The organism is Veillonella parvula, from assembly GCF_040097785.1.
GTDB lineage: Bacteria > Bacillota > Negativicutes > Veillonellales > Veillonellaceae > Veillonella > Veillonella parvula_D.
The window spans coordinates 1-57,671 of sequence record NZ_JBBNNS010000001.1 but is presented as its reverse complement, the minus strand read 5'-3'; the positions used below and the strand labels follow the sequence as shown (position 1 = coordinate 57,671).

Genomic DNA, 57,671 nt, shown 5'->3' with positions numbered 1-57,671 from the left:
GCAATAACTGGTGCATGAAAATAAATTGCCATTTGCAGAGCAGATTTACTAATATTCCAAAAATCCCACATCGTTTCTAAAATCATGCAGCCAGGAACAACATAAGGATTCTCACGATGGATGGAATTCGTATCATTAATATCATTTACAAATCGTATGACCTCTTCCTTAGAAAAAGATATAGCACCATCTGTTCCCTGTTGATTTATAATAGAACGAATGTTAAATTGTTTTGGCACTGGTCGTAAATCGACCATTAAGAAGCCAGACGTATCCATAATACCAATTGTGGTGGTTTTTGCTACTTTCGATACAATTTCACATACCGTTCTATCACTACCTGAGGAATCATAATGCATATGTTTAATAACGCTATGTCCCGGTAGGTTCAAATCATTATTACATAATGCTTTAAATAATGTTCTCATATAATCACAGTCCTTTTATTTATTCAATATCTTGATTATAATCAACATTATTTCATTCGTCAACAAAAGGCATTGTTCATATGTTAACAAATATCAAATGAGTTTGAAACTATAAACAAAAAGAGCCTATGACACATATCATAGGCCCCTCACGTGGAAGTTTCATAGATTATCTATTTTAGATCTAACTCTTTTAAGTAAGCTTTAAAGCTTTCACCCAATTCTTCGTTGCGCAATGCATACTCAACAGTGGCTTTTAAATAGCCCAATTTATCCCCTGTATCGTAGCGAATACCTTCATATGCTAATGCATACGTATCCGTTTTAGAGGCTGCCAATGCATCAGTTAATTGGACTTCATTACCTACACCAGGCTTAGTAGCTTCTAAGATATTGAAAATATCTGGTGTTAAAATATAACGACCTAATACAGCGAGTCGAGATGGAGCATCCTCTTTCTTAGGTTTTTCCACCAAGTTATCAACGCGATATAAATTATCAGCCAATGCTTCGCCAGATACGATACCATAAGAGCTAACTTTATCTTCCGGTACAAATTGAGCACCTAAAATAATACCAGGATGCTCATTATAGCAATCAATCAACTGTTTTAAGCATGGATTTTCTGGATTGTAAACAATATCATCACCAAGTAATACTGCAAACGGCTCATCACCAATAAATGCTTTTGCACACAATACAGCATCACCAAGTCCACGAGGTGCTTTTTGACGAATAAAATGAACTTTAATGTCCGCCAAATCCTTGATCATAGCCAATGGTTTATTTTTACCTTGACTTTGTAATAACAATTCTAATTCAACACTACTATCAAAATGGTCCTCAATAGCACGTTTATTACGACCTGTAATAATTAGAATTTCTTCAATCCCAGAATCTAAAGCTTCTTTTACAATGTATTGGATAGCAGGTGTATCGACAATAGGAAGCATTTCTTTTGGTTGTGCCTTGGTAGCTGGTAAGAAACGTGTACCAAAACCAGCTGCTGGAATTACAGCTTTTCTAATGCGTTGCATAGTATTCTCCTAACTAAAAGTCTTTACCTACAAATTTAATTTTCCATTGATCATTTTTATTTTTATGTCCATCTTTATATGTTAAGTACATATCGAAGGAGTGTAAATCACGATGCCATGTATAATAAACAGAATCAATATCCCCACTCATCATGTTATTCTTAACACTTACAGAAATATCATCTAGGCGAGTCAATTTATACGTACCGCCATAAATAAGCTCTTTTGGAAGTTCTGTCGTGTCAAAACGATAAGGGGAATTATTGTAGGTTATATTTCGTTGATTATAGCTAACCCATACATTAGCACGATTACCAACTTTAGATTGGAATCTAGCACCCCAATAAGGCATACTACGGATACTACCATCATAACCATAGTAGTCACGTTGGTAACCACCTAAGAAGCGTAAATCAGCATTTTTACCAAGCTTAATCGGATCATGAGAAACCTCTGCATAATATTCTTTATGAGAACCTTTTACAGAGCCCTCTTTCCAATAACCAGCATTAACCCCACCACGTACAGTAATTGGAGAATTTCCTACATGATATGTATGAGTATCCAAACGAGCTTCACCTATTTTTTCTACCCATACTGTTTCATCATTATATTCATTAGATTCCTTGCTATAACCAACAGAAGCAGTCCCCCAAGGTAAATAATGACGATATCCCACCTGTGGTTTAAAACCAGATTTAGAATACCAACGATAGTCAATATAAGCTTCACCATTTTTACCGATGGGATATTCTGTACTACCATGTAAGCCAATACCATCATCGTTACTATACGTAGGTTTTGGTATTAAGGAAAAAATACTAAATTTGCCTTCTTTGTCATGACGCAATGAAGTCGTATAAGATGGCAAGGATAATACTTTAAAGTTTTTAATATAGAAGGATGGTTTTTTAATAACGACTTTATCACCAGGATATACCTGAATATCTTGACCCTCCACACGATAATCTGGAGTATGAACAAAAGCCATTGCATGTTTTGTAGTGACCATGCCCTTTTCCATATGGCCTATTTGTCCATCAAAAGTGGCGTTATTGCCCTTTACATAATAGGGATCGCTCCATCCCATGGCTTGGTCTGCCTCAAAGTGACGATCGCTAGTGCGATACGTCATATTTTGACCTGTAATATCTTTTGTTTTACCGCCATCTTCCAAATAGCGATAGCCCCCAACAGTACGATATTCTGTAGTTTTAGTATTACCTTCAATACGCGGGGCCATCAAAGTTTGATTGCCTTGAGACACCACAACATCGCCTTGAGCATATACATCACCTGTAGAGCCAGTATAAGACATTTTATTAGCATCGATACGTGTAGGCAACTGTTCAGCAGGAGCAGCAGATTTCGCTTTTTCACCACGACGTACAACACGGATATTACTATATTCAGGTGTAGATGCTTTAGAAATTTCTCCTGCATAGGATTGACCTACGCTATCCAATGTATCTTGATATACAATAGTTGACTCAGTAGCGGCCCATACAGGTTGTGCTAAACAAACAACACATGCCGCTGCCAGCCATTGTACTTTACGTTTCCTCATGGTTACTAGAACTCCTATTACTTTAAGAATTTGTTAATTATTGATTACGCTTTACAACAACGATAGGTTGAGAAACATTTTCTACAGGTTCTTCTGGCTCCTCAACTGCTGTAGTATCTTCAGCTACAGCTGCATTTTCATCAGTATCATTATTTTCTACATATTCTTCAGATTCACCTGTTGTATTAGGTACAGTTACAGCATCAGCTAATTCATCATCACTATGAGCTAACCCATCGCCACCAATAACAAGACCTTGAATTGTTACGGAATCTTGAGGTTGTACATATACAGTAGCACCAGCTGGGTACTCAATATTTTTACCTTTGATGAAAGCGCCCCCTACAAGCCCAACAGGACCGAGTAGAACTGCGCCCGCTACAGATGCACCTGCTGCTTTAACTTCACTACGGGTTTTATCCTTAGCCTCTTTACCTTGTACAGCAGTAAATTCTGTACCATCAATAGCTGGGATTGTATCAAATGTAATATCTAACGCACCATTACGACCAAAGGAACGAGCCTTTTTCAAAGAAGTAATTGTTCCGGAACCTACAGTGCCCGCAGGTACTAATAAGACATTGCCATCCATTACATTTTCTGCAACAGTAAAGGATATAGTGTCACCTTCATGACTAGTTTTAGAAGAAACCGCTTCATTTAGAGTCACTTTGAACACTTGATTACCAGACAATGTACCTACTTGGTTAGTAAGAGCCACATTGCTACCATATACCTTTGTCTTCAAAGAGATAATACGTTTTTGTAAGGAACCGCTACCAATGCGACCATTAACGCTACGTTCCATCTTTTCTACACGGTCTACAAGAGATCCTGCGTTAATGCTATTTTGATATGTATATTCCAATGCATCCATTTCTTCGCGCAAAGAAATATTAGTACCACTGCCCTCTACAGAATTGTAGAGGGAGTCAACACGTTTACTCAATGTTGCGGAATTACCATTGAAACCAGTACCATACACGGTTTCATCAAGTTGATTAATGCGGTCCACAACAGCACCATCTTGTACGGCTCCATATACAGTAGTTTCTAAAACATTTGTTTTTTCAGTTACTGTACCAGGAGCGGCAAATGCAGTGCCTGAAATTAGGGATGCCATTAAAAGTGTAAGTACTTGTTTCTTCATAAATTCCTCCACAATGTATCTAATGTATAACTGTTATACAACAGAATAAGCACGGGCCTAAGACCGTGCTTATTCCCTGAGTCTATCAATTTATATGCTCAGTGGCCATTAAATTTTCAAATCAATAATCGCAGATACACCTACGCCTTGAACACGAGATGCACCAACTGGGTTTGTGCTATTCACAGGAACTAATCCTTTTACACGAACCATACCATTAAAGCTACCTTCTACTTGAGCAACAGCTTTAACTTCTTCAATGCTAGAAGCAGGCCCAGTAACTTGAGCCGCACCGATATAACCTTTTGTACCAATACTGATAATAGGAACTACTTTAGTTGTATATTCAGTACTCAAGTTATTTTGTTTCAATAATTTATTTAGGAAAGAGTCAATTTGTGGACCAAATTTGTTAACAACAATGCCGATACCACCAATTTTAGCTGCACCACCAAGAATGCTGCTAAGTCCACCAGCTTGAGTTGTCAAGATACCACCAAATGCAGTTGTAGTTAAACAAATCCCTAGAACAGCTGTAATAATCTTCTTTTTCATAATAAGCCTCCTATAGATACTTATATTTTAACAAATTCTATACATAGATTCTAGTGAAAGTATAAGAACTTACACATAAAGATACTAACATAATATAGATTTTCGATGAATTCTTAATGAATTTTACGCAACTTAATTTAATGCTACCATCAACGATAAATCGTGTCAACATCTAATACAAGCTACATCTAGAAAGCTCAAAAATTGAAATAAAAAGATTAACAAAATGATATAGTTTAATTACTTTTATTAATTATAAATTTAACAAATTCGTGGAACCTGATCTTCGCCTAATAAATCAATCAGACGAACACCTCCAATAGCCGTTTGTAGACCAACCTTACCAATATTTTTATCTATAGTCTTACCAATTAAAACAGCTTCACTGCCCTCTTTAAAGCTATGAAGAATCTTAAGGACTTCGTTCGTAATAGATGGCTCTACAATAAGAACCACTTTCCCTTCATTCGCTAAATATAAAGGGTCATACCCTAATATATTACATACTGACTGTACCTCTTCATGAATTGGTATAGCCGTTTCTTCAACCTTAATGCCTACTTGACTCTGATCAGCAATCTCTTTTAAAACGGTACCTAGGCCACCACGAGTGGGATCTCTCAACAAAGCAACTTGAGTTCCTACTTTATCTAATACTGCTTGAACCATCTTATTTAGTGGTGCACAGTCAGTTGTTAAGGAGTCAGATAAATCTAAACCAAACCGTTGCCCCATAACGGCAATGGAGTGATCTCCAATAGCACCTGACAAAATGATATCTAGCCCTGCTTTTACGCGATGTGGACCAATATCTATTCCATCTGGAATCATACCAATACCAGCAGTATTAATGTAGATTTTATCTACTTCGCCCTTTTTAACGACCTTTGTATCACCTGTAACAATTTGAACATTTGCGGCTTTTGCCATTTCTGACATAGTGCGAAGAATTTCATCTAGCTCTTCAAAGGCCAAACCTTCTTCTAAAATAAGACCACAACTTAAATATTGAGGTATCGCACCATTCATGGCTAAATCATTCACAGTTCCACAAACAGCCAACTTGCCAATATTACCACCAGGAAAGAACGCAGGTTGCACCACATAAGAATCTGTAGAGAAGGCCATGCGCCCGGCTGTAACAGGAAACTGGGCACCATCGTGTAGGGGCGCCAATAAATCATTTGTAAAATATTTCAAAATAAAACGGTCCGTCAACTCATGACTAAATCGTCCACCATTACCATGGACTAAGCGAACTCGTTCCATATTAATCCTCCCACGTCGATCCACCACTAGAATAACCATATTTATACCATGCAGCACAGCTACCCTCTACAGATACCATACAGGCACCTACTGGATGATCTGCGGTACAGCTTTTACCAAATAACAGACATTCACTAGGTTTAATAAGGCCTTGTAAAACACGTCCACATTGACAGCCTTTAGGATCAAGGGATGGTTTATCTAAGTTAATAGGTAGGACAAGCTCTACATCGTAAGCTGCATATTCACCCTTTAATGCTAAACCAGAGTTAGGAATAACACCAATACCACGCCATACATCATCGCATACTTCATATACTTCCTCGATCATAGCTTGGGCTACAGGGTTTCCCTTCTGCATAACTACAGAATGATACGTATTACCCACCACAATATTACCAGACTCACGTTGCTCTAAAATATTAGCTATGGCAGACAATATTTCTAAGCCATCAAAGCCAGCGATACAAGATGGAATACCGTATTCTTTGGGCAAAAATCGGTATGGTTCTTCACCAATAATAACACTCACATGGCCAGGTAAAATAAATCCATCGATATGACCTTCTTGTTTATCTAATAGTGCACGCAATGCTGGAGGCACTAATTTATGAGATACTAAGAAGAATACATTCTTAAGTCCTGCTGCGTGAACGGCTTTCACAGTAGCACATATAATCGCAATAGTCGTTTCAAAGCCAATAGCTAAGAATATTATTTTCTTTTCTGGATATTTTTTGCTAAGTTCTATTACCTCTAAAGGCGTATAAATAACATGGATATGAGCTCCTTTTGTTTGAGCTTCATTGAGACTACTATAGCTACCTGGAACCTTTAACATATCCCCAAAGGTAGCAATAATAACATCCTCACGTTCTGCATAGGCTAAAGCCTTATCCATATAGGTTTGATCAGTTACACATACTGGACATCCTGGTCCACTAACAAGTTCTATGCCACTTGGCAATAATTGACGAAGACCTTCTCGGAAAATCGATACTGTATGCGTACCACAAACCTCCATAAGCCGCACAGTTTCACCGGGCTTATGAAGCGCATTGATGCGCCTTAACAAAGCATCAGCTGTGTGCTGCTTTTCCTGCAAAGTAAGATTCTTCAAGTTCTTCTAACTCCTTAAAGGCCTCTAATGTTTTTTGAGCCTCTTCTTCATCAACAATTTGTACAGCAAAACCTGCATGAACTAACAACCAGTCCCCGACCTTTGCATCTGGTACGAGGAGCAAACTGCAGTCACGGGTAGCACCTGTCAATTCAACGGTACCAATAGCGTTATTCACAGCAATCAATTGCGCTGGTACAGCTAAGCACATAATATCTCCTTATCTATATCATTTATAACAAGTTTTATATACATTTACTTTAATATAACATCTTCAAAATATATGAATAAAATTAATATTATTGTACCACAGTTACACTCATTATTTAGTGATAGTGGCCACAAACAACTAGAGCTTAAACTGTCTATACAACTCATATGGATTAAACAATATTCAAAACATTACTAAATAAATTTGTCTAAGAATAAGATCTACGTGACAATTTATAATTGACTTCCTAACCACAATTGTCCTAAAGCAAGTCCACCATCATTAGAAGGAACCGCTTCATTCATATATAAATTACCTATATGCCACGTCCTATATATGAATTCTAATAATTTACGATTTTGAAATACACCACCAGACATGGCTGCATCACTAATATTATATCGCTCCATCAAGTCTGCAGCCGTTTCACATAGTGCTATTGCCATTGTTTTATGAAATGAAGCGGCTAAATGAGCTCGACATTCACCACGAACAACACCATCCATAATAGATTGAACTGTAGGTGTAAAGTCAAGAATATGTCCATCATAATTGTAAGCAAGTAATGATCCTTTTTCATCACCACATAGAGTTTCTAAAGCAATGGCAATTTGTGCATCATAACTATGGACCATACCAAGACCTAATAAAGCACCTACAGTATCAAATAGTCGCCCACAGCTTGTAGCTTGAATCATGGGCATCGTAGATTGTAATGCTTTATCTAAAATTTCCCATCCCTTTGGAAGTTTTTTCATCCATTCTTGATATACAAAAGGGATATCATCGCCATAATAATTACGAATATACCATAAGGCTTGTCGCCAAGGTTCAGTAACAGCCTTTTCTCCGCCAGGCAATGGAGCCGCATGAATATGTGCCAATCTCTGATATTGATTGCCTTTACAAAGGAGAAATTCTCCCCCCCATATAGTTCCATCTGGACCATAGCCAGTACCATCCATAGCAATCCCTAGTACAAGCCCCCTTAAATTGTGTTCCGCCATAACAGACGCTATATGAGCATGATGATGCTGAACAGGTACAACAGAAAGATGGAAACTTTCGCCTATTTTTTCACCTAACCGAGAAGAGAAAAACTGGGGATGACTATCTATAATAATCTTTTCTGGTTGTATAGAAAATAAATTTTTATATCGCTCAATAGTCCATTCTAGGGTTTTATGAGTAGATGCATTCTCTAAATCTCCAATATGGGGTCCTACAAGAACTTCACTACCTTTATTCACAGCAAACGCATTTTTCAAATCACTGCCCATAGCTAATATCGAAGTTTGTTCTAAACCGTCACAATGAATTGGCTCAGGTACATAGCCACGACTGCGACGAATAAATCGAGGTTTATTATTGATGACCACCACCACAGAATCATCAAGGGGAGCATAGATTTCACGATTATGAATGAGGAAATAATCTGCTACCTCACCTAGTTCATTAAACGCTTGATCGTCGTTATATAATACGGAATCACCGCTTTTGTTACCACTGGTCATAACCCATGCCGCATCAGAAGGTAATAACACCTCATGCATTGGTGAATAAGGCAACATAACACCTAACATACGATTATCAGGAGCCACATAAGAGCTCAAATGGACAGAACTATTATGATTTTTTTCTAATAACACAATAGGACGTTCCATCCCCGTCAATATATCTAGTTCTACATCATTAATATGTACTAACTCAATCGCCATATCTAGAGTTCCCACCATTATCGCTAATGGTTTATGCGATCTATTCTTTCGCTTACGTAAGCGTTGTACAGCAGCGTCATTTCTAGCATCGCAAACAAGATGATATCCTCCTACACCTTTTATTGCGATAATACTACCTTCATTAATTAGTTCCCGCGTAGTGTTCCATATATTCACTGTATCCACAGCCTTACGATCTGGCTTATACAATGTATATTGGGGGCCGCAGCGAGAGCATGCATTTGGCTCTGCTCTATAGCGACGCCCTTCTATATCTTCATATTCAGCCTTACAATCTTCACACATGGGAAACTCGTTCATCGTCGTCCGCTCCCGATCATAGGGCAAAGATTTGATAATCGTATACCTTGGTCCGCAATTTGTACAGTTGATGAAAGGATATTCCTTTCTACGTTTATCTTGTTGTAACTCTTTAAGGCAATCATTACAAGGTGCTGTATCGGCACTAATAAAGGTACTCACGGATTCATCTAATGGAGATGGCTGTACAACAAAATCACTTTCATGCATATTAAGTGTAAGATGCTGTACAGTTTGACTAGTAATGCGACATAAACGAGGTTGCTCCTCTTGAACAGCATCTAAGAATAACTGCAATTCACCTAGAAAACCTTGAATTTCAACATACACACCTTGACTATCATTATATACAAAACCTGTTAATCCTAGGGAATGGGCCAACATAGAAACAAGGGGCCGGAATCCGACCCCTTGAACTATACCGGTATAGCGAATTCCCCAGCGTTCTGTAGTTTGATTACTATTTTGGTTCATATAAACTCCTACTATACTCGGAGAATCAAGTGTAATTAACCTAATGCAACAGGAATACTTCCATCAATACCAGCTTGTTCTAATTCGGCTTGAATCATAATAGCACATTCGATGCGTTTCTTCTGTAAACGACAACCAAATTCATAAGGTGTTTCTAGATCGCCACCCAATGTAATGTTGTTAGCATGACAACCACCGGAACAGAAGAATTTCGCCCAACATTCAGCACAAGTTGGTTTGGAGAATACATGTGTATTGCGGAAATCTTTAGGAATTTCTGTATTTTGTAAACCATCATACACATTACCAAGCACGTATCCATCTTTACCTACAAATTGGTGACATGGGTAAATATCGCCATTAGGTACGACTGCCATATATTCATGACCTGCCCCACAACCACGAAGGCGTTTCGCCATACATGGCCCACGATATAAATCCATGCGGAAGTGGAAGAAGTTAAACTTCTCACCCCAACCTTCTAACTGGCGTTGTAAATAAATATCTGCTAATTTTTCATATTCTTTCTCTAGAGCTGGCCAATCTTCTTCACGAAGCACATAGTCCCCTTCTTCACCGACAACAGGCTCCATGGACAAATGCTCAAAGCCAAGATCAGACATTGCCATAACGTCTTTAGTAAAGTCTAAGTTTTTATGAGTATATGTACCACGTACATAATATTCAAGACCGTGACGTTGTTTTACTGCGTTGATAAGGTTTTTAGCAATATATTTATAAGACTCTGCACCACTACCTGCTACTGGACGCATTGCATTATGTACGGATTCACGACCATCCAAAGACAATACTAAACTCATCTTGTGTTTGTTTACATAGTCGATTTTATCTTGTGTTAAAAGCATACCATTCGTAGTCAATGTAAGCTTAAATATCTTATTGTGCTTTTCTTGAATGGATTCAATGTATTCAACCGTTTGCTTAACAACATCCCAGTTCAACAATGGCTCACCACCGAAAAAGTCAATTTCGCAATGTTGGCGAGGTCCACTCATTTTAATAAGAAAGTCCACAGCTCGTTTTGCTACATCAAAGCTCATCAATTCTCGTTTAACACCGCCGTAATCCCCTTGACTAGCAAAGCAATATTTGCATGCTAAATTACAATCATGAGCAATATTTAAGCATAATGCCTTAACAATAGGTTTCTCACCTACTACAAGTTTAAACTCTTTACTCATCGGTGCAAATAATTGCTCCGCTTTGATGAGCTCATCTAACTCGTCCATAATCTCATCTAGTTCTACTGCATCTTCTTTAGCATCTAACGAAGCATGTACAGCATCGCGATTAGTGCCATCATATATGTCAAGAACTCTATCGATGAGTTCGTCGATAACATGGATAATACCACTATTTACGTCTAAGCAGTAATAGTTATCCTTCATCCGAAACTTATGGATCATTGGTTTTAATTCTAACATGGTACCTCCAATTGATTTGTATGGTAAAAGCTCTAGTATATAGAACTTTCTAGATAATTGTACCACATTTCCACACTAAACGTTATAAAAAGAGTCATAAAGATATACTATACAATGTATGTCTTTAAAACATAAATAAAAAAGGCCCGCTAAGCGAGCCTCTTCATTATTTTTGTTTGCAAACTTGGTTACCAACTGTGCAGCTTGTTTTACAAGCGGATTGGCAAGATGTTTGACATTCCCCACAACCGCCAGTTTTAGCAGTTTTTTGTAAGGATTCAGTGTTGATAGTACGAATACGTTTAGCCATGATTATCCTCCTCAATACTTATCGAATGATATTTATTTTATCATATTTATAAAAAGCCTGTAAAATACTATTTCGTTATATTTTCGTCTACAACTTCAGCTTATTTGGTTTCTACCACTTCAGTTTCTCCTAATTGATGGTCTGTAACTTTTGCGTCTCGCATAGCTTCACCTTTAGTTTTCTTAGGAGCATCCTTACGCAATACTTTTCGTAAAGCCATTGCCACCGGTGTTACAATTACAGCAGCAAAAACTGCTTCTGGAATACCATGTGTAACAGACAAGAATACAATAGAGCCTAATACTTGATCTGGACTAAGATTCATTTTAAGAGCAAACATATCTGCATAGAGTAAGAAGATTAATCCCATAACCATGATCGTATGAAATACAGTCCCCATAAAAGCAGAAACAATAATACGCGGACCTTGCGGTGCTTTCCACAATAATAGATATACCAAATATGCTAATACTGGGAAAAGTATACGCGGTAATACGGAAATGATTGGATTAATAAATAGTGGGGATAAAATATTAGGAGCTGTAATATTTTGCCACAAACTATAGCAACCAAAGATAAAGCCAACAAAGGCCCCCACTTTTGGTCCTTCTACAATAGCACCAATTAGAGTTGGTACATGTAAAGTTGTTACATTTAGCGGCCCTAATGGAATAATACCATAACCAGAAAGCCCTAATGCAATAGTGATACCTGCTAGTAGACCAATAATTGTCAATTCTCGAATCGTAATGCCACTTTTTTTCTCTTTCTTGGCCTCTTTACGTTCAACTTGCTTCAGTTTTTCATTGTCGTGGATTGATACAGTTGAGTTATCATCCAATGGATGTTCAATGTTGTTCATAGATCCTCCTTCGCTCTCATTCCTTACGGATATAAGTCGAAACTAGAAATTAAATACGTTCACGGCGTCGTGAAATAATACCACGCTCTACCAATGCACCTATAATCACTGCTCCACCGGTCATACCAGCTTCTAATAAAGTTGGAGTTACAAACACTAGTGGATTACCTTGGTACGTTGGAAAAACGGTGGGAACTAAAGATAAAATAAATTCTGGAATATAACCACCATACAAGATATGAGCGTTCATAGCAAGCCATATGCCTGCAGTAATAATGATACGCAACAAACGTACACCCTTATATGCTAAATCTCTTGGATACAAATAGAATACAAAGACCAATAAAGAAACTAATAATAATACAAGTTCAGCAAATAATATATTTACATTCATGGATGATGCATACATAAAATATACCATCGGATCTTGTAAATCTATATATAGGATTGAGCCAATATACAAGAACGGAATCGGTATAGTATAGGCAATTATATCTAATGCTTCATCAATCATACCCCATCGATAAGTACGATTGAAAAACTTCGTAGCTAATAAACCACATAACTCAATGAGAACTTGAACGATAAAATACACCACAAATAAAAGTAATGCTTTTGCTAATCCATTATCTACATTAAAGCTAAATGGTGTATGAAGAAACGAAAATACCATCCACCAAGCCCAACTATAAGCATGATACCCCATGCTTAGCGGTAAATCATCGTTAAACTTGGCATTCTTTAGTCGTCGCACCATAATTGGTATGACTAGCGACAAAACTGGAAACACTAAAATGGATAATGATAATGCCCCACTTAATGAAAGTACTGTTGTAATAGCACTTACAAAAAGTGAACAAATTAACGTAAATAGCCAAAAACTTTTATTCATTACAGCCTCCCACTAATCGAGTTAAGCCATAAGCTATAAGCAAGCTAAATGTGACACTTAAATACATAGCTAATAAAAAGGCTATATCACGACCTACTGTTGGCCATCCCCACAACATGGATAAATCAACACCTAAAAAAATACCTTTATAGCTGATACCATGAACGACAACCCAACTCACTACATAAGCAATGCGACTTATAGATTTACCATCATCAAAGGTACTGCTTTTAAATGATAAATAGGCCCAAGGCATACATAAGGATAACAATAAATACCATACTAGTGCTACGGTCGCACTCGATCCATTATGAATCATATATGCAATAATGGGGATTACCACAATAAATAGATTCAAATAGAAGGAGCGCTTACAAATATCTATTAATGTGTTCATAAAGATCTCCTATGATATGTAATCTCTTTGTATTTTACAATAATCATAGATAAATGTCATCAAAAAAGAAAAACCTCCATACAGGTAAATCAATACCTTATACGGAGGTTTTTAATTAAGCCACTACAGAGTCAGCTGTTACATCAATTGTAGGAACAGTTTCCTTTTGTTCTTCTTTCTTCAACAATGGAGTCATGCTTTCTAAGCCGATACCCAATGTGAATAGATTATGCAACCATGCTGTTTGGCTTGGCGGCATAATACCGAGTACGCCACCACCTACAAGAGCACCATTGAAACCAACGATACCATTGTAATTTGCTTTGATGCGTTTCATCAATGCCATAGAAATGCGGCGTAAATCTACAAGAGCTTGTAGATGATCAGAAGAAATAGTAACATTTGCAATTTTTTGAGCGATTGGCGCGCCTTCATTCATCGCAATACCAACATGTGCCTCAGAAATTGCTGGGGAATCATTGATGCCATCCCCTACCATCATAACAGTATAGCCTTCAGCTTTTGCTTGTTTTACATAAGCTGCTTTATCTTCTGGTAATACTTCAGCATGCACTTCATCAATACCGAGTTCGTCAGCTACGCGTTGTGCATTACGTTTGGAGTCGCCAGTCATCATGACAACCTTTTTAATGCCCAAAGTATGTAAATCAGCTATAACTTGTTTTGCTTCCTCACGAACAGGGTCTTTAATGCAAATAACCGCTGCTAGTGTACCCCCAATAGCGAGGTAAATATGAGAGGAAGAATTTGGTAAATTATTGAACTTTTCTTGTTCATCTGCAGGAATCTTTGTTTTTTCATCATCAAAGATATAATGAGCACTACCAATGCGTACACGATAGCGACCAACCTTAGATGCAATACCATGAGCCACAACGTATTCTACGTCAGAGTGCATTTCCTTGTGAGGTAATGCATGATCCTTAGCAGCACGTACAATTGCTTTTGCCATGGAATGAGGGAAATGCTCCTCAATACATGCAGCTAATTTCAACATTTCATCTGCATCATGACCGTTAAATGGAATAATTTGTTCAAACTCAGGTTCAGCTTTAGTAAGAGTGCCTGTTTTATCAAATACAATCATATCTGCTTGTGCAATTTGTTCTAGGAACTTACCACCTTTAACAGTGATACCGCGTTTAGATGCTTCTTGCATAGCGGAAAGTACTGCTAAAGGAATAGATAATTTTAATGCACAAGAGAAGTCAACCATTACGAAAGACAATGCTTTCATCACATTGCGAGTCAACAAGTATGTTAAACCAGCGCCAATGAAGCTAATTGGAACTAATTTATCTGCCATGCGATATGCTTGTTGTTCCATACCGGATTTCATTTGTTCAGATTCTTCGATAAGGTTGACTATTTTTTCGTAACGAGATGATTTAGATGTACTACGTACTTCTACAATAGCTTTACCGTCTTCAACAACAGTACCAGCATATACAGAAGTATCTTTATCACGACGAACTGCTTCTGGTTCACCAGTCATGGAGCTTTCATTTACAAGAACAACACCATCGATAACGACGCCATCCAATGGAATCACTTCGCCTTGACGAATGATAATTTGATCGCCTGCCACAACTTCGTTAACTGGCTTGCTCACTTCAATGTCATCAACTAAAACCCATACTTTATCTACGTTCAAGGACATGCTTTGAGCGAGATTTAATACAGATTTACGGTGAGTCCATTCTTCTAAGATATCACCAATACCTAATAGGTACATAACAGCGCCAGCTGTAGGGTAATCCTTTTGAAGTAATGCAGCACCAATAGCTACACCATCAAGTACTTCGACAGTTAACTTACGTTGCCACAATGTTTTAATAGCCTTACCAATAAATTTAATACCATCAAACCAAGCCCATGCAGCTGCAATAGGCGCAGGAAGCACTGCTTTTTTACCTAAGTAAAGTGCAGTACGGTTGATCATCATTTCACGGTATTTTTTATTTACCAAGCGAGGAGAATATTCGTTTAAAGCAGGAGCTTCAGACAAATCTAAATCGCGTAGACCTAGCACTGCATCACGCACAGCATCAACATCGCCAGTATGTTTAATGGCGATTTGACTGCTACGAGTGTAGAAGGTTACATCTACAATTGCATCATTAAGGAGTAATGTATCCTCTACATAAGCTGCTTCAGCCTCTGTAAAGTGATGACCAGTTACCTTAACATGCAAGCGATTTCTGAGTTTTTTTACTACAGAAAATTGTAACATATGTGCAATCCTCTAATTATTTGTTTTCTTCAAAGATTTCTTCGTTGCGTGCTTCGTTGATTTCTTGAGCTTCTGCCAATACATCAGATGCGGATGCTTGTACTTTTTCAGCTGTTTCTAATACAGTTTCTTTAGCGCGAAGACCAGCTGCTACGATACCAGCATATACTTTTTTAGCATCTTTAGAAGTTAATACTTTAAGACCTACAGTACCCAATGCAAGACCTGCTGCGAATAAGTTAGCGTTTTTAAGATTTTTTTGATCGATGTTGAACATGATAATATTCCTTTCTACTAAATATGATAAAAAATTTAATTACTATATTTGAAAAGAGGAGCCATTATAGAGACCCCTCATTCAAATTCAGAATTCGTATTAGCTTACTTAGCAGTACGTTTAATGCCTAGTGCTTTATTGGAACCATCACAGCTGCAGTTACCACCGCAACCAGAAGATTTTTTAGAGCCAGACTTGGAGCTACCGCCACCACAGCCACAGCCACCTTTACCAGACATTTGTTTGTAAAATTTATTACCGATATAAGCTAATGCTAATACAACTATGAGTCCTATAACAAGATTATCCATTATTATGCCTCTTTCTCAATATCTACTAAATTATAATATGTGTATTAGTGATAAACAAGATAAAAGCAATATCTAAAGGATATTTCCCTTTTCTCATTATCATTTAACCACGAATATTGATAATTATCAAGTATTATTTTTAAATTACTTATAACAAAATCGCAATTTTTAAATTCATTTTTGTTTAAAGAATCTAAAGGTGGCTAAACTCTCCTATTTAGCGACTCTAGATTAGAAACCTAATGCGCGACCAATGTTATAGAAGATGAAACATGCAATCCATGCAAATGTATTTTCATAGCAGAACATGAATGCAACCCATTTCCAAGAACCTGTTTCACGTTTGATAACAGCTAATGTTGCCAAACAAGGTGGGTAAATTAATACGAACAACATCATTGTTAATGCAATCAATGGTGAGAAGTTTGGATCATTTTGTAAGTAATCAGTCAATGGAGCTGGATTTTTATCATCACCACCTACTGCATATACTGTACCCAATGTAGAAATTACTACCTCTTTAGCCGCTAAACCAGCTACGAGAGATAAGCCCATTTTCCAGTCGAAGCCCAATGGTTCAAGTACTGGGTTGATTGCTTTACCAAAGGATGCTGCATAGGATTGTTCAATTTTTTCAGCAGCTTGTTCTTTATCAAGTTTGTCATTTTCAGCATCTAAGTTAGCACTGTTTTTATACATTGCCCATGCTGCTGGGAACAAGTCTTTATTTTCATCTTTAATATCATTGAATAATTCAGGTGCTTCAGAATCATCCTCTACTGCTACTTCAGGTTCATCTTCTCCTGCTTGCTTAGCAGCATCAGTAGCATCTTGTACAGTAGATTTCATATCTTCAACAATTTTATCAACTGCATCTTTTTGGTCATCTGTAGCAATACCGAATTGAGATAATGTAGCTGCATCTTTTACTTCATACTCTTGAGCAACTTGTTCTTTCACTGCATCATAATCTTTGGAGTATTCTACATCCATTGGATATGCAGTGATGAACCAAATCAAGATGGAAGCAGCCATAATGAAAGTACCGGCTTTAATGATGTACAATTTAGCACGTTCATACATGTGCATCCATGTAGCTTTCAATGTAGGCAAATGATATGGAGGTAATTCCATTACAAATGGTTCTGCTTCACCAGCAAATAAGAACTTACGGAAAATTTTTGCAAAGATAATACCGAAGATGATACCCAAGAAGTATACAGAGAATACAACTAAAGTACTATCCCAACCATTTGGGAAGAACGCATTTGCAAATAAGATATACACTGGCAAACGTGCAGAACAACTCATGAATGGTGTAATCAAAATCGTAACCATTCGATCCTTGTAGTTGTCGAGGATACGGGCACCCATTACGGATGGTACGGAACAACCGAAACCCAATAATAAAGGAATAAAGGATTTACCATGTAAGCCACATGCGCGCATTACACGGTCAATAACGAAGGCTGCACGAGCCATATAACCTGTATCTTCCAAGAAAGAAATGCCAAGGAAGAGTAATAAAATTAATGGTAAGAATGAAAGTACCGCACCTACGCCGGCAATAATACCATCAGATACGAGTGACTGTAATTGGCCCTCTGGAATAGTCTGAACCGCATAAGCTTGTAATGCAGCGAAACCATCCTCGATCCAACCTTGAGGAATACCACCAACGAAGTTAACGAACGCAAACAATAAGTACATAACAACCATGAAGATTGGTAAGCCCCAAATTCGATGCGTTAAGATTTTGTCATAACGGTCAGAGCGTGTTTCCAATTGAGTTGGCGCTTGTGTTAAACATGTATTATATACTTCTACTGCAAAGCGGTGACGATATTCTTGGAAGACAATATCAAGATCAACTTGATCCTTAATTTCTTCACGAATAGCTTCAGCCTTTTGAATAACAGCTTCCGTATTATCAAAGCGCATAACTTTGCCAATAACGTCAGCATCTTTTTCTAACAACTTAACAGCAATCCAACGAAGTGGATATGTAACAGTGCCCGCTTGTTTTAGCAATTCTACAAGCTCACTAATTTTACCTTCTAACAAATCACCATAGTTAATTGTTACACCAGGAGCTTTTTGAGAAGCAGCTACACTAATTATTGCTTCTAACAAGTCTTTTGTACCAATGTTTGTACGACCTACTGTGCTAACAATTGTAGCCCCTGTCATTTCTGCCATTTTTTTTAGGTCGTATTTGATGCCCATTTCTTCAGCAACGTCAGCCATGTTTAGAGCAATAACCATTGGCTTTTCAAGTTCCAATAATTGTGCAGCTAAATATAAGTTACGTTCCAAGTTAGATGCATCAAGAACATTAACAATAACATCTGGGTTATCATTTACGATAACATTACGCGCTACTAACTCATCCAAGGAACGTGCAGTTAAGCTATATGTACCTGGTAAGTCAATAAACAATAACTCATGGCCATCAAAGTTCGTATGGCCTTCCTTTTTTTCTACTGTAACGCCGGCATAGTTACCAACGTGTTGCTTCGCCCCTGTGATATTGTTAAACATTGTAGTTTTACCACAGTTAGGGTTACCTGCTAAGGCAATGCGAATTTGCCCATTTTCTGCCATGTGAACCTCCTATTGAACCTCTACATCAATCATGCCAGCTTCGCTTGTACGAAGTGCTAATTCAAAGTTTTTTACTTTGATTTCCACCGGATCCCCCAAAGGGGCAAACTTCATAACATGGATTTTTGTACCATTTACAAGACCCATGTCAATTAGACGATGCTTAACATTACCACTGCCATGTAGTGCAACAATAAGACCAGACTCACCTGGTTTCATGTCTTTTAACTTTTTGATAGCCATACGACACCTCCTAATTATTGTACCTAACAACCTCATATTAAACACACCAAATAATAATGCGTATTAATATCTTAAATTATTATATCAAATAAATCATTAATTTCAACAATTATTATCATTTTTATGGTTATTTTTTATCTCATATCTATATTTTATTATCATATTTAATATGAGATTATCTATATAATTATCTAATAAAATACTGAATACTAGCTGAAATTTAATATTTCATAGCTATATATTTAGATACTGTAATCAATAAACTCTATTAAGATTATCATTTACAAATACTCTCACATTCTCAATTAATAGTTTATAAACAGTTTAAATGTAGCTATTTTAATATTTTCATTTCTCATTTTACTTAGTTATATCAGTATTTTTCCATATATTATCAAAAAAATATACCCAAAATACTATAATATTTATTGAGCCTAGAGTATGTTAAGACTATACATCTTCCAAGTTCAATTCATTTGCCCCTAATATGTGCATACGTTATAATTAATATAATATGTATTATAGAAAGGACGATTCATGAAATCTTTTAAATCTTTAGGTGTTTGTGATGAACTTATCCAAGCCCTACAAAAACAAGGTATAAAGGAGCCTACGCCAATTCAAGAACAATCCATTCCTGTCGTCTTTAAAGGGAATGATGTCATAGCCAAAGCTCAAACCGGCACGGGGAAAACACTAGCATTCTTGCTCCCAATTCTACAACGTGTACATACTGATGTTCATCAAGAACAAGTGCTTATCATTGCGCCTACACGAGAACTAATTAAACAAATTTCCGATGAAGCGAAGGAAATAGGTTCTATTTTAAATGTAGATATCCTCCCTCTTATCGGCGGCAAAACAATCGAGGCACAGTTACAACAGTTAGGCCGCCGACCTCAAGTCATCTTAGGTACACCTGGTCGTCTATTGGATCATGCAAAGCGCGGTTCTCTCCATCTAGACTGTATTCGTCGTGTTGTACTAGATGAAGCAGACCAAATGCTTCACATGGGCTTCTTACCAGATATCGAAAATCTCATCGGCCAAACAGATGCCAATAGACAACTATTACTATTCTCCGCTACAATTCCAGATAAAATCCGAAATCTCGCAAAGGCATATATGTCTAAACCCGTTTCAGTAACGGCAGAAGGAAAACACATCACTCTCGAATCAATTGATCAACGAGTGTATATGATGAATCCTGAAGAAAAAACACAACGGCTCATCAAAATGATTGAAGATGATAATCCGTTTTTAGCTATAGTTTTCTGTAATAAACGGGAAGGTGCCATTCGTTTATCCTACGAATTAACTGCAGCGGGGCTCAATATAGCAGAAATGCACGGTGACTTGACACAAGGTCGTCGCACACAAATTCTGCGAGACTTTGCAAAAGCTAAAACACAAATCTTAGTGGCTACCGATATTGCGGCTCGCGGTATCAACATCGAAGGTATCACACATGTATATAATTACGACGTACCTCGCGATGTAGATTACTACATCCACCGCATTGGCCGTACAGGTCGTGCTGGTAACTCTGGCGTGGCTGTAACCTTTGCGACACCACAAGACGAATCATGGTTACGACGCATCGAACGAGCTATCCAAGCTACACTTACAAAATATACTAAGGATGGTCAGATCAAAACTAAGGGCAATGCTAGCACTGCTCCAAAACGCACAAAATTAGCTAGTAAACCTAAGATTACAAGCACTTACCAATCCACTAAGGCTAAAGCTCACAAAGCACGAGGCCATAAAGGCTCCAATACACGCCAACGCCGTGCTTCTACCTCCCAAACTGGTCGTCGTGGCAAACGCAGATAAAATTCAGCTTAATATCCTAAACTAAATGAAGCAATTTTTCTTCTACAAGAACAGTTTCAAAAAAAGACGCGCACAGCTAAGCTGTACGCGTCTTTTTATTATCACTGTAAAAATAGTTGTTTCTTGGTAATCTTAGATAACTAAAAACTTTACAATAATCTATATTCGATTATATATATTTACCGATAATAAGTTACCTTTTATTGGTTACTTTATTTGTTGGCATAAATGCTCGGTACCCCATCTACATCAGAACATTGGGTCTTACATTGAGATCGATTGCTACAAATCCAGTTTGTTCGACCTCTCACCTCTTGTTTCACAAAGTAACCTACGTTACATCTAGGGCATTTATATTGTTTATCTTCATCAGATACTTCAATATTACCTTCAACACTAGAAGTATCCCCTTCTACTGGCTGAGTATGTTTACACGTAGGATAATTCGTGCACCCTAAAAAGGCACCAAATTTACCATTCCGCTGTTGCAAACGTCCTTTTTTACATTTAGGACATACAGGTAAGGAAGACAAGTCTACGCTTTCACTATCCATAGGGCGCTTACGATTTTGACTCGTTATAGTTCGCACCACATTGGGCATCATTTGATCAGAGCTTACTACTTTATCAAAACCAAGTTTATCAATTAATAATTTTAAAAACTTAATTTGATCCGCTAAGAAGGAATCTAATGTATCCTCTCCTTCGCTCATAAGTGCTAAGCGTTCTTCCCAAACAGCTGTTTCATCAGGATAAAGCAGCTCTTCTGGCAGAGCATCTACTAAGAGATAGCCCGTTTCCGTTGGAGATAAGACTTGCTTCTTCCCTGACGTTTTCATAAAGTCTCGACTGATAAGCTCATCAATAATGTTTGCCCGAGTTGCTTCTGTACCAATACCAGATACAGCCTTTAATTGCTTTTTCAAGTCTTCATTTTTTACGAATTTATGAATTTCCTTCATCGCTTGTAGTAATGTGGACGGCGTAAAACGGGATGGTGGTTTCGTTTGTTTAGACTCTATAGAAGAATCCGTATATAAAACAGTATCGTTCTTTTTAACCGCTGGCAAGTGGTCCGTTTCTTCAATAACCTCTTTTTTAGGGTCTGATTCAGCCCCACGCTCATCGGTTAGATCGGGCTCGTCATTGTCCGTCGTAGATTTAGACTTATGTCGTTTATAAAGCAATTTCCATCCTTCTTCGATAACTACACGACCATTAGCTACAAACTCTTCCTTACTTTGTTCTACTACAATTTTAGTTTGCTCGTAAATATGCTCCCCATAAAATTGCGCAATATAAGCTTGACTGATGAGGAAATAAATATTTCGCTCCTCTTGGGACAAACTATTTATATTGCAAGCCACCGTTGTAGGAATAATAGCATGATGGGCGGTAATTTTCTTTTCATTCCAAGCACGGCTCTTAATAGAACGATCTGCATCGGCAGCCCACTGTGCTAATCTCTCATCACCTGCATTTTGTAGATTGTTGAGGATTGCATTGCGATCATCATATTGATTGGGTGGTAAATATTCACAATCAGAACGTGGATAGGTAGTTAATTTCTTTTCGTATAATTTTTGCGCTGTATCAAGTACAGTCTGTGGATCATAAGAAAAGGCTTTACCTGCCAATACTTGTAAGGATGATAAGGATAAAGGCAATCGTTGTACATCTTTTTTCTTAGACTTTGTAACACCTTTAATAAAACCGTCTGGTCCAGCTTGTAAACATTCTACTAATTCATCAGCAATAGCTTTATTAATGAGTCGTCCATCTGGGTCAAGCCCCTTTTGTTCGTCTGTAGGCTGCCAAGTCGCCCAAAACACCCCATTAGGATGGTTATATAATACCTTTACAGTAAAATAGTCTACTGGTTTAAATGCAGCTAACTCTCGTTCTCTACGTACAACAAGAGCTAACGTTGGCGTCTTTACACGACCAATTGGCAATGTTACCTTATGACCTTTATAACGTTCAGATAATGTATAGGCCCGAGATAAATTCATCCCAATAAGCCAGTCTGCTCGCGCTCTTGCCAATGCAGATTGATATAGATTGTGAAAGTCCTTGTTATCTCTCAAATCATCGAGGGCAGAACGAATAGATTTTTCATCGAGGGCATTTAATAGAATACGCTGCACTGGTTTTGTATTACCTACATAGTACAAAACTTCGTCAACTAAAAGTTGACCTTCTCGATCCGGGTCACCTGCATTGACAATGACATCTGCTTTACTAATAAGGTCTTTTACAATTTCAAACTGTTGACGGCTGCTATCTGTGACAAGCAATTTCCACTCATCAGGCACGATAGGAAGATCTTGAGGGCGCCAACGGATATATTTATCATCGTAATCTCCTGGCTCAGCCTGATGCAGTACATGACCTACTACCCAAGTCACCACATCATCCCCTTGGATAAAATAACCATTCCGTTTTTGGATATTCTTATTTTCTGGTAAGCATTTACTGATTTCGCGAGCCATGGATGGCTTTTCTGCAATAAATAACCGCATGGATCCCCTCCTTAACCTGAAGATAACGGCTAACCCCAAGCCGTTCTATGAAATCTCATTATACTACAATTTAGTGGTCATAACTAGAAAAATCATGTATAATTTTTACGATATATAGACTGTGAAAGTAGAGCCTAAAGATTTATCTGCTTTCACAACATATTAATAGAGGTGAATCATGACATTTTTAGAAGAGGTACAACGTCGTCGTACGTTTGCAATCATATCTCACCCGGATGCGGGTAAAACAACATTAACGGAAAAATTACTATTATATGGTGGTGCTATTCACTTAGCAGGCTCCGTAAAGTCTCGTAAAACTGCAAAACACGCCGTATCCGACTGGATGGAAATCGAGAAACAACGTGGTATCTCTGTAACGAGTTCCGTATTGCAATTTGACTACGATGGTTGTCGCGTAAACATCCTTGATACTCCTGGTCACCAAGACTTCTCTGAAGATACATACCGTACATTGATGGCTGCTGATAGTGCTGTCATGCTTATTGACGTAGCAAAAGGCGTAGAGGCCCAAACAAAGAAGCTATTTGCTGTATCAAAAGAACGCGGTATTCCTATTTTTACATTTGTAAACAAAATTGACCATTTCGGTCGCAGCCCATTCGATCTAATGGAAGAAATCGAAAATGTTCTCGGTATTCGTACGTGTCCTATGAACTGGCCTATCGGTATTAATGGCGAATACAAAGGCGTATACGATAGAGAACACGAAACTATAGAGCTCTTTGCAAAAGACGAAACACATGGTCAAGAAAAGTTAGCTTCCGAAAAAGGGGCGTTAACGGATCCTCGTATGAAAGAGTTATTAGGTGACGATGTATACCAAGCATTGCTTGACGATATTGAGTTGCTCGATGTTGCTGGCGATCCATTCGATTTTGATAAGGTTCGTGCTGGTGAATTAACGCCTATGTTTTTCGGTTCTGCTATGACGAACTTTGGGGTAAAACCATTCTTAGAAAAATTCTTAGAACTAGCTCCATCCCCTGCTCCACGACAAGCGGTAGAGGAAATGGTACAGCCTACTAGCGAAGACTTCTCTGCTCTAGTATTCAAAATTCAAGCAAATATGGATCCTAATCATCATGACCGTATCGTATTTATGCGTATCTGCTCTGGTAAATTCGAAAAAGGTATGTCTGTATTACATCGCCAATCTAATAAAACAATCCGCCTATCTCAGCCTCAACAATTTTTGGCTACGGAACGTACCATCGTAGAAGATGCATACCCTGGCGATATTATTGGTGTCTTTGATGCCGGTACTATGGGCGTAGGAGATACGCTTTGTGCACAAAAGCATAAAGTAACCTTTGGCGACTTCCCTGTCTTCCCTCCTGAGTTTTTTGCTCGTGTATCCCCAAAAGATACTATGAAACGTAAGCAATTCCAAAAGGGTATGACTCAATTGGCTCAAGAAGGGGCTGTTCAAATCTTTGAACAACCAGGTGCCCTTGATTCCTTCGTGGTCGGTGCCGTAGGTATGCTTCAATTTGAAGTTCTTGAGTACCGCCTCAAAAATGAATATGGTGTAGATTTATTAAATCATACTTTGCCATATGGTGTTGCTCGTTGGATTGACGGCGAAGTTGATATTGCATCCTTGAAAGGTATAGATAATGCGATGATTGTAAAAGATAATCGCGATCGCACCGTAGTTCTTATCTCTAATGAATGGCAAATGGGTTGGGTTCAAGAGCGTAATCCGGATGTAACATTCTTAACGACCCCTAAATTACACCATGAGTTATAACTTCTAATTAACTTATTGCTAGGTCTATACATTTTAGTTATATCTTAACATGCATTTATAGAGCGAATTTATCGCCATATATAATTTAGAGTCTTACTAAATCAACATAAAAATATTAAGTTTTAGAACTGGAGTATATTTTATATGATTATAAATATAAAAAATATATTCCAGTTTATTTTTTTATAACAAGAAGGAAAATCACAGATTTGAGTCGAATACATATAGTATGATTATGTACATAAGTAATATATATTATTACTTTTCTATATTTATATGTATAATCATAAAATTAGTTTTATTAATATTATTGTTTTTTGTGTTGTTATGAGTGTTTAAAGATAAAAATATAAATTTTTTATACGTTATATATTCTATAGTATTTTTTGACCATTCATGATACCATAAAACTCAGATTTATTTTTTATTTTAAAGGAGTGATTTTATGCCACTTATTGACTTAGCCTTAGTCAACAATGTATGGACCTTAAAACTGTCCATGATTCAAACTGTAGGTCTTGCCGTAATTACCTTATTCATCGGTACTTGGATCAATAAGCATTCCAAGTTCTTACAACGTATGTGTATGCCTGCACCAGCTGTAGGTGCTCTTCCATTTGCATTTTTAACTGCTATTTTGTCTTATTATAAAATTTTAAACATTACCTTTGAAGGTTCCTTACAAACATTTTTAATGCTTGCCTTCTTTACCACGATCGGTTTAATGGCATCCTTAAAAGTCCTCAAAAAGGGCGGTATCTTTATTATTTTCTTCTTCTTAGCATGTGCAGTGTGGATTGTAGTACAAAATACTGCAGGTATTATGATTGCCAAAGCATTAGGGATTGAGCCGATTATCGGCATCATGGCAGGTTCTGTATCTATGATTGGCGGCCTTGGTACAGCTGGTGCCTTTGGTCCATATTACGAGCAATTACTTGGTATCCCTGGTACCGCTTCCGCTGCAGTTGCAGCTGCAACATTTGGCATGGTAGCTGGTACAATCCTCGGCGCGCCTGTAGGTGAACGCATTATTAAAATGCATAAAGTTAAAACACCTTATGAAAATCCTGAATTAATGGAGGATGAAGGCATCGATATGATCGAAGATCACGTTGAGAGCGGCGGCAAACAATTTAACTCTCAAGATCTTTTAACAATTTGTATGTGGATTGGCCTTGCATTAGGTATCGGTACCATCGTAAGTGCTGGATTGTCTGTTCTTACTCCACTACCTGCATATATTGGCGCTATGATTTGTGCAGCAGTAATTCGTAACTTTGGTGACTTTACTAAAGCATACAAAATCAACGATGCAGCTCTTGATGCAGTATCTAATGTAGCATTATCCTTATTCGTAACAATGGCTATCAACAGCTTGAAATTAGTTCAATTAATTGATCTTGCTTTACCGCTTATTACAATCTTAGTTGTACAAATGGCACTTATCTGTGTATTTGCATACCTTATTTACTTCCTCTTTGGTCGCAACTACGATGCAGTTATGCTTGGTGCCGGAGCTATCGGTTTCGGATTGGGTGCTACACCAAACGCATTAGTTAACATGTTATCCTTAGCAAGTAAACACGGCCCATCTCCTCGTGCTTGGCTCGTAGTTTCCTTAGTAGGTGCATTCTTAATTGACTTTGCGAATGCTTTCCTCATTACAACCATGGCTGGCATTCTTTACTAACTAAAAAGGACCCATTCGGGTCCTTTTTTCATGAAAAAGAGCTTACTGGAATGATATTTTATCAGTCCAATAAGCTCTTTATGTATTATACTATTTGATTAATGCTGCCCATGCGTTGGCTACATCAGCAAATTCTTGAAGTGTAAAGGTCTCACCTCTTCGTTGACCATCAATATTTGCTTTTGCTAATAACTCTTCAATTCTATCCCTTGTTAAACCCGTTGTCTTCATCGTATTAGAGAATGTTTTACGGCGTTGCGCAAAACCTGCTTTCACGACGCGAAAGAATAGTTTCTCATCAATCACATCTACAGGTGGTTTATCACGCAATACGCAACGGATAACAGAACTTGTTACCGCTGGAGCTGGCAAGAAAGATTTAGGCGGTACATCTAGAACAATATCTGGCTCCGTATAATACTGAACAGCAACAGATAATGCACCATAATCCTTTGTGCCCGGCTTTGCTATCATCCGTAAGGCTACCTCTTTTTGCACCATCACAACGAGACGTTCAATAGGTAATTTACTTTCCAACAAAGACATAATAATAGGTGTTGTAATATAGTATGGCAAATTAGCAACCACTTTAAATGGTTTATGATTCATAATCATTGGCACATCAAGCTTTAACACATCACCATGAATGATGCGTACATTGTCATAAGATGCCAATGTCGTATCTAGTACCTCTAATAAGCGACGATCTAGCTCGATAGCCGTTACATCTGCCCCACTTTGAGCTAAACCTTGTGTCAACGTACCAATACCGGGACCGACTTCTAGGACAGGTTCCCCTACAGTTAATTCCGCAGCATGTACGATTTCATCAACTATGCCTCGCTTAATAAGAAAATTTTGCCCTAGCTTTTTGCTCATTTTAATATCAAAGCGCTTACATATATAATGCACAACCTCTGGGCTTGCAATTACTGATTCTAACATCTTAACTCCTATTTTAACAATTTACTGCCTCTTCATAAGCATCTCGGGTTATACCATAATGATTTAAACGGTATAAAAATTGCTTTCCATTACCGTATCCAATACCTAATTTAGCACCAATAACCGCTCGACGAGCTGCACTATCAGGCATACCAGACAATCCGTGACGCACTAAGTCCACCATAGTAAATTCGTTAGATGATTCTAGAGATTCTACGTGTAATGTAGATAGAGCCTTTCTGATTGACTCTGGAGATGCTTGTTCTATGCCAATATCATCATTTGCAAATGCTTCGTCACGAGGCACAAAAGCATGTTGTGCATTAGGGAATTTTTTAGTTAAAACGCGTCGGATTCGCTCCCCTGCTGTATCAGGATCAGTTAATATAATAATGCCACGTTTCTCATAGGCAACGCGAATCATATCGATAACACCTCTTCTTAGGGTAAATCCTTCTGTAGCAATGCAATCAGCGTCTACAGCTTGAGCGATACGCTGTATATCAGATTTTCCTTCTACGACAATGACTTGTTTTAACATATATCCCCCTTTTATTCTATTAATACATTGTAACATATATATAACATTGCTTAAATACTTATAATCGAGTAGTATTAATAGTGTAATATATAAAAGGAGGCCAATTATGACCTTACAACAATTAAAGTATGTCACAACAATCGCCAATATAGGCAGTATTAGTGAGGCAGCCAAGAGATTATTTGTGTCTCAACCGAGTCTCACCAAGGCTATTAAAGAACTAGAGAAAGAAATGGGTATTACCATTTTCGATCGTACTAATAAAGGAATTACCGTATCTAAAGAAGGGGAACGCTTCCTCGGCTATGCGCGCCAAGTGTTAGAACAAGCAGCCCTTTTAGAGGAGCAATATAAAAGCCAAAGCGGTGGTAAAAAACAATTTTCTGTGTCTACTCAACATTACTCCTTTGCAGTCAATGCCTTTGTAGAGCTTTTAAAAGGCGCTGAAATCGATCAATATGATGTATCCTTACGAGAAACACAAACCTATGAAATTATCGATGACGTAGCTCATATGAAGAGTGAAATTGGTTTGCTCTATTATAATGATTTCAACCGTCCTGTATTAGAAAAATTAATTCACACTAACGAATTAACCTTTACTGAATTATTTACGGCCCATCCTCATATCTTTATTGGTAAAACGCATCCATTAGCCCATAAAGAGGTAGTCTCTATGGACGAATTAGAGGAATATCCATATATTTCCTTTGAGCAAGGCGATCACAACTCCTTCTACTTCTCTGAAGAAATCTTCAGTACCGTAGTGCGCCCAAAACATATCCGTGTTCGCGATAGAGCATCTTTATTTAGCCTATTACTTGGCCTTGATGGATACACTGTATCTAGTGGTGTAATCGATAAAGAGGTAAATGGTGAAAATATCATTTCCGTTCCACTTGCCGAAGAAGGTTTAATGCACATTGGCTACATTACTAATAATAAAATGCAACGTAGCCGTTTAGGTCAAGAATATATCCACGCCCTAGAACAATACGTTAATAATTACGGTAGACATATTCAATTACCGGAAAACAAAAAATAATTATATATCATATTATTTATAGAGCGATACAACACTATTGTTCAATTTAGATGTATCAGATAATCCATAAAGAAGGCACTCTCTATTTTAGAGAGTGCCTTCTTGGGTATAACTTAAAGCATAAAATCACTCATAGACATAACTTCAAACTATACACAACTCAAACATATTGATATTTTTATATATAATCATACTTAGCTATAATTAACCTATCAAAATTATCGGTTTAATCGTTTATATAAGGAGGATTATTATGTCCAAACATACAGCACCATTCCACTTTGATATCGTAGGTTCCTTCCTACGCCCAGCAGAATTAAAAGAAGCACGCGAAGCTTTTAATAAGGGAAATATTACTCGAGAAGAATTAACAGCCGTTGAAGATCGTCTTATTACAGACCTCATTCAAAAACAGAAAGCAGCTGGCCTACCAGTGATTACAGATGGCGAATTCCGTCGTGCCTATTGGCATCTAGACTTCATGTGGGGCTTTAACGGCGTAAAAGAAATTGAATTAGAACACGGTTATAAATTCCATGGTCAAGAAACCGCGCCTGGCTCCCTCGCCCTTACTGGTAAAATTAAGGGGACAAACCACCCATTCGTTGAACATTTCAAATTTGTAAAACAATTTGAAGACGAAAATACTACGGCGCGTCAAACGATTCCTGCTCCTTCTCAGTTTTTGGCAGAGTTATTCCGTGAAGACAATGGCATTACAACGCGCTCCTTCTATCCAGATTTAGAAGAATTGATTCAAGATATTGCTGCCGCCTATCGCCAAGTAATTAAAGACCTTTACGATGCGGGTTGTCGCAATATTCAATTTGATGATTGTACTTGGGGTATGTGTTGTGACCATGCTTACTGGACAGGTCGTCAAAAGGATAAAAGTGTAACCATTGAAGGTGAAACCGCTAAATATTTACGTTTGAATAACTTAGCTCTTGAAGGTCGCCCTCACGACTTAGCATTTACTACACATGTATGTCGTGGTAACTATAACTCTACATGGGCCGCTAGTGGTGGGTACGAACCTATTGCCCCTATCCTATTTGCCAAGGAAAATGTAGACGCTTATTACCTAGAGTTTGATGATGATCGCTCTGGAGGTTTTGAGCCATTGCGTGAAGTTTCTCCTAATAAGAAAGTTGTATTAGGCCTTATCACATCTAAACGCCCTGAGTTAGAAGATAAAGAAGTCATCAAAGAACGTATCAAAGAAGCAACAAAATATATCCCTCTCGAAAGACTTTGCTTATCCCCTCAATGTGGCTTTGCATCCTGTGAAATTGGCAACCAATTGACCGAGGAAGAACAATGGGCTAAACTCGCATTAGTCAAAGAAATAGCTCATGAAGTTTGGGGTGATTAAATGAGTAAACATACTATTTATTTAGGCGGGGGTTGCTTCTGGGGCCTTCAGGGGTATATCAAAAAAATCTCCGGTGTCCTTTCTACTGAAGTAGGTTATGCTAATGGTCCTACAGAAAATCCAAGTTATGAAGATGTATGCCACAATAGTGGGCACGTAGAAGCCCTCAAGGTCACTTACGATGCTAATATATTATCTTTAGATCACTTAATTCAATATTTCCTACGTGCTATTGATCCCTTTAGTGTCAACAAACAAGGTGGTGACGTAGGAATTCAATATCGTACGGGTATTTATTATACTGATCCAACAGATAAGGACGTTATTGAAAGCACCTTAGCTCGTGCTCAAGCCTTCGAAGGTAAACCATTTGCTATTGAAGTATTGCCTTTAGAGAATTACTACTCTGCTGAGGAATACCATCAAGATTATTTAGACAAAAATCCTAATGGCTATTGTCACATTCCATTGGGGCTATCTGATGAACCACTCATCGATGATAATACATATGCTAAACCTTCCCAGGAAGATTTAGAGGCATTAACGCCACAAGAGTTTGAAGTAACTCAAAACTCTGCTACAGATGCACCTTTCAGCCATGAACTAACAGATGAGTTCAAAGCAGGTCTCTACGTAGATATTACAACTGGAGAACCCCTTTTTGTATCAGCCCATAAATTCGATTCTCATTGTGGCTGGCCTAGCTTTACTAAACCAATAGCTAAAGATGTTATCAAGTATTACCAAGATAACTCACATGGTATGAATCGCATAGAAGTTCGTAGCCGCATCGGTAATGCTCATTTAGGTCATGTATTTGAAGATGGTCCTAATGGCTCTCTTCGCTACTGTATCAATGGATCATCTTTACGATTTATCCCTAAAGATGAATTAAAAGGTACAAAGTACGAATATCTAATTCCATATATTGAAGACTAAAAAAGGACGCCTTAATCATAAGGCGTCCTTCTACTATATCTATTATAATTGAATATTACTGAGCTAAGTAGGTCCAATAAAAAGAGGATATATCTTATAGATATACCCTCTAAATCATCATATTAGTCCAAAACGTACACTGTAACGTCTTGGCGACCAAAGTCCATAGCCTCCCCATAAGAGTCCATTACAAGGTCGATTTTATTACCTACTATAGCACCACCTGTATCGGCAGCAATAGCTTCACCGTAACCAGGAATAAATAAACGTGTACCCAATGGAATAACATCTGGGTCTACTGCGGCAATGCCACGTACTGCAGGTAGACCCGTAGCGGTAATACCAGCACCATCACCATCGCCAGCAAGATAAGCAGATGCTTCCATTACGATAGCGCGAGATGCACGTCCTGCTACATTACGAGATGTAGTCACCTCACGAGTGCCCTCTTTAATAATTGTAGGTACCATTGCACGTTGTGTTACTTTAGATACATCATTAGTTTTAATAACTGTACCATTACTATATAGTGTTTCACGTTGTACTCGTTCTAAGCCAGGTTGACCAACTTGAACAACCTCTTCTTCGCCCTTAGCCATAGTATCATCTTTTTGACGAACCACTTCAACAGCAACCTCTTGATCTACTGTAGATAGAGAGCGGCTTGTTACTTGAGCAATTGTTATACGTGTACCACTTAAAACAGATCCATTTTCATCGCCCACTACTACATAGTTAGGTGCTTTGAAACCAAGCTCATTAGCAACACCTTGAGCAGTTGTTTCTGTAGTGAATACAGCTCTTGTTTTACCATTTACAGTTACATAAACTGGAATAGCACGAACAACCGTTAAGGTTGTTCCATTTTGAACTGTAGATGAACTAGAAATAACTTTATCGTTTGGATTTAACTTAACCCCGGCATCGCGTACAATGCCTTCGTTAGAATTTAAATGCGTTCTAACAGTGTGTGCTGCACCATCTACCATAACGGTAACGGTTTTATCATTATAAGAAAAACCGGTCATGGTTACAGCTGTTACAATCAATCCGGCAACAACAGACGAAATATATCGCTTGTGTGTCTTATGAATTCTCATGTTGTAATCCCTCCTGTAATGGTATTATTCTACTACAGATAGATACAACCTGTCAAACGCCGTAAGTTAACAATAAGGCAAAATCCTTTATAAATACTGAATTTATAACAGTTTGTATTTTGTATTTTTTAATGAAAGTCCACTGTATGCGTACATATCGATATTTTTAAATACTATACAATATATTCCGAATTGTGTACATATATACAACACTAATACCACATATAGTATATACAGATTTTTTATTACTAAATTTGTATTTTTATGTGTTTTTCAATTGTTACCAACATTTTCTAGAACACTCAAAACTTCACTTTGTCCTCATTTTTAAATGTATAAGAAAGTAAAAAAGCCCATATAATGGGCTTTTTATATGTTATGTAATTGTATTAAAATTCATTACCTAATATATTAAGATTTCTTCATCATCTATTCATTTTTAACATTGGTTGTAACCGTTCAATGACCGTCATTGACTCTCTGTGTTCATGCTCAATAGCAGCTTTCATTAGTTCCTCTTGAGCAGATATAGGATTCTCTCGATCATTGATTTTATGATACGAACCATCTGCTCTCATAAAATGAGCTTTTAATGTATCATCTAAATATAAATCTAAAATACTTTTTACCCGTTCTTTATGGCGTTTATCTTCAATAGGAATCATAAGCTCTACACGTTCATTCAAATTTCGAGGCATCCAATCTGCACTAGATAGGTACAGACTTTCATTCCCTCCATTACGGAAGTAGAACAAACGATGATGTTCAAGAAAACGCCCCACAATAGAGCGTACTGTGATATTATCACTAACACCGGCAATGCCAGGACGAAGCGTACAAATACCACGCACGATAAGATCGATACGAACTCCAGCAGAAGAAGCTTCATACAACTTAGCAATGACCTTTTTATCGAGCAGAGAATTCATCTTACCAATGATATAGGCTTCTTCCCCATTCTTAGCAAACTCGATTTCACGGTCAATAAGTTCCATAATTTTTTCACGTAAATTTAAAGGCGCTACAATAAACTTATTCCAAATCGGTGGGTCAGAATATCCAGAAATCAAGTTAAAGAAACGTGACGCATCATCACCATACTCATCATTACAAGTAAATATACCACAATCAGTATACATGCGAGCTGTTTTACCATTATAGTTTCCCGTTGCTAGATGGACATACCGCCTAATACCATCGGTTTCCCGGCGTACCACCATAGTAATTTTAGAGTGTGTCTTAAGACCTTTTAAACCATAAATAACATGACATCCCGCTTTTTCGAGTCGACGAGCCATATGAATATTGTTTTCTTCATCAAACCGCGCCTTAACCTCCATAAGGACGGTTACTTGTTTCCCATTATCTGCCGCTTTTATTAAGGACGCAATAATCGGAGAATCCCCACTAACGCGATATAATGTTTGTTTAATAGCCAATACATCAGGATCTATAGCTGCTTGTGCAATAAATTGCTCAACCACTGCAAAAGATTCAAAGGGATGATGAACAAAAAGATCTTGCTTCCCAATAATAGAAAATAAGCTATCACCTTCATGATCAACTAATTCACTAGGAATCTTAGGATCAAACGGTTCATATCGGAGCTTATCATAACCAGGATAGTTACAGAAATCAAAGTACATACGGCAATCCAAATGTCCATCAATGCGATATACGTCCTTTTGCTCTAATTCTACACTTGTAAGAACAAAGTCTAATAAGTGATCCTTTATCTCTCCACAAACTTCAAGACGTACCGCATCACCACGACGGCGACGCCGCAAGGATGCCTCTACTTCAGATAGCAAATCTGTTGCTTCTTCCTCATCTATTTCAAGGTCTGCATCACGTGTAATACGGAAAACCATATAATCTTCAATACCATAACCTTGGAAAAATTGATTTGCATAATAAGTAATGACATCTTCTAGATAAACAAATCGATGTTCCTTATTGCCACGGCTTGGAACTTCAATGATTCGATCTAATACAGATGGTATTGGCAAGATAGCAATCTTGTAATCCTTAGTCCCATCCTCTTGTATTTGAAAGATACGTACAATTGCATTAATGGTATGATTTGTTAAAAATGGAAATGGGTGCCCCGAGTCAACAGCCAATGGTGTTACTACGGGGTATATATGTTCCTCAAAATAATGGCGTAGCCAGGCTTTTGTTTTTACATCTAGTGTATCAGGATGGGTAAAGAAAAAGCCATGAGCCTCTAGTTCAGTCAATACATTATTTAAATACGTGCTTTGCATGGAAACAAGACGTTGTACAGATTCATCAATCGCCTTTAATTGTGCTTTTGCATCCATATGAGCCGCATCATATTTAACAATGCCATTCACAACTTGATGGCGTAAGCCAGCCACTCGAATCATAAAAAACTCATCTAAATTAGAACTAGCAATAGCAATAAAACGCAACCGCTCCAACAGCGGAGTATTTGGATCTATGGACTCTAATAGTACACGCTGATTAAATTTTAGCCAAGATAATTCACGATTAAAATAATATTTAGCATTACTGAACATGGCGGTCACCTCCTCTTACAAGCATAAGTTCCATACCAAATACTTCTGTAAAATATTCAGCATCTCGATTAAACGTCCACCATTCTAAAGAAATATCCTCATTAGTGCGACAGAATACATACAATACATTATCGCGCTCTTCCAATATAACATCTGAGATTTTTTGGTTACTCCCTGCATCGAGAGCACAGGCCACACGAATGATAGCTACTAACTTTGTAACTTGAATCTTTTGTAATTCTGTCAAGGAATTAAAATATGTATCATCATCAGATGGAGTTCCCTTATAGTGATAAAATACGACATTTGCAACTACTTGTTTTTCTTCTTCTGAAAGCCCGAAAATATCCGTGCCCATCACAATATGATACGCATGCTCTCCATGGTTTCGTAAATTAACAAACTTCCCTACAGAACATAATATAGCTGCAATGCGGCATAAATAACCCCACCGCTCCGGTAAACCTTTATGGCGTAATGTTTTACAGAATAAAGAGCTGAAACGTTCCACCTCAGCATCATGAATGCTGTCAGTATGATATCTAGCGGCAACAGCACGAGCTAGCTGAGCATTTTGCTCACGCAATTGATACATAAAAGGATTATTTTCCGCCTCAACTCCATAAAACCAGCTTATTCCTTGCGAGAAGGAGAAGCTACTAAAAATCAACGATTTAGGCTCTATAGCCGTTATAATTTCATTAAACAAAATCATAGTAGGCATCAAAATATTGGCCTTATATTCAGGTAGTCTATATCGATTGATCAACTTAGTGGCCGTTACACCATCAAAGGATTTGATGAACCCCTTAAAACGTTCTGGTTCAATGGTAATAATATCATCCTTATTACTGCCATCTCCCATGAGGCGCGCCATATATTGAGCTTCATCGCCTGATAAAATGACACTATTAATATTGAAAGTTTTAAGCTCTTCCCGCAATGGGCCTATCATGCGATGTAAATACTCGGTAATAGCCATTGGAAACGATGTAGAGGAACGTTGGTTGCGATTAAAAGATTCCATAACACGCAAAGATCCGCTATGCATATTGCGCTGGAATAATAAGCTTTCACCACGCCAAACGGTTAAACCTACACCACCAGAAGTGATATCAAGAAATAATGTTGCCTTTGTAGGATCCGTCAAGCGGTACTGATTAGTCATCTTGTAATATAGCAGGGCATATTTGTAATACACCTCTTTAGGCATGTCGATAACCTCAACACGCATACCTGTTTGAATATAAATTTGGTCGAGAATACTACGACGATTAGCGGCTTCACGTATTACAGTAGTACCATATAATCTAGAGCGACTCACACCGTAATCGGCCATTAATTGTTTATATCCCTTTAGGATATGACAAATTTCCTCAATTGTTTCAAAACTCAAACGAGAGGTTTGGAATAATTCTTCCCCAAAGGTTACCTCCCTAGCTGCATAATCTATAACGCGTACATCATCGATGCCCTTGTATTCTAAAATAGTAATACTCATGCTACTGGAGCCTACATGTAGCACTGCATATCGTAATGCTTTTGGTAATGTCATTATGCCTCCTTACGAGCTTCCTTCCACTCTATTTCTAATGTTTTCTTGAATTCTTTTTTAAAAGATTTTCCTAATTTCTCTACAGCCGCTTTTGTGACACTTATATCGCGACCGTTCAAATAGGTTACTACTAATAGTACACTAGTATATTTTAGATTCACGGATAAATGGCGAATGAATTGTTCATGACTTTCATCAAGAGCTTCAGCCAAGGCTAAAATAATAGATATTTTTTGTCCTAACAAACGCTGTTCTTGATCTAACAATTTACCGTATAAGAAGTTTTTATACTCTTTTGGCGTCAAACCATGAGAATTCATAACAAGGAACGCACTGAAAGCTTGTTCAACATGGGAAAGCCCATATAAATTACTATTGACAAGCATATAGCAGCCGTGTCGGGCATGACTATAATAATTAATCCGTTTACCAATATCATGTAATAAGCTAGCCGCAATCAAACAACGTCTTGTATTTTTATCAGCTCTATGAAGTGGTTCTAATTCATCATACAGTTTAATAGCTAAATCTGTAATATATTTAGCATGAACTAACTCATGTTTAGTCATACCTAATAATACATTCTCTGCAGAATGTACTAAAATATCATCAATAATAGAGTTACCACCTAAGTAGTGTGCTCCATAATAGTCATAAAATAAACCTTCTCGCAAACCACACCCACCAACAACGAGTGTTTTAGTATTTACGTAGTTAAATAATTCTTCTACGATAGTAAGGCCGGCAATAATAATATCAGCGCGCTCCGATGATAAACCACTAATCTTTTTGCGTTCCTCTAGAGTTTTGCCTTTTACTTCTTCCAAAATTTCATGAAATCTATGATATGGAATTTCATAATTATGTAGCTTTGTAATAGGATAAGATAACTTGCGTTGATCCATTTTAGCAATATTACGAGCAGTGCCACCGATACCAAGAAGCGGTAATTTCACATTGCGAAGCCATGTATGTTCCTTAATCGTTTTCTTTACAACTTTCGTCAGTTTATCAAGTTCTTTAGGAGTATATTCATCCCCCTTCTGATATGTGCCTGTTAAGGTAAGGGCCCCTATCGGCAAGCTCACCGATTTTGTAATATGACGATTTCGTACAAGGGTTATCTCGGTACTGGCACCACCTAAATCAAAAATAATAAAATCCTTAAGTCCAATGGTATTGATAACGCCAAGAAACCCCAGGCGAGCCTCTTCTTCACCAGCAATACATTCTAAATCCAAACCCGTTCGTTCTTTTACGGATTTAATAAAAGTATCCCCATTTTTAGCCAAACGTACTGCTGCGGTAGCAACAGCTTTAATCGTATTTGCCTCCATTGCATCAGCCATGTGTACAAAACCTTTTAGAGCACGCAAGGAACGTTCCATGGCTTCTTCGGTCAATTCGTGAGTTCCCCACATATTCTCACTGAGACGCACACTTTCTTTTTCTTGATATATCAGTCGATAACTACCAGTCTTAGAAATTTCATATATGACAAAACGAACTGAGTTCGATCCTAAATCTATAAATGCAATACGTTTCATGTTGCTATCCTCATCTTACTTCTGTTCAGTCTGAATATACTTTAGTATACCATAGAAAAACGCGATTCTCACCGATAAGGGAGAACCGCGTTTTATAATTTATAATTTATAATTCTAATTTACTTTTATCGTGTATTCTAATACTTTAGCATAGAAAATCTTAGTGATTAGAATCCAACAAATATTTTATTCGCTAATAATCTTATGAACTAGTTTCTACATTTACTCGATGCCAAATACTCGTTTACCATTATTAAAAGCAATTTCACAAAACTCATCTACATCGAGCCCTTTAAGGCTTGCAATTTCTTCTGCCACAAACTGAGTTTTACTTGGATCATTTCGACGGCCTCTAAATGGTGGTGGTGTCAAATACGGTGAATCGGTTTCAATGAGGATTCGTTCTAATGGCACTTGTCTTGCCACGTCCTTAAGATTTGTAGACTTAGGAAATACTACAGGACCTGCAAAGGAAATATAAAAGCCCATTTTAATGGCTTCTTTTGCCATCTCCCAGCTACCAGAATAGCAATGGAAAATGCCCCAGTTATCCTTCCCTTCATTGCGCAAGATATTCATAATATCACCATGTGCATCGCGGTCATGGATAATAATCGGGAGATCTACTTCACGAGCAAGCTCTAACTGACGAATAAATACGCGTTTTTGTGTTTCACGGTCAGAAAAATCATAGTAATAATCTAGTCCAATTTCACCAATAGCACGTACCTTATCATTGTTAAGAGCTTGTTCCTTATAAAACTCGTAGTCTTCTTCTGTAAAGTCCTTTGATTCATGGGGATGAGTCCCTACAGCAGCATATAATTGATCGTACTGTTTAGCCAAAGCTAAACCAGACTCAACGGTACCTCTGTCAACACCAGGAATCATAATATATTCTACACCTGTATCAAAGCAGGCTTGTAACATCTCATTACGATCATTATCAAAGCGCCCATCATTCACATGAGCATGTGTATCAAAAAGTTTCATTATTTAACCACACTTCCTGCCGGTAATGATTCGATATTTGTTACCTCTAAATGTTCTTCCCAATCAGAGGCGGACAAAATCATACCATAAGACTCGATGCCCATCATCTTTTTAGGAGCCAAGTTAGACAAATAAATTACCTTTTTACCAACCATAGCCTCCGGTTCATAATATTGGGAAATACCACTTAATACTGTGCGTTCTTCAATACCGATATCCAATACAAATTTCAACAACTTCTTGGACTTAGGCACTTTTTCACAGCTTATAACTTTAGCTACACGAAGATCGAGTTTCTCAAAGTCATCATAGGTAATATTTTCTTTTAATGGTGGAATATTAGATGTATCTACAGCTTCTTCAACTTCTTCTGTAACAACTACATCTACCATTTCAGGAACTTCAAAACGTGGATAGATAGGCTCACCTTTTACAACTTTAGTACCTGTTGCCAATAATCCCCAAGTTTTAGCATCTTCCAACGTAGCCACTTCAAAACCTGTAAGCCCTAATTGTTCCCAGATTTTTGGAGCTCCTACAGGAATTACAGGGCTTACCAAGATGGCAATGATACGCAATGCCTCTGCCAAGTGATACATAGCAGATTGCAAGCGCACTTTATCATGAGCATCTTCAGATTTAGCCAATACCCAAGGCATTGTTTCATCAATGTATTTATTCATGCGACCAATAAAGGACCATACAGTTTTGATAGCTTTATTAAGCTCCATATTTTCCATCGCCGCTTCAAAATCTTTTGCAGTTTGAACGGCTAATATAGATACATCACGATCTAAATCATCCATATCATCGCATTTTGTAATCACACCACCATGGTATTTTTCAATCATCGCAATAGTACGGTTTAATAAGTTACCTAAATCATTAGATAAATCTGCATTAATTTTTGTAACGAAGTTAGGTAACGTAAAGTTGCCGTCATTACCTAACGTAATCTCGCTTAATAAGTAATAACGCAAAGAATCTGCACCATATGTATCAATCAATGGGATTGGATCGATTACGTTCCCCAAGGATTTACTCATCTTTGTACCATCTACAATCATCCAACCGTGTCCAAATACCTTTTTTGGTAATGGCAACTCAAGGCTCATGAGCATCATAGGCCAAATAATAGTATGGAAACGTACGATTTCCTTACCTACTAAATGGAGATCTGCAGGCCAGTATTTTTTATATAGTTCACCATCACCATCAAATGGAGAGAGTGCACTAATATAGTTCACTAATGCATCGAACCAAACATATACTACATGTTTAGGATCAAATGGAACCTTGATTCCCCAATCAAAGGATGTACGAGACACCGCCAAGTCTTCTAGACCTTGCTTTACAAATTGAATCATCTCATTACGTCGAGATTCAGGCTGAATAAAGTCAGGATTCTCTTCAATAAACTTAAGCCATTGATCCGTATATTTACCGAGTTTGAAGAAATAACTTTCCTCTTTAACACGCTCTACAGGGCGACCGCAATCCGGACAAGTATGATTAGGTCCTAGCTTCTGCTCTGTCCAAAAAGTTTCGTCTGGTGTACAATACCAGCCTTCATATTCGGCTTTGTAAATATCGCCCTTCTCATAAGCTTTTGTAAATAACGCTTGAACAACCGTTTCATGACGTTCATCGGTAGTCCGAATAAAATCGTCATTGGAAATATGCATTTTTTCCCACAATGCTTTAAAACCATTTACAATATTTGTAGTATATTCAAGAGGCGTAATGCCTTGTGCTTCTGCAGCGCGTTGAATTTTTTGGCCATGTTCATCAGAACCGGTCAAGAAACGTACATCATAACCAGCCAATCGCTTAAAACGAGCAATCGTATCTGCTACAGATGTACAATATGTATGACCAATGTGCAACTTAGCACTTGGATAATAAATAGGTGTCGTAATATAATACGTTTTCTTTGTGTCTCCCATGATGAGCCTCCTTCTAACCTTCGAATGGGAAGGTTTAACGTTCTACAATATTATATACATCCCGGCGGGAAACGTTAAAACGCTTTGCCACCTGGCGAATAGCTTCTTTTTTAGGTACCCCTGTATCTACAAGGGCTTGCACAGCCTCTTCATAAGATACTGGTTCATCCAACACTTCACTAGTATCGGACTCCACTGTGTCAGCACCGCCTACGATGAGGACGAATTCACCTTTATAGGTGAGCTGTTCTAAATCCTTCACAAGGCTTTCCAAATCGGTGCGTACAAAGGTTTCAAACTTCTTCGTCAATTCCCTTGCCACCACAATGGAACGATTGCCAAAGGCTTCATACATATCTTGTAACACCTCTTGCAATCGATGTGGTGCTTCATAAAACAGCAAGGTTCCCATCACTTGTGAAAGTCTTTTTAATTCTTCAACCCGATGTTTACCCCGTTTAGGTAAGAACCCTGCAAAGGTAAAGGATTTAGTATCTAAACCTGATGCAATAAGCGCTGTTAACGCTGCATTAGCACCTGGCAAAGGTACTACAGTTATGCCTTCTTCAATAGCCTTTGTTACAAGGTCTGCCCCTGGATCAGAAATAGCAGGCATGCCTGCATCACTGACACAAGCTACCGACTGTCCTTCTAATAAGAGACCTATAATATAGGCCCCCTTCTCCTCCTTATTATGTTCATGATAAGAAATCAAAGGCTTTTTAATATCAAAATGTTTTAACAATATGCCCGTATGACGCGTATCCTCAGCCGCGATAGCATCTACCTCACCCAAAATACGAACAGATCGATACGTCATATCTCCTAAATTACCAATCGGTGTAGGCACCAAGTATAAGGTGCCCCATTCATTATCGTTCATACCAAGAGGACACCTCCTTCGTGTACACATTCGTTTTTTTGTAAACGATGAGTGGTGGCTCAAGTACAAGACCTGCCTGACCTTGAAAAATAGACTCTATCAAAACTAATTTTGCCGGTTTATCTAGCATACCATGAACAAACCGAATTCGTTTTGCTTGAAAGTTAAACCTTTCTAGTTCATGTAATACATATTGCAACCGACTAGCACTATAAATCATCCACAAGCGACCTTTACATTTAATAAAGGACTGTACCGCTTTCAGAACATCACATAAAGTTGTATGTCCATCATGAAGTGCTAAATTACGCTCTTCAGATGTAGGCTTTGCACCGCTTTCACAATCATAAAAAGGGGGATTAACAATAACACCATCAAAAGGCTTATCTTGTATATCGCGATATGTCATATGCCGATAATCACCACATAACATATTTACCACATCTTGTTTACGATTATGTTCTACGTTACGCTTAGCCAACTCAACGAGAGTTTCATTAATTTCTATACCTGTAATATGACCTGCCCCTAATGACGTACCTATAAGCGGCATAACCCCTGTCCCAGTTCCAAGATCAACATAGCTATGACGACCATTAAATCGGCAAAAATGAATGAGTGCTATAGCATCAAATGAAAAGCGAAACATATCAGAACGCTGGTAAATCTGTAAGCCATCGATAATTAAATCATCAAGTCGTTCTTGATCATTCATCAGGCAATGCCACCTCGGACCATTTTAAATCGATAGTACGACCAGCTTCAAGCTGTACCTTTACAGTATGTTTGTGATGATTTACCTTTAAAACTTTACCAACACCTTCGTCAGTAACAACATCCTTTCCAATACCTGGAGGAGCTACCTCTTGTGGAACTTGTGGACGTTCCTTTTTTACATAAAGATCGCCACCTTTTTTATATAAATCATCTTCGTAGTTAAGACAACACATCAATCGACCACATACACCAGAAATTTTCGTAGGATTTAAACTCAAATTTTGATCCTTTGCCATGCGAATCGATACAGGCGTAAAGTCACCTAAGAAATTTGAACAACACAAAGATCGACCACAAGCACCAATACCATTTAGTACTTTAGCCTCATCACGGACACCCACTTGGCGTAACTCGATGCGTGTTCTAAATATAGTTGCCAAATCTTTAACAAGCTCACGGAAATCGATACGACCATCCGCAGTAAAGAAGAATATAATCTTATTCATATCGAATGTATATTCCACATTGATGAGTTTCATCGGTAACTTGCGTTTTTCAATTTTTTCGAGACAAATTTCAAAGGCTTTTTCTTCGCGCTCTTTATTTTTCTCGATTTGTTTCAAATCCTTAGAGGTTGCCTGTCTAATAACAGGTTTCACAGGGGCAACAACAGAATCTTCAAAGACCTCTTTTGGTCCAATCACAACTGTGCCGTATTCTACACCACGAGCTGTTTCAACGATAACTCCATCCCCAACGGATAGTTCTAATTGTTCAGGCTGAAAATAATAAATCTTTCCCGCCTTTTTAAAGCGTACGCCAACTATGGTTAGCATTTAATCCTCCTCCCGAGCATCATGAAGGGCGATACAGAGACCGTCCACCACGAGAGCGGTTTTTATATGTAAGCGCAAAGCCCGTTCTGCTTGCAATGTTTCGGTAATAACCTCTGACAATGCTTGCATGGACCAGCGCGGTAATAATCGTAATAATTGAGTCTTGTACATAGGTACTTGTAATTGCGTGTCTTGAGCCCCGATTTTAAGAGCCATCATATCTCTACTTATAAGGCGTAACCAGTGCATCAATTCCGTTAGATTTTCACGAGATAAGCTTTCACAAGCTAAGGAAATCATAGAAAACCATCGTGTTTCAAAAGCTAATATGTCCATCACCTTAACGGCTAACTCTAGCATTTCAATGCGACCTTGTGTCGCCAGTTTTTCCACCAATTGTGGATTACCATGACCAGCTAATAAAGCCTGTTCTATATCACCGGTAATTCCACGTGCTACAAGAGCGGTGCGAATCGTATCTACATCAACACTGTTAAAACCAACTCCCATACATCTAGAAATGATGGTAGGCAATACGGTGTTAATCTTGTTCGTAATAATGATGAAGTACACCTGTTCAGGTGGCTCTTCAATGGTTTTTAGCATAGCATTTGCCATAACTGCATTGGCTGTGTGAAAGTCCTCCACAATGACAACGCGGTTCCCATTGCCCGCCACAGACAGATGATCTTGTAATAATGAATACCACTGCTCTACCTTTAAGGTTGTTTTCATAGGGCGAATCCAAAAGGCATCACCCTTATCCATATAGATAGGTAATCCTTCGGCTTCGATACGCTTTTCCGTATCCCCATTTGCTAAACGGGCTTCCTTAACCTCTGCTAAATAAGATTCCCCCTTAGGTTGAGAGAATACTTGACGTCCTAGTAATAAAGACGCTAGGCCTATGGCCATATCTAGCTTGCCAAGACCAGATTCGCCATAAAACAAGAGACTATGAGGTAATGCATTACGACTTACAAGTTCAGATAGGTGTGCCTTAATCGAATCTTGACCAATTATAGAATCAAAATATGTCATAGCGCCTCCTATCAATACATGCTCAATATTAATATTATATAGGAAAAAGGCGACTTTTAAAAGAGTCGCCTTTTTCTAAGGTAGTAGATTTTCTACTACACTATATACATCATTATGAATTTCTTCAATAGTACGCAACGCATACTGACTAGACTTAGCTTTATAAGCACAAGGTATGCGGTGCCATTGATAACGCTTTACTAATTCTTCATACGCACCGTGAACGGCTACTAAATATGCATGATTTCCTTCGTGAATATCACCAGTATTGCCTCCTGTTTTACCAGTGCGCTCCGCCATAAGGGCTTCGCTCACTTCAAGGGGCATATCTAAAAGGCATACCGCATCAGGTTTAGGCAAGCCAAATTTTTGGAACTCAAAATCTTCAAGCCAATCTAAAAATGCAGTGCGTTCCTTCGGATTATCGTATTTTACCATTTGGTGCACCATGTTAGACGTTGTATAACGATCTGCAATGATGATTCCCCCATTTTTGTAAAACTGTTCCCAATCAGTTCTAAAGGAAGCAAATCGATCGATAGCGTACATGGAGCTTGCCACATAAGGATTTACATCATGTACATTCTTACCAAATTCACCAGCTAAATACATTTTAATAGGCATAGCGGCGCCGCTATCATAGTTTGGAAAGCTCACAGACTTAACGGCATGCCCTTCTTTGGTCAAGCGTTCTACTAAGAGTTTAGTTTGTGTAGCCTTACCGCTGCCGTCTCCGCCTTCTAATATAATCAAAGTCCCCATAATTACTCCTGTAACACCCAAATTGTTTCCAATGTCATATCATCAGACCCATTAGGTACATAACCTAGAGCCTTTCGATTCTCTATATATTGTAACACAGAGGCACTAATCTCTTCACCTACTGCTACACAGGGAATCCCCGGTGGATAATAAGCAATTGTCTCCCCTGCAATACGATGAAGTGCTTCTTTTAACGGTATTTGCTCACGATTTGCATACATAGCATTACGAGGGGTTATGCGCACAATAGGCGCTGGCAGCAGCGCAGAATCTTTACTAATGTCTTGCAATTGCTCTTCCTCTGTATTATTAAATTCTTTAAATGTACGTAACACCTTTTCACTTACAGCTTGTACAGCCTTAATAAGAGCAGTTACAGACTCGTTTGTATCACCTATGGTAATAAGCACTAACACATGATTTGCCTGTACTAACTCCACTTCGATACGATGATTGCGCAATAAATGTTCAAATTCTACACCTGTTAAACCTAAGCCTTTTGCATCAATCAGCACCTTAGTACAATCATAATTTATTACCCGCTCTTGAATATCTGTATATTCCATAGTAGCAATACCAGAAATTTTATTGAGTTCCTCACGTAAGTACATACTCAACTCTAGTCCACGACTTACTAAATCATTACCTGCTGTGGCTAATTGATGGCGCGCCATATCTAAGGAAGCAAGGAAAATATAGTTTGGACTCGTACTTTGTAGCATTTGATGCATTTGCGTAATACGCCGCTTATCAATTTTTTTACCTTGCCCTAATAGCCAAGATGTTTGTGTCAAAGAGCCAACAGATTTATGTGTACTTTGAGCCACCAAATCTGCTCCAGCCTCTATAGCCTCTATAGGTAAACTTTCAGAGAACGGCAAATGAGGCCCATGAGCTTCATCAACAAGTACAATAAGTCCCCGCTTATGAGCCTCTTGTATGATATTAACAATATCTATGCCCACGCCATAATAGTTTGGATAAACTAAAAGAATCGCCTTTGCCTCTGGATGTGCATCCATTGATTTGATAGCATTTTCTAATGATACACCTAGTGGAATTCCCCAGCGTTCATCAAAATCACAGTCCATATATACTGGTTTGGCTCCTGAGAGGACAAGCCCACTAATAACGGAACGATGTGCTTCTCGAGGAATGATAATGATTTCATCAGGCCCTACAGTCCCCATAATCATGGCTTCAATCAAAGCTGTAGTACCATTAATAGAAAACCAACAACAATCAGCTCCATATAACTCTGCTGTTAAGTCTTGCGCTTCTTTTAATTCCCGTTCAGGTTCATGTAAATCATCTAAAGCATACATAACACCTAAGTCATAGGGTAACGCTGGCCCCATCCAATTCTTTAATAGTTGAGGTGCTTCAACGCCTATCTTATGACCTGGTGTATGAAAGGGCACGAAATGTTGTTCTTTATATGATTCTAAAGCCTCTACAAAAGGCATTTTTTCTTGATTACTCATATGTACCTCGTAAAAAGGGCATGAATCTCAATGAGACTCATGCCCTTATGCATGTATTTATCGCTGTGGACGACGTTTAGGATTGAATTGATTCATGCCTTTATCCATACCTACCTCTAGGGTGCCTAATACGGCTTTTACCGTATCCTTAATACCTTTTTGTACCTTCTCTTGCGACTCTTCACTAAATGGTGCTAAAACGTGATCAATGACAGTCCATTGTGGTAACGGACGTCCAATTCCCACGCGGAATCGAGGAAAATTTTCTGTTCCTATATGGGAAATTAAGGATTTAATCCCATTATGTCCACCCGAACTACCATTTGGTCGAATACGCAACTTACCTATAGGTAAATCCATGTCATCATAGATACAATACACATCAGATGGATCAATTTTGTAGTACCGCATTAACGGTCCTACAGACTCACCACTTAGATTCATAAATGTTTGCGGCTTTACAAGCAATACTTTTTCACCATCTACGGTAATACTGCATACCTCAGCACGTTGCTCCTCTCTCCAAGGCGTGTGAGGGACACTATCGGCAATGGCATCAATAACCATAAATCCAATATTATGTTTTGTCTTTTCGTATTGCTTGCCGGGGTTACCGAGGCCTACTACTAATTTCAAAAATCACCTATTATTTATCAAATAAATTACTTACAGACACTTCATGGAAGATACGCATAATTGCTTCACCCAACAATGGAGCTACGGATAATTGCGTAATATTTGGTAAGTTGCAATTTTCCGGCAATGGAATAGTATTAGTAACGATAAGTTCCTTAATATTGGAATTTGCAATTCGTTCACTTGCCGGATCTGTCAACACTGCATGTGTAACAGCGGCGGTAACGGATTTAGCACCGAATTCTTCCAATGCTTTAGCACCTTCAACCAAGGATCCAGCTGTATCTACGATATCATCGATAATAATACAGTTTTTACCTGCCACATCACCGATGAGATTCATAACTTTAGCCACACCTGGTTCAGGGCGTTTTTTCTCAATGATTGCAATCGGTGCACCAATGCGGTCAGCCAAATCACGAGCTCTTGTAACACCGCCAAGGTCAGGAGATACAACGATAATATCTTCCATATTTTTTTCATTAATATATTTAGCCAAAATAGATGCGCCAAACAAATGATCTACAGGCACATCAAAGAAACCTTGAATTTGTCCTGCATGCAAATCAATTGTTACAAGACGTGTAATACCTGCCGTTTGCATCAAATTAGCTACTAATTTAGCTGTAATCGGCTCACGACCGCGAGTCTTACGGTCTTGGCGAGCATAGCCATAGTAAGGAACTACTGCAGTGATATGACGTGCAGAAGCTCGTTTTAACGCGTCAGCCATAACCATGAGTTCCATTAAATTATCATTTACAGGATAGCTAGTTGGTTGAATGATAAATACATCTTTGCCACGTACGCTTTCATCAATCATTATTTGTACTTCGCCATTGTTAAAACGACCTACAAATGCTTCACCTAAAGGCAACCCTAAATAATCACAAATTTCCTTTGCCAATGCAGGATTTGCATTACCTGTGAAAATCTTGAGTTTTTTGCCGTCTTCAAATGCCATTTTGTTACCCTTTCATTTGCTCCTATACTGGTTACTTATCCATAATCCATACATTACAGATACACACTATTGCCTTTTTATTGTATACTATTTTGACCTAATTGTGTTAAAAAATATGAGATTTTTTTTATTTCTTTTTGAAAGTATCCTCTGTTACCCAATTTTCTTTCACAATTTGCTTGCTACGACCTACCGCCAAGGCCTTATCTGGTACGTTTTTAGTAATAGTTGAGCCCGCACCTACATAGCTATAATTACCTATTGTTACAGGAGCTACTAAGTTACTATTACAACCAACAAATGCACCATCACCAATAGTCGTACGATGCTTAACTTTCCCATCATAATTTACGGTAATAGTGCCACAGCCAATATTAACACCGGCCCCAACATCACTATCGCCGATATAGGAGAGATGTGGAAACTTGGTACCTTCCCCAACAATAGAGTTCTTAACCTCTACAAAGTTACCTACATGAACCTTATTACCTAAAACTGTATTTGGACGCAAATGGGCATATGGACCTACATCTACACCGTCTTTTACTTCACAGTCATGACCATAAGTAAAATGGATAATCGTATCATTACCGACTTTTACATTCGTCAAACGAGTATGTGGTCCAATTTCACAACGCTCACCAATCACGGTATCACCTTCAAGAATTGTACCAGGATGCAAAATTGTATCTGCACCTACTGTTACCTCAGGAGCCACATAGGTATTTTCAGGATCAATAATTGTTACGCCAGCAGTCATTAACTCAACATTTTTACGATGTTTTAATATAGCTTCAGCCTCTGCTAATTGCAAACGTGAGTTTACACCTAAAGATTCTTCAAAATCCTTAGTCATGTATGCACTTACCTTGTCGCCACCATTTACGAGAATACCAACTACATCAGTAATATACAATTCACCTTGGGCATTATCATCAGATAATTGATCTAAGCAAGGCCATAATTTTTTACTATCAAAAGCGTACATACCTGTATTTACTTCTTGAACCGCTAATTCTTCAGGTTTACCATCTTTCTGTTCTACGATACGAACTACAGAACCCGCTTCATTACGAATGATACGTCCATAACCAGTTGGATCCGGCATATGAGCAGTTAAGATTGTAGCTGCTGCACCGGAATTTTTATGTTCTTCTAAAAGTGCTTCTAAACTTTCTTTTGTAACCAGGGGAGTATCACCGCATAACAATAAGATTGTACCATCATAATCACCAAGTACTGGTTGAGCCATCTTAACTGCATGACCTGTACCATTTTGTTCTTCTTGACGAACAAATTCAGCACGCTCTCCCAAGTAATTTTGTACTGCATCGCCACCAAAACCAACGATAACAACATCGCGATTGGTACCAATGGATTGAACCGTTTCAAGAACGCGTTCTACCATCGCCTTACCGCCGACCTTGTGTAACACTTTTGGCAATTTAGACTTCATACGCGTGCCCTTACCAGCAGCTAAAATAAGGCTTGCAATATTCATAGTAATCTCCTATCTGGTATCTCTTATATCTCTAAACCATTTTAAATATTATTATTTACGTCATTGTTTAGCCCATAGGTCAATACTCAATATAAACCATTATATCAGCCTATAATCTTCCTAATATTAATGATTTACTCTGTATCTAACACAGGATCTATACTAATTTTCTTTGTATTTTCATCGATACCATAAAAAGTAAATAATGATTCATAATCATCGATCAACTTCGGACTTGGTTCAGCTGTAGCTACAAGAACACCTGTGCCAACAACGACCCCACTCATTTCAAGAACTAATTCCTTAAGTCCCTTAGCGGTACCGCCAGCTTTCATAAAGTCATCGATAATTAACACCTTCGCATTGGGAGGAATTGCCCGTTTAGTTAGAGTCATAGTCTGAATGCGCCCAGAGGAACCTGTTACATAATTAATGCTAATAGCAGAACCTTCTGTTACCTTACTATCACGTCTAGCAATAACAAGTGGTTTATTGAAAGCTCTCGCTACCATTACAGCCAAAGGAATCCCCTTTGTTTCTACAGTCAAAATATAGTCCGGTTCACGGTCCACGAAACGAGTCATAATAATCTCACCCAGACGTGTCATTACGTGCCAATCATATAAGATATCAGACATATAAATAAAACCACCTGGAATGATGCGATCTGGCTCCATTAAACGAGCTTGCACATCTCGTAAAATATCGTTCGCTTGTGTGCCCTTGCGATGCGGAATAAATCGTACCCCACCAGCTACACCGGCCACCGTTTCTAAGGTCCCCAGTTGAAAGTGTTCCATAGACTGCCTTACACATGTTAAATCTTCACTAACCGTTGATTTAGCCATGCCAAAAAAGTCGCAAAAGTAATTTAAAGGAATCAATTTTTGCGGTGAATCAACTAACAGTTTTGTCATTGCCACCATTCGTTCTACACGCCGTACTTTATCCATAGGGTTATCCTTTACCATTCATCATATAACTATTGAGTATACTCATCAATTTAACATCATGAGTCATCATCATATATCTATATTATACCATAATTTCCGAATATTCGAGGTTTTGAATACATTATAATTCGGTAAAAGAAAAACTCTCTAGCATTTTATACAAGAATATGATTTTAGTCTATAAACCTATCATATAGTTATATAAAGCTAGAGAGTCATCATTATAAAATATAAACCTTTACAGATTGACGTCCAAACTGCAATGCTTCTGCACGAGAATCAAAAGCTAAATCAATGCGATGCCCTTTAATAGCACCACCTACATCGTCAGCTACAGCATAGCCATAACCTTCAATATATAATCGCGTTCCCAAAGGAATTAATTTAGGGTCTACAGACACAAGTCCCTTCCGTAGACGACTACCTGTAGCTGTATATTTTCCGTTGCCAGGATCTTGAGATGAATAGCCACTAGCCTCCATCGTTAAAACTTTAGAGTATTTATTAGGCACTCCATTATGATTGCGTTCTGTGCCATGGCCACCATAACGAGTCTCCATCTTTTCCAAAGCATTCATCGTAGCAGGACCAACACGACCATCTACAGGGAGCCCTTTAGATTTTTGAAATTTTCGAACAGCCTGTTCTGTATTATGACCGTAAATGCCATCTATAGAATCATGTAAAAAACCTTGATGCTTTAACATGGTTTGCACCTTACTAACGTGATGCCCTCGTTGCCCCCGATCAATAGTTTTTGCTAATGATACAGAGGATACCATTACAATCATACAAACAAGCGTACATGTAATAATTATTTTTTTTATCATATACACCTCACCTTACATTAAGTAGTATACTATACAGTTTTAAATAATCTATAAACCATAAAGGTTCTATTAATATCAATAATTCATATATTAAATTATAGTTATAGTAATAATTTTAAAGGTGTATTACATATATATCATAAAATTATAAGATACCAATGAAAATCTCCATTATATCCTGCAAGAATATTCACTTAGATTACTTCTAAAGTCGGAAATTCTCTTCAGTCTACAATGGAGATTTAATAGTTTTATTTAATTTTAGCAGTTATGGTATACACCAATATGACATTCTTTTCGGTTTGCACCAACAAGTCTTAAGAAGATGTAACCAAATAATGCAGAGATTAATGAGCCAAGTATAACGCCACCTTTTGCCATTTCTTGAGCGTGACCTGGTTCAAATGCCAAGATAGATACGAAGATACTCATTGTAAAGCCTATACCACATACAATCGCAGTACCATATACATGCTTCCAATTAGCTTCTGTAGGCATTGGTACAAGGCCACATTTCACCATCGCAAATACTGCACCAAAAATACCTAATTGTTTCCCTATAATAAGACCTAATGCAACACCAAGCACTACAGGATGTGTTAAGTCATTAACAGATACATTACGTAAATCTACACCGGCATTAAAGAATGCAAATATTGGTACAATTAAAAAACTAACCCAATTGGATAATAAATGTTCCCAATGTTGCATTGGACGAACATACTTACGGCCTCGTTTACCTTTTGAAGGAATTGTCATAGCTAAGATTACACCAGCCATAGTTGCATGTAAACCAGATTTTAATACACAATACCAAAGGATAAACCCTAAAATGATATATGGTAAAGGTCGTACATATCCTTGCTTATTACAATAGATTAAAGCAGCTACAACTACGACAGCTGCACCTAAATACATCATGTGAATACTTGACGCATAGAAGATTGCAATTACGATGATAGCAATCAAATCATCTATAACGGCAAGAGCTGTTAGAAATACTTTCATTGAATTCGGTACTCTAGAGCCTAATGCAGATATAATACCGATGGAAAATGCAATATCCGTAGCAGTTGGTATTGCCCAACCATGTATATATTCAGAATGAAAACCTGCAATTAAGTAGTAGATAAAAGCGGGCGTTAGAACACCAAATAATGCGGCAATGCCTGGCATCACACGCTTAGCATTAGTATTAAGCTCACCTGATACTAATTCACGCTTAACTTCGAGACCTACAAAAAGGAAGAAGATTGCCATCAATGCATCATTAACCCATTCTAAAATTGTTAGATTACCTATATGGTGATTAACGATTTGAAAGTATTGTTCAGATGATGGAGAGTTCGCTAAAATTAAAGCGAGTACTGTTGCTCCTAGGAGTACAGATGTAGCTGCACCTGGAGAACGTAAGAAAACAAAAATGCGTTCCATTTGAATCCTTTCTATACTTACAAAAGATTATTTTATTAAATTTTACCACGCATCTTGCGTATTTGATAAGCTAAAATTAGGACAATCGCACCTAGCAAGCCTGCCGTGATTGATCCTATAAAGATACCTACCTTAGCCATTTCTTGTGTTATACCTGGTGGGAAAGCCAGTGTAGCAACAAAAAGGCTCATAGTAAAGCCAATACCACACAAAATAGCTGTCCCATAAATTTCAGGCCACGTCGTTTTTGTAGGCATCTTAATTGCCTTAGATTGAACCAAAATGTAGACGGCAGAGAATATACCTAATTGTTTTCCTAAGATTAAACCGAATGAAACACCTATGATTACAGGATGGAATAAATTATCTATGGAAAAATCAGCAAAGGATACACCAGCATTTAAAAAACTAAATAATGGTATAATTAAGAAGTTTACCCAATTGCGTAAAGCATGGGCCCATTCTTCCATAGGATATACTACCTTATCTATAACTTTACCTTTAAAAGGAATTGTCATAGCCAGTACAACACCGGCAATGGTAGCATGCACACCAGATTTTAAAACTAAATACCAAAGAACTAATCCTAGAACACAATACGGAAGTGGTCTTAAATAGCCTTGCTTATTAGTATAAATCAGTAAACCAGTTACAGCCGCAGCAGCTATTAAATCCATAAAATTAACGCCTGCCCCATAAAAGAGAGCAATAACGACTATGGCAATCAAGTCGTCAATAATAGCTAATGCAGCTAGAAAGGCTTTCATCGCTGTAGATACCTTATTACCAAGCATTGTAATAACGCCTATAGCAAAAGCAATATCTGTAGCGGTAGGAATCCCCCAACCATGTCTATATTCTGGCATATATCCAGCCGCAAAATAATACACAATAGCTGGCGTAATAACACCTGCAAATGCGGCTAATACGGGAAGCACACGTTTCGCCTTCGTATCAAGCTCCCCAGAAATCATTTCCTTCTTGATCTCTATACCAACATAAAGGAAAAAAAGAGCCATTAAGGCATCATTTACCCACTCCAGTATAGTCATTGGACCAAGGTGTATTTGCATGACTGCAAAATACTGTGCTGCAATCGGTGAGTTCGCCACAAGAACGCCTAAAATAGCAGCGGACAGCAAGGATATCCCACCAGCAGACTCTGACTGGAAAAATGCTTTTATAAAATTCATAATAACTACCACTTTCTGAGTCATAAATAATAATACGTATTTTTATGTATATAAAAACAACTATATTTATTATTATATCATTTCAGTTCGAAAATAATCAATATTGTTTACTTTCTTTAAGTAAAGAGATAAAAAATACAATAAGTGATACAGTTAAACAAATAGCAGCAATCGTATTCATAACAGGATTTTGCCAAAGTGGTAGAAGCAATCCTATAAGAACAGATATACTACAAAATAATGGTGTACGCCAAATATGCTTTTCCTCTACCGATACTTTAGATAGAATTACATCTGATTTTTTATACTTTCTAATAATAGTCATCATAAGTCCAGTCACGATACCAATAATGAGAACAATATCCCATATAGCCCACAATATCTTCAGAGCCATCGTATTATGATTATGAATATGTAGGTTAATCATAGTCGTCATACCTGTAAAATACCATGGAACTGCTTTAGTAGAAAATCTATCATTACTAGAATCGACATACAAGTTAGCATATACAGGCTGTCCAAGAAACATAGCTGGATCATCATCATTTTCTGCACCTAAATAAAATGCATAATGGTAATTGTTAAACTTAGATGGATAATCCATAGAAATAACTTGTCGATCTGGATATACTTTCATTATACGAGAAATTGCTTCTGATGGTTGCAATATTTCAGATTGTCCAATCGAAAGTTCCTGTTTAGCATTATGAAGTACATCGGCATTATAGTTATCATTTGCAATAAAAAAGCCCCCAATCCATACACCTGTTATACATAATATAAATCCCCAGACCGTTGCAACTATTGAGAATTCACGATGTAATGCACCTATTTTCATTTTCTTAGATAAAACAGAGGCTTTAGAATAACTTTTACGAAATGGACCATATAAAAAAATCCCTGAAATAATAGTGAGACTACATAAAAATGATAAGAATGTTACAATATATATGCCAATTTTACCTAAATCTAATCGTGTATGTAATTGATGAAGAGTATGTAACATACTACGAATCCAAGGATGTACAGGAGGCTCATTATGTGAAGTAATCAGTTCTTTAGATATAGGATTATATAAAACATAATCCCCACCCATTCCCATGCGAGCTGGAGGTGCTACCGTAGCCGTAGATTCAATAATACGATACCGTAAAATATGTGTAGCCCCCATAGCAGGGGATATATTCAAAATATCTTTTGATGGATATTTCTGTTTAACAAGTAGTGCCCCCTGATCAGCATACTTAAATATAGATTCTTCATGTTCATTCATCGACATTATAGCTGATGAATGATGTGTTGTTCCACCTTGAGCCCATGCATTTAACTCAGTTCGAAACATGAGTACTAATCCTGTAATACAAAACATTAAGAAGAAAATTAAGGAAATGATAGATAACCATTTATGAACTTTATATACTTTTGACATACGAATTCCTCCTTTTCTATTATTTTATACATCTAGATTGAAAGTAATTCAATACATTTACTACTATAGGTATAATCATAGATATATCTATGATTACTTGAATGTATATGTAAATATATGATACAATATTTACATCGTGCGGGCGTAGTTCATCGGTAGAATGCGAGCTTCCCAAGCTTGAGAGGAGGGTTCGATTCCCTTCGCCCGCTCCATATAATTTGTGATGTAATGTATATCACAAATTATATGCAAAATATTATAATATATATACTTTTTGTATTGTTTTTTAAGGAGATATCCATGAAATTAAGTGCAAGAAATCAATTAAAAGGTACTATCGTTGAGATCCAAGAAGGCGCTGTAAATGCAATCGTAAAAATCAACGTAGGTAATAATAATATTGTTACTGCTGACATTACTATTCAATCCGTTAAAGAATTAGGCTTAGCAGTTGGCAAAGAAGTTGTCGCTGTTATCAAATCCACTAGCGTAATGGTTGGTGTAGAATAATAAAGAATTAGAGCTGCTTAGGCAGCTCTTTTTTTGTATATATATTAAATTCCTAATAAGTTGTTATTAATATATAGGCTCTATGATTTTGTGATCATGGGGCTTGTTATTTACATAAATATGGAGTTGCTCAACTAGTTTACGGTTCGATACCATTGGTGCTGCGCACCGCGGTATCGATTAGATAAAGTTTATTTACATATATTTAAAGTAGCTCAACTGCTTTACGGTTCGGTAACATTGGCACGTTGTGCCTCGTTACCGTATGGATTAGTTAGATACTACCATTAGCCGCGGCTTCCTATCAATCCTCACTGTGGATTTCCCTTCTCTGCTTCGCAGCTCGGTAAATCTTACGTTCGGAAAAAAGCGATGCAGTGAATCTGTCGTCGTTTCACTCCTCCATCTTCTACTGCCCTGCTTTTCCCAGGGCCGTCTTACACGGACACGTACATAGATACAACCTCTACAACCTTGGCTGGAGGCTGCTCTAGTAGGGTTAGCTAGTCGAAGACTAGCAAAAAGAAAAAGGCCTACCTTTAGGTAGACCTTTTTCTTTTAGTCAATCAGCGGCTTCCTATCCTCCCAGGCCGTCTCCAGCCAAGTACTTTCGGCGTTTATGAGCTTAACTACTGTGTTCGAGATGGGAACAGGTGGATCCTCATAGCCATCGCCACTGAATCTGTCAGAGTTTGTACT

At 37.8% G+C, this 57,671-nt stretch carries 49 protein-coding genes, 1 tRNA gene and 1 rRNA gene (1 of these 51 running past the window's edge); 8 read left to right on the top strand and 43 right to left on the bottom strand.

The genetic code is table 11. The features are described 5' to 3' along the window. From AAA071_RS00255 to AAA071_RS00165, 19 genes are all read right to left on the bottom strand, one after another. A protein-coding gene (locus tag AAA071_RS00255) for a hypothetical protein (RefSeq protein WP_349233989.1) crosses the window boundary here: on the bottom strand, positions 1 to 359 show its 5' portion. The gene continues 139 nt to the left of window position 1, outside the view; 359 of the gene's 498 nt are visible here — the first part of the coding sequence; the start codon lies at positions 357 to 359; its stop codon lies off the left edge, out of view. 242 nt (positions 360 to 601) lie between these two features. After that, positions 602 to 1,465 carry a UTP--glucose-1-phosphate uridylyltransferase GalU gene (gene galU, locus AAA071_RS00250; RefSeq protein ID WP_004693334.1) on the bottom strand — a complete coding sequence of 288 codons (864 nt, stop codon included), beginning with the start codon at positions 1,463 to 1,465 and terminating at the stop codon, positions 602 to 604. Between the two features lie 13 nt (positions 1,466 to 1,478). Then, on the bottom strand, positions 1,479 to 3,032 hold the full coding sequence (locus tag AAA071_RS00245; RefSeq protein WP_004697340.1) for an LPS-assembly protein LptD: 1,554 nt from the start codon (positions 3,030 to 3,032) through the stop codon (positions 1,479 to 1,481). Positions 3,033 to 3,069: 37 nt separating this feature from the next. Continuing rightward, positions 3,070 to 4,182: a hypothetical protein gene (locus tag AAA071_RS00240; protein ID WP_038125303.1), complete on the bottom strand. Its 1,113-nt coding sequence runs from the start codon at positions 4,180 to 4,182 to the stop codon at positions 3,070 to 3,072. A 108-nt stretch (positions 4,183 to 4,290) separates the two neighbouring features. After that, positions 4,291 to 4,737, bottom strand: a complete 447-nt coding sequence (locus tag AAA071_RS00235) for a hypothetical protein (RefSeq protein ID WP_004697051.1) — start codon at positions 4,735 to 4,737, stop codon at positions 4,291 to 4,293. Positions 4,738 to 4,998: 261 nt separating this feature from the next. After that, on the bottom strand, positions 4,999 to 6,006 hold the full coding sequence (gene hypE / locus AAA071_RS00230) for a hydrogenase expression/formation protein HypE (protein WP_004697095.1): 1,008 nt from the start codon (positions 6,004 to 6,006) through the stop codon (positions 4,999 to 5,001). Between the two features lies 1 nt (position 6,007). Continuing rightward, positions 6,008 to 7,126, bottom strand: coding sequence for a hydrogenase formation protein HypD (gene hypD, locus AAA071_RS00225; RefSeq protein WP_287518550.1), 1,119 nt, complete (start codon positions 7,124 to 7,126; stop codon positions 6,008 to 6,010). Then, on the bottom strand, positions 7,086 to 7,337 hold the full coding sequence (locus AAA071_RS00220) for a HypC/HybG/HupF family hydrogenase formation chaperone (RefSeq protein ID WP_287518548.1): 252 nt from the start codon (positions 7,335 to 7,337) through the stop codon (positions 7,086 to 7,088). The genes hypD and AAA071_RS00220 overlap by 41 nt, the downstream gene beginning before the upstream one ends. A gap of 233 nt (positions 7,338 to 7,570) precedes the next feature. Further along, complete coding sequence (gene hypF / locus AAA071_RS00215) at positions 7,571 to 9,850, bottom strand: carbamoyltransferase HypF (RefSeq protein ID WP_287518546.1); 2,280 nt, start codon at positions 9,848 to 9,850, stop codon at positions 7,571 to 7,573. Between the two features lie 35 nt (positions 9,851 to 9,885). Next, on the bottom strand, positions 9,886 to 11,295 hold the full coding sequence (gene scfB / locus AAA071_RS00210; RefSeq protein ID WP_119562816.1) for a thioether cross-link-forming SCIFF peptide maturase: 1,410 nt from the start codon (positions 11,293 to 11,295) through the stop codon (positions 9,886 to 9,888). A 166-nt stretch (positions 11,296 to 11,461) separates the two neighbouring features. Further along, on the bottom strand, positions 11,462 to 11,605 hold the full coding sequence (gene scfA / locus AAA071_RS00205; RefSeq protein WP_004693318.1) for a six-cysteine ranthipeptide SCIFF: 144 nt from the start codon (positions 11,603 to 11,605) through the stop codon (positions 11,462 to 11,464). 100 nt (positions 11,606 to 11,705) lie between these two features. After that, complete coding sequence (locus AAA071_RS00200) at positions 11,706 to 12,467, bottom strand: ECF transporter S component (RefSeq protein WP_287518801.1); 762 nt, start codon at positions 12,465 to 12,467, stop codon at positions 11,706 to 11,708. 49 nt (positions 12,468 to 12,516) lie between these two features. Then, on the bottom strand, positions 12,517 to 13,359 hold the full coding sequence (locus AAA071_RS00195) for a hypothetical protein (protein WP_105086579.1): 843 nt from the start codon (positions 13,357 to 13,359) through the stop codon (positions 12,517 to 12,519). After that, positions 13,352 to 13,756 carry a hypothetical protein gene (locus AAA071_RS00190; protein ID WP_287518799.1) on the bottom strand — a complete coding sequence of 135 codons (405 nt, stop codon included), beginning with the start codon at positions 13,754 to 13,756 and terminating at the stop codon, positions 13,352 to 13,354. The genes AAA071_RS00195 and AAA071_RS00190 overlap by 8 nt, the downstream gene beginning before the upstream one ends. Before the next feature lie 115 nt (positions 13,757 to 13,871). Beyond that, positions 13,872 to 16,010, bottom strand: coding sequence for a heavy metal translocating P-type ATPase (locus tag AAA071_RS00185; protein ID WP_287518797.1), 2,139 nt, complete (start codon positions 16,008 to 16,010; stop codon positions 13,872 to 13,874). Between the two features lie 16 nt (positions 16,011 to 16,026). Further along, positions 16,027 to 16,287 carry a DUF6110 family protein gene (locus AAA071_RS00180; RefSeq protein WP_004697111.1) on the bottom strand — a complete coding sequence of 87 codons (261 nt, stop codon included), beginning with the start codon at positions 16,285 to 16,287 and terminating at the stop codon, positions 16,027 to 16,029. A gap of 104 nt (positions 16,288 to 16,391) precedes the next feature. Beyond that, positions 16,392 to 16,598 carry a FeoB-associated Cys-rich membrane protein gene (locus AAA071_RS00175; RefSeq protein ID WP_004697259.1) on the bottom strand — a complete coding sequence of 69 codons (207 nt, stop codon included), beginning with the start codon at positions 16,596 to 16,598 and terminating at the stop codon, positions 16,392 to 16,394. Positions 16,599 to 16,829: 231 nt separating this feature from the next. Next, positions 16,830 to 19,202, bottom strand: coding sequence for a ferrous iron transport protein B (gene feoB / locus AAA071_RS00170; RefSeq protein ID WP_005387093.1), 2,373 nt, complete (start codon positions 19,200 to 19,202; stop codon positions 16,830 to 16,832). A gap of 9 nt (positions 19,203 to 19,211) precedes the next feature. Further along, positions 19,212 to 19,445 carry a FeoA family protein gene (locus tag AAA071_RS00165; protein ID WP_004697076.1) on the bottom strand — a complete coding sequence of 78 codons (234 nt, stop codon included), beginning with the start codon at positions 19,443 to 19,445 and terminating at the stop codon, positions 19,212 to 19,214. Between the two features lie 537 nt (positions 19,446 to 19,982). Between AAA071_RS00165 and AAA071_RS00160 the strand changes: the two genes are divergently transcribed. Further along, a complete protein-coding gene (locus AAA071_RS00160) occupies positions 19,983 to 21,281 on the top strand; it encodes a DEAD/DEAH box helicase (protein ID WP_287518815.1) in 1,299 nt (432 codons plus the stop codon). A gap of 212 nt (positions 21,282 to 21,493) precedes the next feature. On the opposite strand, the gene AAA071_RS00155 is transcribed toward AAA071_RS00160, so the two are convergent. Continuing rightward, positions 21,494 to 23,803: a DNA topoisomerase 3 gene (locus AAA071_RS00155; RefSeq protein ID WP_008600558.1), complete on the bottom strand. Its 2,310-nt coding sequence runs from the start codon at positions 23,801 to 23,803 to the stop codon at positions 21,494 to 21,496. A 178-nt stretch (positions 23,804 to 23,981) separates the two neighbouring features. Between AAA071_RS00155 and AAA071_RS00150 the strand changes: the two genes are divergently transcribed. Together AAA071_RS00150 and AAA071_RS00145 are read left to right on the top strand one after the other, a co-directional pair. Next, entirely contained in the window at positions 23,982 to 25,577 is a 1,596-nt protein-coding gene (locus AAA071_RS00150; protein ID WP_060918997.1) for a peptide chain release factor 3, read from the top strand. A 445-nt stretch (positions 25,578 to 26,022) separates the two neighbouring features. Then, positions 26,023 to 27,270: a sodium/glutamate symporter gene (locus AAA071_RS00145; protein ID WP_058948409.1), complete on the top strand. Its 1,248-nt coding sequence runs from the start codon at positions 26,023 to 26,025 to the stop codon at positions 27,268 to 27,270. 90 nt (positions 27,271 to 27,360) lie between these two features. On the opposite strand, the gene rsmA is transcribed toward AAA071_RS00145, so the two are convergent. Both rsmA and rnmV read right to left on the bottom strand, forming a co-directional pair. Next, the gene (gene rsmA / locus AAA071_RS00140; protein WP_287517831.1) at positions 27,361 to 28,215 is read right to left on the bottom strand and encodes a 16S rRNA (adenine(1518)-N(6)/adenine(1519)-N(6))-dimethyltransferase RsmA; all 855 of its coding nucleotides are present in this window, start codon (positions 28,213 to 28,215) and stop codon (positions 27,361 to 27,363) included. A 13-nt stretch (positions 28,216 to 28,228) separates the two neighbouring features. Next, on the bottom strand, positions 28,229 to 28,756 hold the full coding sequence (rnmV, locus tag AAA071_RS00135) for a ribonuclease M5 (protein WP_004697202.1): 528 nt from the start codon (positions 28,754 to 28,756) through the stop codon (positions 28,229 to 28,231). 106 nt (positions 28,757 to 28,862) lie between these two features. Here rnmV and AAA071_RS00130 point away from each other — a divergent pair, with 106 nt between their 5' ends. The 3 genes from AAA071_RS00130 to msrB all read left to right on the top strand — a co-directional run bounded on the left by AAA071_RS00130 (position 28,863) and on the right by msrB (position 32,115). Continuing rightward, positions 28,863 to 29,801 carry a LysR family transcriptional regulator gene (locus AAA071_RS00130; RefSeq protein ID WP_221741072.1) on the top strand — a complete coding sequence of 313 codons (939 nt, stop codon included), beginning with the start codon at positions 28,863 to 28,865 and terminating at the stop codon, positions 29,799 to 29,801. Positions 29,802 to 30,054: 253 nt separating this feature from the next. Next, positions 30,055 to 31,176 carry a 5-methyltetrahydropteroyltriglutamate--homocysteine S-methyltransferase gene (locus tag AAA071_RS00125; RefSeq protein WP_287517828.1) on the top strand — a complete coding sequence of 374 codons (1,122 nt, stop codon included), beginning with the start codon at positions 30,055 to 30,057 and terminating at the stop codon, positions 31,174 to 31,176. After that, positions 31,177 to 32,115 carry a peptide-methionine (R)-S-oxide reductase MsrB gene (gene msrB, locus AAA071_RS00120; RefSeq protein WP_287517826.1) on the top strand — a complete coding sequence of 313 codons (939 nt, stop codon included), beginning with the start codon at positions 31,177 to 31,179 and terminating at the stop codon, positions 32,113 to 32,115. Positions 32,116 to 32,237: 122 nt separating this feature from the next. On the opposite strand, the gene AAA071_RS00115 is transcribed toward msrB, so the two are convergent. The 20 genes from AAA071_RS00115 to AAA071_RS00020 all read right to left on the bottom strand — a co-directional run bounded on the left by AAA071_RS00115 (position 32,238) and on the right by AAA071_RS00020 (position 56,462). Beyond that, entirely contained in the window at positions 32,238 to 33,215 is a 978-nt protein-coding gene (locus AAA071_RS00115; RefSeq protein ID WP_004693280.1) for a resuscitation-promoting factor, read from the bottom strand. A gap of 425 nt (positions 33,216 to 33,640) precedes the next feature. Further along, the gene (gene ppk1, locus AAA071_RS00110) at positions 33,641 to 35,758 is read right to left on the bottom strand and encodes a polyphosphate kinase 1 (RefSeq protein ID WP_008600549.1); all 2,118 of its coding nucleotides are present in this window, start codon (positions 35,756 to 35,758) and stop codon (positions 33,641 to 33,643) included. Then, positions 35,748 to 37,313, bottom strand: a complete 1,566-nt coding sequence (locus tag AAA071_RS00105; protein WP_024060206.1) for a Ppx/GppA phosphatase family protein — start codon at positions 37,311 to 37,313, stop codon at positions 35,748 to 35,750. Before AAA071_RS00105 ends, ppk1 begins: the two co-directional genes overlap by 11 nt. Then, the gene (ppx, locus tag AAA071_RS00100) at positions 37,313 to 38,860 is read right to left on the bottom strand and encodes an exopolyphosphatase (protein WP_008713600.1); all 1,548 of its coding nucleotides are present in this window, start codon (positions 38,858 to 38,860) and stop codon (positions 37,313 to 37,315) included. The genes AAA071_RS00105 and ppx overlap by 1 nt, the downstream gene beginning before the upstream one ends. A 222-nt stretch (positions 38,861 to 39,082) precedes the next feature. After that, complete coding sequence (locus AAA071_RS00095) at positions 39,083 to 39,853, bottom strand: TatD family hydrolase (RefSeq protein WP_008713599.1); 771 nt, start codon at positions 39,851 to 39,853, stop codon at positions 39,083 to 39,085. Continuing rightward, entirely contained in the window at positions 39,853 to 41,799 is a 1,947-nt protein-coding gene (gene metG / locus AAA071_RS00090; protein WP_120054606.1) for a methionine--tRNA ligase, read from the bottom strand. The genes AAA071_RS00095 and metG overlap by 1 nt, the downstream gene beginning before the upstream one ends. A gap of 34 nt (positions 41,800 to 41,833) precedes the next feature. Continuing rightward, the gene (gene rsmI, locus AAA071_RS00085; RefSeq protein WP_349233988.1) at positions 41,834 to 42,682 is read right to left on the bottom strand and encodes a 16S rRNA (cytidine(1402)-2'-O)-methyltransferase; all 849 of its coding nucleotides are present in this window, start codon (positions 42,680 to 42,682) and stop codon (positions 41,834 to 41,836) included. Then, the gene (locus tag AAA071_RS00080; RefSeq protein WP_120054604.1) at positions 42,672 to 43,397 is read right to left on the bottom strand and encodes a tRNA1(Val) (adenine(37)-N6)-methyltransferase; all 726 of its coding nucleotides are present in this window, start codon (positions 43,395 to 43,397) and stop codon (positions 42,672 to 42,674) included. Before AAA071_RS00080 ends, rsmI begins: the two co-directional genes overlap by 11 nt. Further along, positions 43,390 to 44,235 carry a PSP1 domain-containing protein gene (locus AAA071_RS00075; protein WP_012864130.1) on the bottom strand — a complete coding sequence of 282 codons (846 nt, stop codon included), beginning with the start codon at positions 44,233 to 44,235 and terminating at the stop codon, positions 43,390 to 43,392. Before AAA071_RS00075 ends, AAA071_RS00080 begins: the two co-directional genes overlap by 8 nt. After that, the gene (locus AAA071_RS00070; protein ID WP_120054603.1) at positions 44,236 to 45,276 is read right to left on the bottom strand and encodes a DNA polymerase III subunit; all 1,041 of its coding nucleotides are present in this window, start codon (positions 45,274 to 45,276) and stop codon (positions 44,236 to 44,238) included. 75 nt (positions 45,277 to 45,351) lie between these two features. After that, complete coding sequence (locus AAA071_RS00065; protein ID WP_120054602.1) at positions 45,352 to 46,038, bottom strand: dTMP kinase; 687 nt, start codon at positions 46,036 to 46,038, stop codon at positions 45,352 to 45,354. Between the two features lie 2 nt (positions 46,039 to 46,040). After that, complete coding sequence (locus AAA071_RS00060) at positions 46,041 to 47,522, bottom strand: aminotransferase class I/II-fold pyridoxal phosphate-dependent enzyme (RefSeq protein ID WP_120054601.1); 1,482 nt, start codon at positions 47,520 to 47,522, stop codon at positions 46,041 to 46,043. Positions 47,523 to 47,579: 57 nt separating this feature from the next. Continuing rightward, complete coding sequence (pth, locus tag AAA071_RS00055; RefSeq protein ID WP_024060200.1) at positions 47,580 to 48,158, bottom strand: aminoacyl-tRNA hydrolase; 579 nt, start codon at positions 48,156 to 48,158, stop codon at positions 47,580 to 47,582. A 10-nt stretch (positions 48,159 to 48,168) separates the two neighbouring features. Next, positions 48,169 to 49,122 carry a ribose-phosphate diphosphokinase gene (locus AAA071_RS00050; RefSeq protein ID WP_008713587.1) on the bottom strand — a complete coding sequence of 318 codons (954 nt, stop codon included), beginning with the start codon at positions 49,120 to 49,122 and terminating at the stop codon, positions 48,169 to 48,171. Positions 49,123 to 49,249: 127 nt separating this feature from the next. Then, complete coding sequence (glmU, locus tag AAA071_RS00045; protein WP_008713585.1) at positions 49,250 to 50,623, bottom strand: bifunctional UDP-N-acetylglucosamine diphosphorylase/glucosamine-1-phosphate N-acetyltransferase GlmU; 1,374 nt, start codon at positions 50,621 to 50,623, stop codon at positions 49,250 to 49,252. A 134-nt stretch (positions 50,624 to 50,757) separates the two neighbouring features. Further along, the gene (gene purR / locus AAA071_RS00040) at positions 50,758 to 51,576 is read right to left on the bottom strand and encodes a pur operon repressor (protein WP_105086596.1); all 819 of its coding nucleotides are present in this window, start codon (positions 51,574 to 51,576) and stop codon (positions 50,758 to 50,760) included. A 221-nt stretch (positions 51,577 to 51,797) separates the two neighbouring features. Continuing rightward, positions 51,798 to 52,406, bottom strand: coding sequence for a peptidoglycan-binding protein (locus AAA071_RS00035; protein ID WP_004693247.1), 609 nt, complete (start codon positions 52,404 to 52,406; stop codon positions 51,798 to 51,800). Between the two features lie 261 nt (positions 52,407 to 52,667). After that, on the bottom strand, positions 52,668 to 53,840 hold the full coding sequence (nhaA, locus tag AAA071_RS00030; protein ID WP_105086597.1) for a Na+/H+ antiporter NhaA: 1,173 nt from the start codon (positions 53,838 to 53,840) through the stop codon (positions 52,668 to 52,670). 35 nt (positions 53,841 to 53,875) lie between these two features. Further along, the gene (gene nhaA, locus AAA071_RS00025; protein ID WP_004693243.1) at positions 53,876 to 55,033 is read right to left on the bottom strand and encodes a Na+/H+ antiporter NhaA; all 1,158 of its coding nucleotides are present in this window, start codon (positions 55,031 to 55,033) and stop codon (positions 53,876 to 53,878) included. 97 nt (positions 55,034 to 55,130) lie between these two features. Then, entirely contained in the window at positions 55,131 to 56,462 is a 1,332-nt protein-coding gene (locus tag AAA071_RS00020) for a PepSY-associated TM helix domain-containing protein (RefSeq protein WP_004693241.1), read from the bottom strand. A gap of 138 nt (positions 56,463 to 56,600) precedes the next feature. Here AAA071_RS00020 and AAA071_RS00015 point away from each other — a divergent pair. Together AAA071_RS00015 and AAA071_RS00010 are read left to right on the top strand one after the other, a co-directional pair. Continuing rightward, positions 56,601 to 56,674, top strand: a tRNA-Gly gene (locus tag AAA071_RS00015). 88 nt (positions 56,675 to 56,762) lie between these two features. Then, positions 56,763 to 56,972, top strand: a complete 210-nt coding sequence (locus AAA071_RS00010; RefSeq protein WP_004693239.1) for a TOBE domain-containing protein — start codon at positions 56,763 to 56,765, stop codon at positions 56,970 to 56,972. Positions 56,973 to 57,536: 564 nt separating this feature from the next. Here AAA071_RS00010 and rrf read toward each other — a convergent pair. Then, a 5S ribosomal RNA gene (rrf, locus tag AAA071_RS00005) occupies positions 57,537 to 57,653 on the bottom strand. Between the last annotated feature and the right edge of the window lie 18 nt (positions 57,654 to 57,671).

Coding starts and splice junctions, on each gene's coding strand:
- ppx (WP_008713600.1), bottom strand. CDS start 38,860: ATGAAACGTATTGCATTTATAGATTTAGGATCGAACTCAGTTCGTTTT.
- AAA071_RS00060 (WP_120054601.1), bottom strand. CDS start 47,522: ATGAGTAATCAAGAAAAAATGCCTTTTGTAGAGGCTTTAGAATCATAT.
- glmU (WP_008713585.1), bottom strand. CDS start 50,623: ATGAATATTGCAAGCCTTATTTTAGCTGCTGGTAAGGGCACGCGTATG.
- AAA071_RS00185 (WP_287518797.1), bottom strand. CDS start 16,010: ATGTTACAATTTTCTGTAGTAAAAAAACTCAGAAATCGCTTGCATGTT.
- AAA071_RS00155 (WP_008600558.1), bottom strand. CDS start 23,803: ATGCGGTTATTTATTGCAGAAAAGCCATCCATGGCTCGCGAAATCAGT.
- AAA071_RS00010 (WP_004693239.1), top strand. CDS start 56,763: ATGAAATTAAGTGCAAGAAATCAATTAAAAGGTACTATCGTTGAGATC.
- hypE (WP_004697095.1), bottom strand. CDS start 6,006: ATGGAACGAGTTCGCTTAGTCCATGGTAATGGTGGACGATTTAGTCAT.
- AAA071_RS00165 (WP_004697076.1), bottom strand. CDS start 19,445: ATGGCTATCAAAAAGTTAAAAGACATGAAACCAGGTGAGTCTGGTCTT.
- AAA071_RS00125 (WP_287517828.1), top strand. CDS start 30,055: ATGTCCAAACATACAGCACCATTCCACTTTGATATCGTAGGTTCCTTC.
- AAA071_RS00150 (WP_060918997.1), top strand. CDS start 23,982: ATGACATTTTTAGAAGAGGTACAACGTCGTCGTACGTTTGCAATCATA.
- AAA071_RS00145 (WP_058948409.1), top strand. CDS start 26,023: ATGCCACTTATTGACTTAGCCTTAGTCAACAATGTATGGACCTTAAAA.
- feoB (WP_005387093.1), bottom strand. CDS start 19,202: ATGGCAGAAAATGGGCAAATTCGCATTGCCTTAGCAGGTAACCCTAAC.
- AAA071_RS00195 (WP_105086579.1), bottom strand. CDS start 13,359: ATGAATAAAAGTTTTTGGCTATTTACGTTAATTTGTTCACTTTTTGTA.
- AAA071_RS00095 (WP_008713599.1), bottom strand. CDS start 39,853: ATGAAACTTTTTGATACACATGCTCATGTGAATGATGGGCGCTTTGAT.
- ppk1 (WP_008600549.1), bottom strand. CDS start 35,758: ATGTTCAGTAATGCTAAATATTATTTTAATCGTGAATTATCTTGGCTA.
- AAA071_RS00035 (WP_004693247.1), bottom strand. CDS start 52,406: ATGATAAAAAAAATAATTATTACATGTACGCTTGTTTGTATGATTGTA.
- purR (WP_105086596.1), bottom strand. CDS start 51,576: ATGGATAAAGTACGGCGTGTAGAACGAATGGTGGCAATGACAAAACTG.
- AAA071_RS00115 (WP_004693280.1), bottom strand. CDS start 33,215: ATGAGAATTCATAAGACACACAAGCGATATATTTCGTCTGTTGTTGCC.
- AAA071_RS00245 (WP_004697340.1), bottom strand. CDS start 3,032: ATGAGGAAACGTAAAGTACAATGGCTGGCAGCGGCATGTGTTGTTTGT.
- galU (WP_004693334.1), bottom strand. CDS start 1,465: ATGCAACGCATTAGAAAAGCTGTAATTCCAGCAGCTGGTTTTGGTACA.
- AAA071_RS00175 (WP_004697259.1), bottom strand. CDS start 16,598: ATGGATAATCTTGTTATAGGACTCATAGTTGTATTAGCATTAGCTTAT.
- AAA071_RS00190 (WP_287518799.1), bottom strand. CDS start 13,756: ATGAACACATTAATAGATATTTGTAAGCGCTCCTTCTATTTGAATCTA.
- scfB (WP_119562816.1), bottom strand. CDS start 11,295: ATGTTAGAATTAAAACCAATGATCCATAAGTTTCGGATGAAGGATAAC.
- AAA071_RS00080 (WP_120054604.1), bottom strand. CDS start 43,397: ATGAATGATCAAGAACGACTTGATGATTTAATTATCGATGGCTTACAG.
- AAA071_RS00160 (WP_287518815.1), top strand. CDS start 19,983: ATGAAATCTTTTAAATCTTTAGGTGTTTGTGATGAACTTATCCAAGCC.
- AAA071_RS00020 (WP_004693241.1), bottom strand. CDS start 56,462: ATGTCAAAAGTATATAAAGTTCATAAATGGTTATCTATCATTTCCTTA.
- rsmA (WP_287517831.1), bottom strand. CDS start 28,215: ATGTTAGAATCAGTAATTGCAAGCCCAGAGGTTGTGCATTATATATGT.
- AAA071_RS00070 (WP_120054603.1), bottom strand. CDS start 45,276: ATGACATATTTTGATTCTATAATTGGTCAAGATTCGATTAAGGCACAC.
- nhaA (WP_105086597.1), bottom strand. CDS start 53,840: ATGGAACGCATTTTTGTTTTCTTACGTTCTCCAGGTGCAGCTACATCT.
- hypF (WP_287518546.1), bottom strand. CDS start 9,850: ATGAACCAAAATAGTAATCAAACTACAGAACGCTGGGGAATTCGCTAT.
- AAA071_RS00180 (WP_004697111.1), bottom strand. CDS start 16,287: ATGTTCAACATCGATCAAAAAAATCTTAAAAACGCTAACTTATTCGCA.
- msrB (WP_287517826.1), top strand. CDS start 31,177: ATGAGTAAACATACTATTTATTTAGGCGGGGGTTGCTTCTGGGGCCTT.
- AAA071_RS00220 (WP_287518548.1), bottom strand. CDS start 7,337: ATGTGCTTAGCTGTACCAGCGCAATTGATTGCTGTGAATAACGCTATT.
- metG (WP_120054606.1), bottom strand. CDS start 41,799: ATGGGAGACACAAAGAAAACGTATTATATTACGACACCTATTTATTAT.
- AAA071_RS00130 (WP_221741072.1), top strand. CDS start 28,863: ATGACCTTACAACAATTAAAGTATGTCACAACAATCGCCAATATAGGC.
- AAA071_RS00200 (WP_287518801.1), bottom strand. CDS start 12,467: ATGAACAACATTGAACATCCATTGGATGATAACTCAACTGTATCAATC.
- scfA (WP_004693318.1), bottom strand. CDS start 11,605: ATGGCTAAACGTATTCGTACTATCAACACTGAATCCTTACAAAAAACT.
- rnmV (WP_004697202.1), bottom strand. CDS start 28,756: ATGTTAAAACAAGTCATTGTCGTAGAAGGAAAATCTGATATACAGCGT.
- AAA071_RS00050 (WP_008713587.1), bottom strand. CDS start 49,122: ATGGCATTTGAAGACGGCAAAAAACTCAAGATTTTCACAGGTAATGCA.
- rsmI (WP_349233988.1), bottom strand. CDS start 42,682: ATGAACGATAATGAATGGGGCACCTTATACTTGGTGCCTACACCGATT.
- AAA071_RS00065 (WP_120054602.1), bottom strand. CDS start 46,038: ATGGGGACTTTGATTATATTAGAAGGCGGAGACGGCAGCGGTAAGGCT.
- nhaA (WP_004693243.1), bottom strand. CDS start 55,033: ATGAATTTTATAAAAGCATTTTTCCAGTCAGAGTCTGCTGGTGGGATA.
- AAA071_RS00235 (WP_004697051.1), bottom strand. CDS start 4,737: ATGAAAAAGAAGATTATTACAGCTGTTCTAGGGATTTGTTTAACTACA.
- AAA071_RS00240 (WP_038125303.1), bottom strand. CDS start 4,182: ATGAAGAAACAAGTACTTACACTTTTAATGGCATCCCTAATTTCAGGC.
- AAA071_RS00075 (WP_012864130.1), bottom strand. CDS start 44,235: ATGCTAACCATAGTTGGCGTACGCTTTAAAAAGGCGGGAAAGATTTAT.
- AAA071_RS00105 (WP_024060206.1), bottom strand. CDS start 37,313: ATGACATTACCAAAAGCATTACGATATGCAGTGCTACATGTAGGCTCC.